General features: G+C 48.8%; 54 protein-coding genes and 2 riboswitches (2 of these 56 running past the window's edge). Of the genes, 7 read left to right on the top strand and 47 right to left on the bottom strand.

Features of this window, described 5'->3' with window-relative positions:
- Positions 1 to 989, top strand: partial view of an iron-containing alcohol dehydrogenase gene (locus tag SPSPH_RS05250; RefSeq protein WP_075755969.1) — the 3' portion only. The gene continues 145 nt to the left of window position 1, outside the view; the window shows 989 of its 1,134 coding nt (coding positions 146–1,134); its start codon lies beyond the left edge, outside the window; its stop codon occupies positions 987 to 989.
- Between the two features lie 51 nt (positions 990 to 1,040).
- On the opposite strand, the gene eutJ is transcribed toward SPSPH_RS05250, so the two are convergent.
- Both eutJ and SPSPH_RS05240 read right to left on the bottom strand, forming a co-directional pair.
- Complete coding sequence (eutJ, locus tag SPSPH_RS05245) at positions 1,041 to 1,856, bottom strand: ethanolamine utilization protein EutJ (protein WP_075753899.1); 816 nt, start codon at positions 1,854 to 1,856, stop codon at positions 1,041 to 1,043.
- A gap of 161 nt (positions 1,857 to 2,017) precedes the next feature.
- Entirely contained in the window at positions 2,018 to 2,626 is a 609-nt protein-coding gene (locus tag SPSPH_RS05240; RefSeq protein WP_075753897.1) for a DedA family protein, read from the bottom strand.
- A 137-nt stretch (positions 2,627 to 2,763) separates the two neighbouring features.
- Between SPSPH_RS05240 and SPSPH_RS05235 the strand changes: the two genes are divergently transcribed.
- Together SPSPH_RS05235 and SPSPH_RS05230 are read left to right on the top strand one after the other, a co-directional pair.
- Positions 2,764 to 3,342, top strand: coding sequence for a DJ-1/PfpI family protein (locus SPSPH_RS05235; protein WP_075753895.1), 579 nt, complete (start codon positions 2,764 to 2,766; stop codon positions 3,340 to 3,342).
- A gap of 76 nt (positions 3,343 to 3,418) precedes the next feature.
- A complete protein-coding gene (locus tag SPSPH_RS05230; protein ID WP_075753893.1) occupies positions 3,419 to 3,919 on the top strand; it encodes a hypothetical protein in 501 nt (166 codons plus the stop codon).
- A 208-nt stretch (positions 3,920 to 4,127) separates the two neighbouring features.
- On the opposite strand, the gene SPSPH_RS05225 is transcribed toward SPSPH_RS05230, so the two are convergent.
- The 5 genes from SPSPH_RS05225 to cooS form a co-directional block, all read right to left on the bottom strand.
- Positions 4,128 to 4,763, bottom strand: a complete 636-nt coding sequence (locus SPSPH_RS05225; RefSeq protein ID WP_075753891.1) for a nitroreductase family protein — start codon at positions 4,761 to 4,763, stop codon at positions 4,128 to 4,130.
- A gap of 21 nt (positions 4,764 to 4,784) precedes the next feature.
- Complete coding sequence (locus SPSPH_RS05220) at positions 4,785 to 5,333, bottom strand: gamma carbonic anhydrase family protein (RefSeq protein WP_075753889.1); 549 nt, start codon at positions 5,331 to 5,333, stop codon at positions 4,785 to 4,787.
- A gap of 59 nt (positions 5,334 to 5,392) precedes the next feature.
- Positions 5,393 to 6,799: a DASS family sodium-coupled anion symporter gene (locus SPSPH_RS05215; RefSeq protein ID WP_075753887.1), complete on the bottom strand. Its 1,407-nt coding sequence runs from the start codon at positions 6,797 to 6,799 to the stop codon at positions 5,393 to 5,395.
- A 131-nt stretch (positions 6,800 to 6,930) separates the two neighbouring features.
- Positions 6,931 to 7,782 (bottom strand): YitT family protein, encoded by an 852-nt coding sequence (locus tag SPSPH_RS05210; protein ID WP_075753885.1) that lies wholly within the window; start codon positions 7,780 to 7,782, stop codon positions 6,931 to 6,933.
- 257 nt (positions 7,783 to 8,039) lie between these two features.
- Positions 8,040 to 10,166, bottom strand: a complete 2,127-nt coding sequence (gene cooS, locus SPSPH_RS05205) for an anaerobic carbon-monoxide dehydrogenase catalytic subunit (RefSeq protein ID WP_083945414.1) — start codon at positions 10,164 to 10,166, stop codon at positions 8,040 to 8,042.
- A 292-nt stretch (positions 10,167 to 10,458) separates the two neighbouring features.
- Here cooS and lepB point away from each other — a divergent pair, with 292 nt between their 5' ends.
- Positions 10,459 to 11,022 (top strand): signal peptidase I, encoded by a 564-nt coding sequence (lepB, locus tag SPSPH_RS05200; RefSeq protein WP_075753883.1) that lies wholly within the window; start codon positions 10,459 to 10,461, stop codon positions 11,020 to 11,022.
- Positions 11,023 to 11,194: 172 nt separating this feature from the next.
- Here lepB and SPSPH_RS05195 read toward each other — a convergent pair whose 3' ends face one another.
- From SPSPH_RS05195 to SPSPH_RS05140, 12 genes are all read right to left on the bottom strand, one after another.
- Positions 11,195 to 11,944 carry a class I SAM-dependent methyltransferase gene (locus SPSPH_RS05195; protein WP_075753881.1) on the bottom strand — a complete coding sequence of 250 codons (750 nt, stop codon included), beginning with the start codon at positions 11,942 to 11,944 and terminating at the stop codon, positions 11,195 to 11,197.
- Positions 11,945 to 11,974: 30 nt separating this feature from the next.
- Positions 11,975 to 12,712 (bottom strand): ABC transporter permease, encoded by a 738-nt coding sequence (locus tag SPSPH_RS05190; protein WP_075753879.1) that lies wholly within the window; start codon positions 12,710 to 12,712, stop codon positions 11,975 to 11,977.
- Positions 12,713 to 12,930: 218 nt separating this feature from the next.
- Positions 12,931 to 13,845 carry a LysR family transcriptional regulator gene (locus SPSPH_RS05185; RefSeq protein WP_075753877.1) on the bottom strand — a complete coding sequence of 305 codons (915 nt, stop codon included), beginning with the start codon at positions 13,843 to 13,845 and terminating at the stop codon, positions 12,931 to 12,933.
- Between the two features lie 276 nt (positions 13,846 to 14,121).
- Entirely contained in the window at positions 14,122 to 14,289 is a 168-nt protein-coding gene (locus tag SPSPH_RS05180; protein ID WP_158027048.1) for a hypothetical protein, read from the bottom strand.
- A gap of 123 nt (positions 14,290 to 14,412) precedes the next feature.
- On the bottom strand, positions 14,413 to 15,699 hold the full coding sequence (locus SPSPH_RS05175) for a homocysteine synthase (protein ID WP_075753875.1): 1,287 nt from the start codon (positions 15,697 to 15,699) through the stop codon (positions 14,413 to 14,415).
- 83 nt (positions 15,700 to 15,782) lie between these two features.
- Positions 15,783 to 16,985, bottom strand: coding sequence for a homoserine O-acetyltransferase MetX (metX, locus tag SPSPH_RS05170; protein WP_075753873.1), 1,203 nt, complete (start codon positions 16,983 to 16,985; stop codon positions 15,783 to 15,785).
- 107 nt (positions 16,986 to 17,092) lie between these two features.
- Positions 17,093 to 17,202, bottom strand: a riboswitch (SAM riboswitch).
- 115 nt (positions 17,203 to 17,317) lie between these two features.
- Complete coding sequence (locus tag SPSPH_RS05165; protein WP_075753871.1) at positions 17,318 to 19,612, bottom strand: xanthine dehydrogenase family protein molybdopterin-binding subunit; 2,295 nt, start codon at positions 19,610 to 19,612, stop codon at positions 17,318 to 17,320.
- A gap of 24 nt (positions 19,613 to 19,636) precedes the next feature.
- The gene (locus SPSPH_RS05160) at positions 19,637 to 20,485 is read right to left on the bottom strand and encodes an FAD binding domain-containing protein (RefSeq protein ID WP_075753869.1); all 849 of its coding nucleotides are present in this window, start codon (positions 20,483 to 20,485) and stop codon (positions 19,637 to 19,639) included.
- On the bottom strand, positions 20,482 to 20,958 hold the full coding sequence (locus SPSPH_RS05155; RefSeq protein WP_075753866.1) for a (2Fe-2S)-binding protein: 477 nt from the start codon (positions 20,956 to 20,958) through the stop codon (positions 20,482 to 20,484). Before SPSPH_RS05155 ends, SPSPH_RS05160 begins: the two co-directional genes overlap by 4 nt.
- 69 nt (positions 20,959 to 21,027) lie before the next feature.
- The gene (locus tag SPSPH_RS05150; RefSeq protein WP_075753864.1) at positions 21,028 to 22,638 is read right to left on the bottom strand and encodes a BCCT family transporter; all 1,611 of its coding nucleotides are present in this window, start codon (positions 22,636 to 22,638) and stop codon (positions 21,028 to 21,030) included.
- Between the two features lie 142 nt (positions 22,639 to 22,780).
- Positions 22,781 to 24,304 carry an HAL/PAL/TAL family ammonia-lyase gene (locus tag SPSPH_RS05145; RefSeq protein WP_075753862.1) on the bottom strand — a complete coding sequence of 508 codons (1,524 nt, stop codon included), beginning with the start codon at positions 24,302 to 24,304 and terminating at the stop codon, positions 22,781 to 22,783.
- 13 nt (positions 24,305 to 24,317) lie between these two features.
- Positions 24,318 to 25,820, bottom strand: a complete 1,503-nt coding sequence (locus tag SPSPH_RS05140) for an HAL/PAL/TAL family ammonia-lyase (protein ID WP_075753860.1) — start codon at positions 25,818 to 25,820, stop codon at positions 24,318 to 24,320.
- A 277-nt stretch (positions 25,821 to 26,097) separates the two neighbouring features.
- Here SPSPH_RS05140 and SPSPH_RS05135 point away from each other — a divergent pair, with 277 nt between their 5' ends.
- Positions 26,098 to 27,480 carry a sigma-54 interaction domain-containing protein gene (locus SPSPH_RS05135; RefSeq protein ID WP_075753858.1) on the top strand — a complete coding sequence of 461 codons (1,383 nt, stop codon included), beginning with the start codon at positions 26,098 to 26,100 and terminating at the stop codon, positions 27,478 to 27,480.
- 385 nt (positions 27,481 to 27,865) lie between these two features.
- Here the strand turns inward: SPSPH_RS05135 and SPSPH_RS05130 are convergent, their stop codons facing one another.
- The 16 genes from SPSPH_RS05130 to SPSPH_RS05055 all read right to left on the bottom strand — a co-directional run bounded on the left by SPSPH_RS05130 (position 27,866) and on the right by SPSPH_RS05055 (position 43,696).
- Positions 27,866 to 29,503: a sigma-54 interaction domain-containing protein gene (locus tag SPSPH_RS05130; protein ID WP_158027047.1), complete on the bottom strand. Its 1,638-nt coding sequence runs from the start codon at positions 29,501 to 29,503 to the stop codon at positions 27,866 to 27,868.
- Positions 29,504 to 29,643: 140 nt separating this feature from the next.
- Entirely contained in the window at positions 29,644 to 30,393 is a 750-nt protein-coding gene (locus tag SPSPH_RS05125; protein WP_075753856.1) for a class I SAM-dependent methyltransferase, read from the bottom strand.
- The gene (locus SPSPH_RS05120) at positions 30,377 to 31,162 is read right to left on the bottom strand and encodes an ABC transporter ATP-binding protein (RefSeq protein ID WP_083945412.1); all 786 of its coding nucleotides are present in this window, start codon (positions 31,160 to 31,162) and stop codon (positions 30,377 to 30,379) included. Before SPSPH_RS05120 ends, SPSPH_RS05125 begins: the two co-directional genes overlap by 17 nt.
- On the bottom strand, positions 31,159 to 32,184 hold the full coding sequence (locus SPSPH_RS05115) for a FecCD family ABC transporter permease (protein ID WP_075753852.1): 1,026 nt from the start codon (positions 32,182 to 32,184) through the stop codon (positions 31,159 to 31,161). The genes SPSPH_RS05120 and SPSPH_RS05115 overlap by 4 nt, the downstream gene beginning before the upstream one ends.
- Before the next feature lie 21 nt (positions 32,185 to 32,205).
- Entirely contained in the window at positions 32,206 to 33,309 is a 1,104-nt protein-coding gene (locus tag SPSPH_RS05110; protein ID WP_075753850.1) for an ABC transporter substrate-binding protein, read from the bottom strand.
- An 11-nt stretch (positions 33,310 to 33,320) separates the two neighbouring features.
- Positions 33,321 to 34,124 (bottom strand): DUF364 domain-containing protein, encoded by an 804-nt coding sequence (locus SPSPH_RS05105; protein ID WP_075753848.1) that lies wholly within the window; start codon positions 34,122 to 34,124, stop codon positions 33,321 to 33,323.
- Between the two features lie 38 nt (positions 34,125 to 34,162).
- Positions 34,163 to 34,936, bottom strand: coding sequence for an ABC transporter ATP-binding protein (locus SPSPH_RS05100; RefSeq protein WP_233138884.1), 774 nt, complete (start codon positions 34,934 to 34,936; stop codon positions 34,163 to 34,165).
- 58 nt (positions 34,937 to 34,994) lie between these two features.
- Positions 34,995 to 35,393, bottom strand: coding sequence for an ExbD/TolR family protein (locus SPSPH_RS05095; RefSeq protein ID WP_075753844.1), 399 nt, complete (start codon positions 35,391 to 35,393; stop codon positions 34,995 to 34,997).
- Entirely contained in the window at positions 35,371 to 35,991 is a 621-nt protein-coding gene (locus SPSPH_RS05090) for a MotA/TolQ/ExbB proton channel family protein (RefSeq protein WP_075753842.1), read from the bottom strand. The genes SPSPH_RS05095 and SPSPH_RS05090 overlap by 23 nt, the downstream gene beginning before the upstream one ends.
- A 38-nt stretch (positions 35,992 to 36,029) precedes the next feature.
- Positions 36,030 to 37,025, bottom strand: coding sequence for a FecCD family ABC transporter permease (locus SPSPH_RS05085; protein WP_075753840.1), 996 nt, complete (start codon positions 37,023 to 37,025; stop codon positions 36,030 to 36,032).
- 3 nt (positions 37,026 to 37,028) lie between these two features.
- The gene (locus tag SPSPH_RS05080; protein ID WP_075753838.1) at positions 37,029 to 38,132 is read right to left on the bottom strand and encodes an ABC transporter substrate-binding protein; all 1,104 of its coding nucleotides are present in this window, start codon (positions 38,130 to 38,132) and stop codon (positions 37,029 to 37,031) included.
- An 8-nt stretch (positions 38,133 to 38,140) separates the two neighbouring features.
- A complete protein-coding gene (locus SPSPH_RS05075; RefSeq protein WP_083945409.1) occupies positions 38,141 to 40,216 on the bottom strand; it encodes a TonB-dependent receptor in 2,076 nt (691 codons plus the stop codon).
- A gap of 47 nt (positions 40,217 to 40,263) precedes the next feature.
- The gene (locus SPSPH_RS05070) at positions 40,264 to 40,983 is read right to left on the bottom strand and encodes an energy transducer TonB (RefSeq protein WP_075753836.1); all 720 of its coding nucleotides are present in this window, start codon (positions 40,981 to 40,983) and stop codon (positions 40,264 to 40,266) included.
- Between the two features lie 51 nt (positions 40,984 to 41,034).
- A complete protein-coding gene (locus SPSPH_RS05065) occupies positions 41,035 to 41,829 on the bottom strand; it encodes a Rossmann-like domain-containing protein (RefSeq protein ID WP_075755966.1) in 795 nt (264 codons plus the stop codon).
- Between the two features lie 152 nt (positions 41,830 to 41,981).
- Positions 41,982 to 43,004, bottom strand: coding sequence for an ATP-binding cassette domain-containing protein (locus SPSPH_RS05060; protein ID WP_075753834.1), 1,023 nt, complete (start codon positions 43,002 to 43,004; stop codon positions 41,982 to 41,984).
- Positions 43,001 to 43,696: a GTP-binding protein gene (locus tag SPSPH_RS05055; protein WP_075753832.1), complete on the bottom strand. Its 696-nt coding sequence runs from the start codon at positions 43,694 to 43,696 to the stop codon at positions 43,001 to 43,003. The genes SPSPH_RS05060 and SPSPH_RS05055 overlap by 4 nt, the downstream gene beginning before the upstream one ends.
- A gap of 329 nt (positions 43,697 to 44,025) precedes the next feature.
- Here SPSPH_RS05055 and SPSPH_RS05050 point away from each other — a divergent pair, with 329 nt between their 5' ends.
- A complete protein-coding gene (locus SPSPH_RS05050; protein ID WP_109298135.1) occupies positions 44,026 to 45,303 on the top strand; it encodes a purple acid phosphatase family protein in 1,278 nt (425 codons plus the stop codon).
- A gap of 219 nt (positions 45,304 to 45,522) precedes the next feature.
- On the opposite strand, the gene SPSPH_RS05045 is transcribed toward SPSPH_RS05050, so the two are convergent.
- From SPSPH_RS05045 to hydE, 7 genes are all read right to left on the bottom strand, one after another.
- Positions 45,523 to 45,729: a CopZ family metallochaperone gene (locus SPSPH_RS05045; protein ID WP_075753828.1), complete on the bottom strand. Its 207-nt coding sequence runs from the start codon at positions 45,727 to 45,729 to the stop codon at positions 45,523 to 45,525.
- Between the two features lie 22 nt (positions 45,730 to 45,751).
- On the bottom strand, positions 45,752 to 48,184 hold the full coding sequence (locus tag SPSPH_RS05040; protein WP_075753826.1) for a heavy metal translocating P-type ATPase: 2,433 nt from the start codon (positions 48,182 to 48,184) through the stop codon (positions 45,752 to 45,754).
- Between the two features lie 28 nt (positions 48,185 to 48,212).
- The gene (locus SPSPH_RS05035) at positions 48,213 to 48,482 is read right to left on the bottom strand and encodes a metal-sensitive transcriptional regulator (RefSeq protein WP_075753824.1); all 270 of its coding nucleotides are present in this window, start codon (positions 48,480 to 48,482) and stop codon (positions 48,213 to 48,215) included.
- A 244-nt stretch (positions 48,483 to 48,726) separates the two neighbouring features.
- Positions 48,727 to 49,662 carry a cysteine synthase A gene (gene cysK / locus SPSPH_RS05030; RefSeq protein ID WP_075753822.1) on the bottom strand — a complete coding sequence of 312 codons (936 nt, stop codon included), beginning with the start codon at positions 49,660 to 49,662 and terminating at the stop codon, positions 48,727 to 48,729.
- 235 nt (positions 49,663 to 49,897) lie between these two features.
- Positions 49,898 to 51,067: an ABC transporter substrate-binding protein gene (locus SPSPH_RS05025; RefSeq protein ID WP_075753820.1), complete on the bottom strand. Its 1,170-nt coding sequence runs from the start codon at positions 51,065 to 51,067 to the stop codon at positions 49,898 to 49,900.
- A 311-nt stretch (positions 51,068 to 51,378) separates the two neighbouring features.
- The gene (locus tag SPSPH_RS05020; RefSeq protein ID WP_075753818.1) at positions 51,379 to 51,711 is read right to left on the bottom strand and encodes a YezD family protein; all 333 of its coding nucleotides are present in this window, start codon (positions 51,709 to 51,711) and stop codon (positions 51,379 to 51,381) included.
- A gap of 14 nt (positions 51,712 to 51,725) precedes the next feature.
- On the bottom strand, positions 51,726 to 52,772 hold the full coding sequence (gene hydE / locus SPSPH_RS05015; RefSeq protein ID WP_075753816.1) for a [FeFe] hydrogenase H-cluster radical SAM maturase HydE: 1,047 nt from the start codon (positions 52,770 to 52,772) through the stop codon (positions 51,726 to 51,728).
- A 172-nt stretch (positions 52,773 to 52,944) separates the two neighbouring features.
- Positions 52,945 to 53,042, top strand: a riboswitch (SAM riboswitch).
- Positions 53,043 to 53,125: 83 nt separating this feature from the next.
- Here hydE and SPSPH_RS05010 point away from each other — a divergent pair.
- A complete protein-coding gene (locus SPSPH_RS05010; RefSeq protein ID WP_075753814.1) occupies positions 53,126 to 54,271 on the top strand; it encodes a trans-sulfuration enzyme family protein in 1,146 nt (381 codons plus the stop codon).
- Positions 54,272 to 54,319: 48 nt separating this feature from the next.
- Here SPSPH_RS05010 and SPSPH_RS05005 read toward each other — a convergent pair whose 3' ends face one another.
- The 5 genes from SPSPH_RS05005 to nifB form a co-directional block, all read right to left on the bottom strand.
- Positions 54,320 to 54,922, bottom strand: a complete 603-nt coding sequence (locus SPSPH_RS05005; RefSeq protein ID WP_233138662.1) for a TIGR04100 family radical SAM protein — start codon at positions 54,920 to 54,922, stop codon at positions 54,320 to 54,322.
- A 26-nt stretch (positions 54,923 to 54,948) separates the two neighbouring features.
- Positions 54,949 to 55,302: a DUF2292 domain-containing protein gene (locus tag SPSPH_RS05000; RefSeq protein ID WP_083945408.1), complete on the bottom strand. Its 354-nt coding sequence runs from the start codon at positions 55,300 to 55,302 to the stop codon at positions 54,949 to 54,951.
- 76 nt (positions 55,303 to 55,378) lie between these two features.
- A complete protein-coding gene (locus SPSPH_RS04995; protein WP_075753812.1) occupies positions 55,379 to 56,263 on the bottom strand; it encodes an ABC transporter ATP-binding protein in 885 nt (294 codons plus the stop codon).
- 63 nt (positions 56,264 to 56,326) lie between these two features.
- On the bottom strand, positions 56,327 to 57,259 hold the full coding sequence (gene cysK, locus SPSPH_RS04990; protein ID WP_075753810.1) for a cysteine synthase A: 933 nt from the start codon (positions 57,257 to 57,259) through the stop codon (positions 56,327 to 56,329).
- A gap of 165 nt (positions 57,260 to 57,424) precedes the next feature.
- Positions 57,425 to 57,671, bottom strand: partial view of a nitrogenase cofactor biosynthesis protein NifB gene (nifB, locus tag SPSPH_RS04985; RefSeq protein ID WP_075753808.1) — the end only. Its footprint extends 1,037 nt past the window's final position; only the last 247 of its 1,284 coding nucleotides appear in the window; the start codon falls outside the window, past its right edge — the gene reads right to left on this strand; its stop codon occupies positions 57,425 to 57,427.

Raw genomic sequence — 57,671 nt, 5'->3', positions numbered from 1 at the left:
ATGCCGAAGGTATTTTTTACATAATCTATAAAGACGTTTCACCTAATCCTACGGTAGCTCAGGTAAATTACGGGTTAAAACTGTTCCGGGATAACGGCTGCGACTTTTTGATTTCTTTTGGCGGCGGTTCTCCTCATGACTGCGCCAAAGCCATTGCGCTATTAGCTGCCAATGGCGGCGAAATTGCCCACTATGAAGGTCTCAACAAATCCGCCAAGCGGTCCGCCCCCCTTATTGCTATCAATACCACTGCCGGTACCGGCAGTGAATTAACCCGCTTTTGTGTCATTACCGATGAAGAGCGGCATGTAAAAATGACTATCAATGATTGGCATGTTACCCCCATTATTGCTGTCAGTGACGCCGAACTTATGCTGGACATGCCTCCCGGTCTAACGGCCGCAACCGGTATGGATGCCCTGACGCATGCCATTGAAGCCTATGTTTCCACCAATGCTACCCCGGTAACCGATTGCAAAGCCGTTAAAGCCGTGGAATTAATCAGCGCCAATTTAGTGACCGCCTACCAAAGCGGCCATGACTTACCCTCCAGGGAAGCCATGGTCTATGCCGAATATCTGGCAGGTATTGCCTTTAACAATGCCAGCTTAGGGTATGTCCATGCACTTGCCCACCAGCTTGGCGGGTTCTATAACCTGCCGCATGGTTTATGCAATGCCATCTTATTGCCTGCCGTCATGGAATTCAACCTGCCGGCAGCCGTAACCAGGTATGCTGATCTGGCCCGCGCCGCCGGGATTGACACCACAGGCTTACCGGCAGAAGCCGCTGCAAAACGCTTCATCCAGTTGGTGCAGCAGCTCAATAAGGCGCTGGAATTACCGGCAAAACTACACGAACTGCGGGGGTTCAGAGCCGAAGATATCCCCTTGCTGGCGGAAAATGCCCTGAAGGACGTTTGCAGCCTAACCAATCCCCGCCAAGGCTCACAGCAGGATGTGGAGGCCATTTACCGGTCAATCCTGTAAAACCTCCCATAATAAAAGGTCTGACCCCAGTCGGGTCAGACCTTTTCCTTATTAGCCAAACATAGCAATACCCAGCGGTGTTACCAATAAAGGATGGGGGGGAACGTGGACTTTGCGGCCAAAAGCTTTGCTGAATTCAGTTTCAAACCCTTGCAGACAGGCAGTGCCTCCCACCACATAAACAGGATAGTCATGATATTCCTCTTGTCCGGCCAGCATAGCCGTTACCACTGCAGCCATCTTTTCAATAACAGGCAAAATAACCGGCATAATCCTGCGGTGCTGGGCAGCATCCCGTTTGAGCAGTTCCGCTTCCTCAAACGGCATTTTATAAGCTCCGGCCAAAACCAGCGATACATGCGTACCGCCGGTTGGTTCGTCGGCTGTGAATACCAGCTCGCCATTACGCAAAACAGCAATTCCGGTAGTGCCGCCGCCGATATCCACCACAATTCCATGGGTAATACCCAGGGCCCTGGCAGCCGCTACCGGCTCGTCCACCTGACAAACAGGCTCCAAACCGGCTCCGGCAATAACATGACCGCAGGCTAAAGCATTGCGTCCCACCGTTCCCGGCGGAATGGCGGTAGCCCCTTTGTCCAGGGTAATACCCATACGTGCTTCCACTTCGGCTTTTAATTCCTCAACAATCAGCATCGCCCCCCGGAAGTCAACAACCAAGCCATCCCTGACCACCGACGCCCAACGCAGACTTCCTGCTACGGGATTACCTGCTTCATCGGCAACAACCAGTACAACATCGGCAGTCCCCAGGTCGACACCGACTTTATAAGGGCCGGGTAAATCGGCTACCGTTTTTGTTTCCATCAGCTCATGCAATTTATAAATTTTTTCATAGGCTTCCATGTTTTATCCCCCTCGCCGTGCAACTTCATGAAACAGTACCCTTTCTATCTGCTGTTCCCTGCAATAACACGAAATACCTGTTGCCATAACCGTAAATATCTGACAAGTTATTTTAAATTCTTGCGCAAAACAAGAGGGAATAAACAAAGGGCCGCCTTGACTCATTTTTCTCTTAACTTACTGGCATATTTATAAATGAGATAGGCCGCCAGTACAGCAAATACCACCCCGCCGGCGGCTAAACCAAGCTGACTTCCCAATTCCGTTATGCCCTGCCAGTTGTAGCCCAGCGAAAATCCGGCATATATCAGTGTGCTGCACCAGATAACTGAACTAAGAATGGTACTTATAATATATTTCTTACTATTCATATGGAAAAAGCCTGCCGGAACAGGGATAGCACCACGGATAACAGGCAGCAGTCTGCCAACCACGACAGCTAAGGCACCATATTTTTTCAGCCAGGTATTGACCGCCGCCAACTTGGCAGCCGACGGCATCAGAAAACCTAAATAGCGTGTTACTATTACTGAACGGCTAAAAAAACCAACACCAAAACCAAGCAGGGCTCCTACCAAATCACCCAGCGCTGTGGCAGCAACTGTGGGAATCAGTTCTATCCGGCCGATAAATAATAAATAGCCGCTAAACCCCAAAGTCAATTCACCGGGGAAGGGCACTCCTATCCCGGTAAGCAGCATAGCGGCAAAAATAGCCGCATACATATTCTCTCCCAGCCTGTTCAGCAGCACAAACAATGTTTCTTCCATCAGCGTTAGCTCCAGACCGAATTTATTCGATAACAATACAGATAAGTCTTACTACACAAATTTTATCATTTCCGGTACAATTAAAATAGTATTTAGAAATAAGGTAATAGGATAACAGTAGTAAAGGAAGTGCTTGCATGATTACCATTGGCATCCTGATTTTCCCGCAAGTCGAAGAGCTCGATTTTGTCGCCCCTTTTGAGGTACTCAGCTATAGTAATAAAATTAGCCCTGACAGTACCCGAGTTCTGCTGATAGCTGAAAACTCCGACCCCATAGAAGCTTTTAACGGCATGAAAGTCATTCCTCATACAACGTTAGCTACCTGTCCGTCTTTGGATATTATCGTAGTTCCCGGCGGCAAAGGCCGGCTGGCCGCCATGAGAAATACAGCTATAACTGAGTTTATTAGAGCACAGTCCCACCACGCTAAATTCACTGCCTCGGTGTGTACCGGCGCTCTCATTCTCGCCGCAGCAGGATTGCTTGCCAATAAAAAAGCTACCACCTACCACACTGCGTTTGACGAGTTAAGAACCTACACTGTAGATGTACTCACCCAAAAGGTAGTTCAGGACGGCAGGATTATAACCTCAGCCGGAGTTAGTTCCGGTATTGAATTAGGGCTGTATCTATTAAAACTGCTGTTTGGCGCAAGCATGGCGCAAGAGGTAGCCGATAAAATTGAATATAGTATCAACGTAGAGCAAATTTGACTATTTATGCCAATAGTCAGCGCCTTATATTTATTTACTAACCTCCCCATACTAGTAGTATGAAGGAGGTTTTTTTATGAAAAAAAATTATACCAAACTGCTTCGTTATACTACAGTTGTAGTATGGCTCTCCCTGGCTGCATTTGCCAGCGGCTGCACTAACAACCTTACGCCGGTAGAACCCCAGGCTCCAACTCCTGCCCCGTCCCAGCCGCAGATTCCCGCCCCCGCTCCGGTGCCGCCGGTCACGCTTCCCATTGAACAGCCCCAAGGCAAAGATGTTGTAGTAACCTACAACTACGGCGATACAGGTAAGGTATCGCTTTCCAGCAATAACCTTGTATTAAAGGTTGGCCAAAAACTAATTCTTTCGCCAGCCTCCGGTGTCACCAAAACTACCCGCTTCACCTCATCCGGCGATAATTTCTGGGGTGACGTTATGAGGCAGGAAGGCACTGTCAAACAAAATGGTCAAGCCATATTTACGGCCATAAAGGCCGGCAAGGGCAAACTTCAGATTATCCCGAACAGTACTGAGGTTGAACGAGCGGTTGACCTCTGGGTTACGGTCCAATAAATGGAGACTTGATCCAGATGGGGTTAAAACCTCATCTGGATCTTAGTAGGAATTATCCAGGGACTTAGCCGCTCTTCACTCCCGCTTGCAGAAGCGGAAGTCTTAGCGCGGGTTAGTCATCGGATAAACCAGCAACCCGTTTCAGCAAAGACAGGGAGAAAGTGCTCACCAACACTTCTCCCTGTTTTCCGTAACGTTACCCAACCTGTTAGCTAATAATTGTCAAAACTTCTTCCAGCGGTTTGCGTGGTGTGGATGATATATTAGCATTTGCGGGTACACCCAGTGGTGTCATGGCTGCCAGATAATATCCCTCTTTAACAAACCCGATATACTTTGAAATCTCTTTGGCAGCATAGGTCGGACCTGTCATCCAGCAAGTGCCGTATCCCAGGCTGGCTGCAGCCAACAGCAGATTTTCCATGGCGGCGGCAATGTTTTGAATACCGGGATTGGCTTTGCCATATTGCATAGCCTCACCTTGCGGCATAAGACTATCGGCGATAAGCATGTCGGCTATGGTTTCATAAGGGGCGGCATATACCAGCACCAGCACCGGCGCACCTTTAAACACGGTATGATAGCCCACAGACCCGCGAAATGCTTTGCGCTTGCCCTCATCTTTCAGGTATGTACTTAACTCGGCATTCTTTTTTTCCACAATCCGGGCAATGTCCGCAAGTTTAATTTTATCGGTTATCACAACAAAATGCCAGTTCTGCTGGTTCTTGCCTGATGGCGCATGAGTGGCTGCTCTGATTAATTCTTTAATCGTCTCTTCCGGAATCTGCTCTGCGGTAAATTGACGTACACTATGACGTTGGTAGATAAATTCTAACTCCATTATATTACCTCCTCTTGACAGTTATACTATTTTTTCACCCTGATAACGTTCACCGCCGGCGTCTGGCATGATTTTATAACGCTCAGTCCACAGTGTTTTATATTTTATCGCCTGCGCGTGGATGCTATCCCACTCCTCAGGCGTAGATTTTATCACTTTTCCGGGTACGCCTACCACCAGCGAATGAGAGGGAATAATCTGATTCTCTTTAACCACCGCACCGGCGGCAATAATACTGCCTTTCCCCACTACGGCACCATTCAGAACAACCGCCCCCATACCGACTAAACAATGATCTTCGATGGTGCAGCCGTGGATAATGACATTATGGCCGACAGTAACATAATCGCCAATAATGGTCGGGTGGTCATCGGCCACATGGACAACACTGTTATCCTGCACATTGGTATACCGCCCAATCTCAATCCGGTTGACATCCCCTCTGGCAACAACATTAAACCATAAACTGCTGAACTCTTTCATCGTTACTGCCCCAATGACCTTAGCCCCATCGGCGATAAAGGTCTTTTTATCCAGAGTCGGAGTAATTCCTTCAAATTCAGAAATCATTGCTAAAGCTCCTTCCGCCTGTTCAAATGCATTATCTTTACTATACCCTGTTCAACAGGTTAATACCATAGGCCAATGAATTTCCAATAAAGCAGCCCCAGCGTCAGATACAGCACTGCATGTAAGACGGTAATCAGCGTGCCGGCACCCCACCAGGTCTTTTTGTCATTATACCCTTTTTCCATTAAAAACGGCCCCAGGGCATTGCCGTAATGGGTTAAGGTGCAGGAAATAATCATTAAATACGCCAGGATAAAAAAGGCCGGCAACCTGGGTACATCGGTTGCCGCAACAAAAGAGAAAATAAGCGGGGAAAACGCCACAACATAGCCGGTATAAGACACAAAAAAATAATGAGGCAGGATGGCCAGCACCGCCACGATCAGCAAAATGGTGTGTTCTCCCAGCCCGGCAGTAGGCAGCATTAACTTAATAATACCGGCAAACCAGCTAAAAAAACCCAGTTTGGTCAGTGCCGCTGAAAAACCCAAAATAGCGCCAAACCAGATAAGAAATGACCACATATCTTTGCCTTCAGCCAAATCGTTCCAATCAAGCACACCGGTTACCAGCATCAGCGATATACCGATAAAAGCCACCAGTGTACTGTCTATTTTAGTTACAGTACTTGTCGACCACAAGATAAGGATAGTAAAAAATATCCCGGCAGCTGTCCATTCACTGCCGCTGACAGAGCCCATGCCGCCCAGTTCGCGCCGGGCTCTTTCCCTGACTGCTCCCATGCAGTCAGTAGCAGGGGGACATAATTTATAAATAATATATGGTGTCAGCAAAAAACCAATAACCCCCGGCAAAGCGCCCACTGTCCATAATGGCCAGCTGACAGTGATACCAAGAACATCCTGGGCTAGTTTAACATTTATCAGATTAGGACCCATCCCGGTCATAAACAAGCTGCCGGTAAGCATACTGACAACAAAAGCCAGCAGCGTAAAATACGCCCCTGTCCGCCGTTTATCTTCCGGATTACCGGAACTGCTGGCATCAATGACACCCTCGGCCAGCGGATATACCAAACCACCCGTCCGGGCCGGCGAAGCCGGTATGCTGGTAGCCAGCAGCAGGTCAACAAAGCTTAAAATATAACCAATCCTCAGCGTTGTTTTACCAAAACGGCTGATCAACATCAGACCCAGCCGCCGGGTAAGACCGGATTTTTTCAAACCGGTACCAATCATCATGGCTACCAGGGTCAGCCACAGCATAGCATCAGTATATCCGACCAGAATCTCATGCAGAGGCAGAACAAACATACTTGCCAGGGTAGTGATCAGCAGCAGCAGCGTCGGTTCCGGATAAGGCTGCAATATCAAACCTAATATTAACGCAACAAACACACCAAATAAATGCCATGCAGTTACGCTTAAGCCATCCGGTACCGGATAAGAAAAAAAGATACCGGCAACAATCAAAAGTACAGCAATTTTGGCAAAGCGTAATTTCACCTACTCATCTCCCTTGTCCCTATCAGGCTTGTACTACTACTTTTCTCCGCCTGTTTATAAAATTCCAAACAGAAAATCACCGGTTGATCTTCTCTCAACCAGTGATTTTTATAATCAACCTCAGAAACTCCCTACAGCTGTCTTACTCCCGGCATGGTAAAGCCCCGCCCCATAACCTCGGCAGCATCATGTACAATCATAAACGCCCGTGGATCAGCTTCGGTCACCAGTTGTTTGAGCTTGGCAATTTGCGTAAGCGTAACAACAACAAACAGCACCTGCTTATCCTGGCGGGTATAAGCGCCTTGTCCGTTCAAAATAGTAACACCGCGCCCAACCTCTTTAAAAATGGAATCTACAATCTTGTCGGTATTATAGGAAACGATAAATACCGTTTTCCTGCGGTTAAAGCCTTCCACCACTTTGTCGGTAAGAGTGGCGGCAATAAACATGGAAATAAGTGTCAGCATGGCTAGTTTAAGACCAAACAACGCAGCCGCTGCCACCATAATTATGCAGTTAATTGCAAACCCTACTATGCCGAAATTAAGGGAATAAAATTTCTTGATAATGGCGGCCACAATATCCAGGCCACCGGCACTGCCGTTAACACGAAAAATAAGGCCACTGCCAATGCCGGATACAACACCGCCGGTAATTGCTGAAATGATGGGATCATCAATAAGAGTAAGCTGGGAAACAAATTTAGTGGCATCCACTGTCAGAGAGAAGATGATGGTACCGTAAACGGTACCAATGGTATACTCTTTGCCTAATACCCGGTAAGCAGCATACAGCAAGGGTATATTCATAACCAGAATCTGGATACCAATCGGCAAACCGAAAAGAAAATAAAAGATAATCGCAACACCGGAAATTCCACCGCTCAATAAATGATGCGGCACCAAAAAAGCATTTATGGAAAAACCGGCGACCAGGCAGCCGACGGCTACCCACAAATATTGATTAATCGTATCTCGCATATAGCCTCCAAAAGCATCATTACCTATTTCACAACAAATAGTAGTATATATGAATTTTACCATACTATTGGAAAATCGTGAATATAAATATTGGCCTAAATTGCCTTATTATCTATTTTAAATTGCTTTGTCATCCACCAGACATCGCCGCCCGGAAATCAAAGGCTCTTATACGGAAAATGAGATTGCCGCACCACCGCCCGCAATGACCATAAGGCTGGTTATTGCGGGTGGTATGAGCAAGCAATCCCACTTATTTAATTCAGACCCAGTTCCTTACGTTTCTTCTCAATGTGATCCACGTAAATTTGCACTGTTTTATCAGCACTTGTCTCAACCGTCAGTTTACCCAGGCCCAGCGTCTCTGTAGTCTCGGTAAGCACCTTAACTACTACGTCGCTGCCGGTAACCGATGGCACCGGCGCAACATGTACCAGCCAGCCAAGGGCAATGGCGGTGCAGGCATCGGCAACCGCCTTTTGCTCAAGATATTCCGGTGCGCCAATGACAAGCGGCAGTTTATTGGTATCAACATCTAAGGCATCGGCCAGTTCTTTAGCCGTTTGCGTCATTTTACCGATATCAACACACGCGCCATAAGAAAGTACCGGCGGAATGCCGAGGGCTTTGCATATTTCCTTAAGACCCGGACCGCATTCTTCGGCTGCCGCCGGATTGGTCAGCCCGGTGTACTGCATGACTGAGGAAGTGCAGCCGCCTGACAACACCAGGATATCCTTCTCAATCAAACCTTTGGTAATGCGGAAGATGTTGCTGCCGCCCTGGCCATAGCGTGCGGTGGTACAACCGACAATGGTGGCGATACCACGAATTTTACCGGCAGCAATGGCATCGATGAGCGGTTTCCAGGAGCCGCCCAGTGCCTCTTTAACAGACTCGGTGCTAAAACCAATCATGCAGCCTTCAGACACATGGGGCGGAATATAGACTTCACGATTCTCCGCTTTACGCTTGGCAAACGCTTCAAGAGCCATATCGAGGATCTTTTCAGCCTGCTGTTTCATTTGCTCTGGTTTAAATTCAACAGTCTCAGTGCCTGGCATGCGGATAACCTCATGGGTACTGACCATTTTTGTGCCAAAGCGTTCGGCATACAGCGGCAGGGTGGGAATGGTGCAATTGTAGTCAAACATAAAGAGGTCAACAGCACCTGTGGCAAAAAGATATTCTTCGCTCAGCCACTCGCCTTCCTGACCGCCATAAGCGCTCATTTCCCCGGTACCCTGGTAGTTTAACAATTGCTGGCCTTCACAGACATGCCCCAATACCTGCATACCGCTGGCTCCGGCCTTTTTGGCTTTTTCCTGCCATTCCGGGGTGGAGGCCAGTTCAATAACAACCTGGGCAGTCAGCGGCATATGACCGTTGGTAATAATGTTGATCATATCTTTTTTTAAGAGGCCCATATTCTGCTTGGCAGTACGGATTTTCTGGGTACCCATAAGAATTTCCTGAAGAATATCCAGGGCAAATAAACCCTGATATTCATTAATGATTCCCAGCCGGACAGAGGTCAGCAGGAAATCGACCGGGTCGGCGTTCAGATTGGTCATACACTTGGTTTGGGCAAAACCTATCTCGCTAAAGCCGCCGCCGGGGAAAATATTGAGTTTGCGCCACAGCTCCTGGCGTTTGGGCGGCGCAAAGGCCTTAACCATGGTCGCTTCTTCCCAATAGGGTTTGCCCATATCGGCAAGCACCCAGTCAGCAAAAGCAATTGCCACTTTATTAATATCCTCATGGCTGTTTAGGCCCGCCATTTCCGCATATTTTAAGAGTTTTTGCTGATCACGGATTTTCAGGCCGCTTTCAGGTTTTTCGGCAGCGGCTTTCAACGTACGGGCTGCCTGCTGTGCGTGAAAAATATTTGCCGCCGTACCAATGGTAACATGGCGGTAGACAAAGTTTCTTGATACCATAACATCAGCGTCAACACCACAGTTGCCCCGCGGCGCTTTGGGGCTGATGCGGCAGGGGCCGTTAGCGCAGAGCTGGCAGGACAAACCGGAAGAGCAGAAACTGCAGCGGATTTTTTCCTGCTGCTCAAAGCGGTCAAAGACGTTGGTCAGCCCCTGGGCATGTACATGCTGGTACATCTCCCGCATGGCCGGATCAAGAATGACATTTAACGGAAAGCCATCCTTGCTTTGGTCATGCACCTTGATATGCTCCCGCTGCCATTTATGTACTTCCGGCATAGAGTCAGGAACTTTTTCGATATCATAATATTTCTTGGCATTTTTATGAATATCAAAATGCTCATCCGGGTTATTAGTGCCGCTGGCATCACCTTTGTTTAAGACTGATTCCACATCACCGCGGCTGGTACTGTCATCGCTTTTGATCAACGTATCTTTAGACACTGCTTCATCCTCCTTTAGGCGTTTCTGAAACTAGTTTGTTACCAACAGAGGATTTTTATTACAACCCTGGTAAAGCTTTTTGCCGCTTCCTCCGCTATTGTCTGTATAAGGAGAAACGGCAATCCATTAGTACCATGATAATAAATCTTGCCCCACTCCCGGCAATCTGCTATAGTAAGACTTAGCTCCGGTATAGCTGATAGTTGTCCCGGAGTTCATCCAAATGAGTAAGCCGCTAAGCCTCTCTCTTCTCTAAGCAGAAGCCGCATTTCATCCTAGGGGGATTTAGATTATGAAAATATTAAAGGAAATTGCCGACTGGGCCTACAGCCTTGCCGCAGCACTGGCGCTGGCTATTGTTATTAACGCCTTTGTGTTCCAGCCGACCAGAGTGGTAGGAAGCTCTATGGAACCCAACCTGCATAATAACGACTATGTGTTTGTATCTAAACTAAGCCATACGTTTGCCGGAGTCCCTGATTACGGTGACGTTGTTATCATTGACAGCCGGGTATTCCGGGACCGCAGCATAAAAGATGATATTGCCGACCCAATATCCACCTATCTCAGTGTTGCCAAAATCACCGAAGTTGACAACCATATCTGGATTAAGCGGGTTATCGGCAAACCGGGCGATACTCTCGAAATCAAAGAAGGTAAAGTATACCGCAATAGTACAGTGCTTGAGGAACCCTATATCAAGGAAGGTATGAAGCCTGCCTCTCCGAAAAAAGTCGTCGTTCCGCCAGGCCAGGTCTATGTAATGGGTGACAACCGCAATAACTCCAGCGACAGCCGCTACATTGGCCCTGTTCCTGTCAGTCATGTGTTGGGAAAAGTCGTTATGGTTTTATAATCACAGTCAAACAACAAACAGGCAGGACGCAGTTGCGCCCTGCCTGTTTGTTGCAAAGTGATATGTCAGCACCTTTTTACTAAAAAGCACTACCATAAGTTATTATCAGATATAAGATTGTAATAGGACGGGCCGCTAACCCGTCCTATTTATGTCTCAATAAACAAGGTACCTACGGTTTCTTCACCGCAACAACCTGGATGCGCCGGTAATCGGCCACCCACTGTTGGCTTTTCCAGATACTGCTCCGGCAAAGTTCTGCTGTTTCCCTTAATATCTCTGATTTCTCCTCCTCGGAGAATGTTTGCAAATCTCCCACAAAGAACTGGCAGAGCCAATTATGCAGTCCTTTTTCACCATCAGCAAGCGGCGTTGGCCTGTCATATTCAATACAGTGCATTACGGCAAAGCCGGCTTGCTCCAATAACAGCCTGTATTCTGCTTCTGCGGGAAAAAAGAAGGGCGAAGTGTAACAGTAGCCCCGTTTCCCGGTTACTTGCTCAAACGCAGTTTGAATTTGCGCTATGTTATTTTTTGCGCCAAATTCACAAACCAGCATCCCGTTAGCTTTTAAGGCACGCTGAATCGAATGCAATAATTGCTTTTGATTTGGTATCCAATGAAAAACCGCATTTGAAAACACGGTGTCAAATTCGTTGTCAAAAGGCAACTGGGTGGCATCTGCCACCTGAAAGCGCAAGTGCGGGTAATTCGACTGTGCTGTTTTGATCATATCTGGTGATAAATCGGTACCTATAACAGTTGCCCCTTGTTTTGCCAGTTCATTTGTCAATACCCCGGTACCACAGCCTAAATCCAGTATTTTTTGCCCTTGGGCCCTGTTGACAAGATCAAGCATGGCTTTACCGTACTCGGCGACAAAAGAATGCTTGTCATCATATACATTACTATCCCATTTCATGTTTCCTTCTCCTATACAAATAAATATAACCTAGTCCCGCACCCGGACCATCGTCCACACGCCTACACCTGCCAGCAACACCGTATATACCGCCAAAACGCTCACCGACAGCCATGGTGTCTCCAGTCCCGCACCAATAGCCCTGAGCGCGTAGGTAGCATGGGTTAACGGCAGCAGCTCAATAAACCAGCGCAAAACCTGCGGCAGCCGGTCAGGTGTGAAAAAAGTGGCACATAAAAAGGACATGGGCAAAAGTACATAGGTGTTAAAACTAGCCATATCCTCATGGGAATTGATTAGCATGGCAGCCACCAAGCCCATGGCGGCAAACAGCAGGCAAGTCAGCAACAGTGTCAGCAAAAAACTGACGCTGATTGTCAGCTTCGCGCCAAAAAGATAGGCTAATACAAAAATTACAGCACAGGAAATCAAGCCCCGAAGCGCTCCGGCCAGTACCTTGCCTGCCACAAAAGATCCCGGGCCGATAGGAGCAATGAGGTATTCCTCCAGGGTTTTATGATACAGCCGGCTCATATTGAGCGGTGAACCTACTGCGCTAAAGCTGATATTCATGGCATTAAGGGCCATAATGCCTGGCAGGATAAAATCGAGATAGCTGCCGCCGTTCACCGACAGACTGCGCCCCAAGCCCCAGCCAAATGCCACTAAATATAATACCGGACCTATCATGCGGGATAAAACGAATTTGATTAAACGCCGGTTTAAAACCACCCAGTCTCGCCAAAACACGGTACAAATGTCTTCCAATCGCAATTTTCTTCAAACCCTTTCCTTACTTGTGATACAATACGCGGCAGTATTCCCTAACAGAACATCGGACTGGCCGCAATACCCTGAGCAATTCGTTACTTATGCCTATAATTCTCCCGGCGATAATAAATATCCTGTGCGAATAAGGCAAACAGCGTCAAAATTAATACAGTTACTATCATAATTAACTTCTCGCCAAATTAAGAAAAGCCGGACTATAGTCCGGCTTTTCTTAATTCAGCTTCCGCATCAAATAAGCGGGCGGCATATCGTAGCCATTCCCGGGCAGCAAAAGACAAGTATGTATCCTTTTTCCACATAACTGCCAAATGCCAGGGACTGATTTCCTCGGCAATAGGCAACGCGGTAACAACACCTGCCCCCAGTTTGTCGCAAACCACCTTTGGCAGCAAAGCAACCCCCAGTTTAGCGGCCACTATCTCTACCATAAAATCCCATTGCGAGCTTTCACATAAGACTTTAGGCATAAATCCGTGCTCACGGCATTTCTCCACAATATGGTCATGCAGTGCAAAATCCTTCCGGAACATGACTATTGGCTCATCCTCAAGATCGGCAATATGCACAAGCTCCTGCCCGGCCAGGCGATGCTCCGGATGGACAATAAGCCATATGGGATCTCTGATAAAGGCAAACATAGAAAAATCAGTTTTGTTTCTTACAGGCAGAACAACAACACCTATATCAATTTCCCCATCTTCTGCCATATCTTCTACAGCTTTTGAACCAACCTCAACCAGATCAATGATAATGTTTGGATAGTTTTTCTTGAATTCCCCAATGGCGATGGCAAAAAAGCTAGTCTCAACCATAGGCGGAATACCGATACGGATGCGGCCTTTTTGCCCTTTTGTTAAATCATCCAAATCGGAAGCTACCGTTTTAAGTGATTCAAGGATCCTGCGACCACGTTCATAAAGGGTCTGCCCGGCATCTGTCAGTTTAATCCGGCGAGCCGAACGGTCAATAAGCGTAACCCCAAGCTCATCCTCTAAGCTACGCACCATCTTGCTGATTGAAGGCTGGGAAACATGAAGTACTTTGGCGGCTTTAGTAAAACTCAGCTGCTCTGCCACCTCTATAAAGTAAGTTAAGCGAAGAAGATCCACAACACATGTACTCCTATTATTAATAAGGTAGATAGCCGGAAAAGGCCTCTACCTTATACTATGGATGGCACATTATGAATATGTCAAGCTATTTTATGCTGCAGCAATACATAATGAATAAAAAAGACTAACCGGCTCTTACCACCGCTGTCAGAAGCGATTTTTTCGAGCAGGTTAGTCCGCAGCCAGCCTAGTGACCCGTATACGCTGAAATCATAATAACTTCGCGGAACTTTTCCCGCGTATTCTAACTACACTTTCCACGTAAACGGACCACTAGGACGGAACTGCTTTATCCCAAAACGCCTGGGTCCTCGTTATATCTCTGCTGGCGGCAAGCGGCACAACTTTAGCCCGCTTGTCCACCAGCACTTCTGGTTTGACTGTCTCACAAGGGCTGCCAAAATGCCAGAATCCAAGGATTCTCGTAAGTAAAGCCTGCATAACTCTTCCTCCTATATACCGTAAGTCTACCTTTATTGTATACCTTATTCACTTTACCAGTAAAATATACCTTAGGCATACATAGGATTCCTTACGGCTATAGGAGGAAGAAATATAGCTTCACTACTTGCTGGCGGCTAAGGCTTGCGCCAAGTCATCAATCAAATCGGCTACATCTTCAATGCCGACAGAGAGGCGAACCATATCATCAGATACGCCGGCACTGGCCAATTGCTCGGAGGATAACTGGGAATGGGTGGTACTGGCCGGATGAATAACCAGTGACTTAGCATCACCTACATTAGCCAGCAGCGAGAATAACCGGAGTGCATTAATGAACCTGCGTCCGGCTTCCAGGCCGCCTTTGATGCCAAAAGTCATTATGGCACCGGCGCCTTTGGGCAGGTATTTCTTTGCCAGATTATGATCCCGATGGCTTGCTAATCCGGGATAGCTGACCCAGGATACCAGTTCATGCTTCTCCAGATAGCTGGCAACAGCCAGTGCATTTTTGCTGTGCCGCTCCAGCCTCAAGTGCAGCGTTTCCAACCCCTGCAGGAACATAAAGCTGTTGAACGGACTCAGGCAGGCGCCAACATCCCGGAGTACCTGCACCCTGAGTCTGATAATATATGCAAGCTTGCCAAGGGCTTCGGTATACTTCATATCATGATAGCTGGGGTCCGGCTCTGACAGCAGCGGGAACTTGCCATTGCCCCAGTCAAATTTGCCGCCGTCAATAACCACACCGCCCATAGTGGTGCCATGACCGCCAATAAACTTGGTTGCCGAGTGGATTACAATATCGGCACCAAAATCAATTGGGCGGCACAAATACGGAGTAGCGAAGGTGCTGTCAATCATCAGCGGTAAACCATGATTATGCGCTACAGCAGCTACGCTCTCCAAATCCAGCACATCAATCTTGGGATTGCCGATGATTTCAGCATACACTGCCTTGGTTTGGGGCGTAATGGCAGCGGCAAAGTTTTCCGGCTTGCTCGGATCAACAAACTTAACCTTTATCCCTAACCGCGGCAACGTGTGGGCAAATAGGTTATACGTTCCGCCATATAATGTCGAGGAACTGACAATCTCATCACCGGCCTGGGCAATATTGACAATGGCTGCAACAATGGCCGCATGGCCTGAGGCAAAGGCCAGCGCCCCCACACCGCCTTCTAACGCGGCTATCCGCTGTTCAAATACATCATTTGTCGGATTCATAAGCCGGGTATAAATATTGCCGCTTTCCTTCAAACTGAACAAATCGGCTGCATGGTCGGCATCCCGGAAGTTGTATGCGGTAGTCAGATACAGCGGTACCGCCCGCGAACCGGTTGTTGGGTCAGGCTGCTGCCCGGCGTGTACGGCCAAGGTATCAAAACGTAGATTTTCTGGCAATGTCATAATCATCCCTCATTTTATATGTATTTTGTATATAAATATCGCTTAGGAAATGCCCCTGTCTTACACTGGCCGGGCTTGCTGCCTTACACGGAAACGTCCGGCACCAGCCTGGCCCCCAAATAAGCCAGGCTGGATGCTCTGAACTTAATCCACTGCCTAATAGGTACCACGGCAGAAACCGGCAGAACTTTATTAATAAAATTGGTCAGTATGGGCCTGAGCAAATGAAAATCAATGAGAAATCCATCATGCCCATGCGGGCTGTCAATGATGGCAAAGTCGGTGCATACACCTGCTTGCCGCAGGGCTTTCGCTAATTCTTCCTGCTGGTGCGGCGGATATAAAATATCAGAACTTACTCCCACTACCAGTATTCTGGCATCTATTCTTGCCAAAGCCGCTTCATAAGAAGAATAGCCGGTACCAATATCAAAGAGGTCCAATGCTCGCAGCAAATACAAATACGAGTTGGCATCAAACCTTTTTACCATGCCTTCGCCCTGATAATCAAGATAATTTTCAATTTCAAATTGTCCGGCCCGCGTCCGCCGGCCAAACTTATATGACATAGACAACTCGCTCTGATAGGTAATCATCCCTAAGGCCCGGGCAGCAGCCAAACCCTGCTTGGGTCCCGGACTGCCGTAATAGTCGCCATTTTGCCACGCGGGGTCAAGCGTGACGGCTTGGCGGCCTACACGGTTGTAAGCAATAGCCTGTGGAGAGGAATAGCCGGGTGCGGCAATGACAATCGCTGCATCCACAAAGCCAGGATAATCAACCGCCCATTGCACTGCCTGCATCCCGCCCATTGAGCCTCCCACCACCAGGGATAAGTGCTCAATCCCTAATATATCCAGCAGCCGTTTCTGGACCCGGACCATATCTTTGACGGTAATTTCCGGAAATCTCATGCCATAAGGCTTGCCGGTGGCAGGCTCAAGCGAAGACGGGCCGGTAGTCCCTTGGCAGCCGCCAAGCACATTGGCACAAATAACAAAAAACCGGGTGGTATCAAGCGGCCGGCCTGGGCCAATTAAGGGTTCCCACCAGCCCTGCTCATCATATTGGTCATGCGCCGCAGGATGGCTGTCACCGGTTAATGCATGCGCCACCAAAATTACATTGTCGCGTCCTTCTGACAGCTGGCCGTAGGTTTCATAAGCTACCGTAACCTGCTCTAAACAACCGCCCTGAACTAAATCCAGCGGCTGCTCAGGTGTCGTAACTTGAGCCAGCTTAAGTTGCGGCCGCCATCTAAACCCCGGAAAAAAGGTAACAACCATGATATCCTCCCTCCTACTATAATGATTAGACCTAATTGGTTTCATGCAGAAGAGCTAATAAAAAACCCCCTCTGCAAAGAGGGGGCAAACCGGCATACATAAAGCCCCTCTCATCTCCCAGGAATATCTACTGATTCCTGCTGGAATTAGCACCACTGCGCATTGCGCCGGTTGCCGGGTGTCATCGGGCCAGTCCCTCGACCTCTCTGGATAAGAGTTCAATATTAATTTATTGGTAGATGTATATATGATACCTAACCCAGGATACATTTGTCAAGTATATCCGGGGTACAATGTTACAGTTTTTCATCCGCACTCCCCAAAACCTGACACTACCGAAGTAATGTACGGTTACTTGCCTGCCGGGCCGTAAGCATTGCCATAATTTTATCCGGGGTAACCGGCAGAATTGTGAAGTTGGCGGCAAGCGCATGGTTAATGGCGTTTACGGTAGCCGCCGTAACGGGGATTGTTGCAAGTTCACCCACACTTTTAGCTCCATATGGTCCATGCTCTTCGCCCTCTTCAATTAAGAGGACTCTGACCGGCGGCATATCGGGTGCATTAACCAGATGGTACTTACTAAAGCTAGCGCCACCGGCAACACCTGTCCGGGCGTCATAAGCAATATCTTCGCTGATTGCCAGCCCCAGTCCCATTTGCACACCCCCATGAATTTGCCCTTCTACAAAACCGGTATTGATGGCCTGGCCAATATCATGTACGGCTACAACGTCCACCACCTTGACAAAACCGGTATAAGTGTCCACAGCCACTTCGACGAAGTTTACAGCATATGAACCGGGGTTGGCCGGGGATCGATAGGTAATGGTACAAATAAGCTCGACCTGATTTTTTTGCTGAATAGCAGCCGCCATTTGTCCATAGCCGATTTTCTTTTCCGGTTCGCGGCTGGTATAGACCATGCCATTTTCAAGCAATACCTCTTCCTCACTGCACTGAAATATTTTAGCCGACTCCCGGATCAGCAGGCTGCGCAATTCCTCGGCAGCCTGCATGGCATTGGCGCCGCAAACGTGGATAACCCGGCTGGCCTGGCAGCCGATATCATAGGGACTAATATCAGTGTCAGCCTCAGGCGCCTCAATCATATCAAGCGCAACCTCCAGCACCTCGGCCACAATCTGTTTCATGGCGGTTACCGTGCCATTGCCCAGGTCGTGCAAGCCGGCATTAAGCATAATACTGCCGTCTTCGAGCATTCTTATCGTCATTGTGCCAAATTCCTGGTAGGCTCCGTAATAGCCGTTACCATGAGTGGCACAAGCCATGCCTACACCGGTCTGCCATCGCCCCTCAGGCTTAGTCCTGTTCCATTTCTCACGCCAGCCAAAAGCCTCGGCGCCTTTGTGCACACAATCGATAATCCTGGCATTGCCCAGATTAGGCCCGCCGCCCGGATCAGCGTCAAAGGGGTGTACCAGATTTTTCAGCCGAAATTCAACAGGGTCCATTTGTAAACGCCTGGCCACATTATCCAGATTGATCTCGGCAATGGTTTGCACCTGCGGCGATCCATAGCCCCGCGCCGCTCCTGCTATGGCCGTATTGGTATGCACGGCTATGGCCTGATAATGCTGGCTGGGAATACGGTACAGCCTGGACAGCTTTTTGCCCATCGCATAACAAATGACACGGCCATTGGAAGTATAGGCCCCTGTATCGATAATATGCTTCATGTCCCGCGCCATGATCTTGCCTTCAGGACTTACCACGGTTTTTACATAACCGATGGTCTTGGTTCTGGTCCGGGTGGCAATTATACTGGCCAACCGATCAAATTCTATCTTTACCGGCCTGTTCAAATCTTTGGCAAAGAAGGCGCAGTACGGCTCAAGGGTTATTTCCTGCTTGCCGCCAAAAGATCCGCCGATGGGAGTTTTGATAACCCGGATTTTATGATAGGGCAGCCCCAGGACTTTGGCCACAATAAGCCGCACAGAATATACGATCTGGCAGGGACTATGCACCGTTATTCTCCCTCGATGATCCGGTGCGGCAATACATACGTGATTTTCCATAGCTGCATGATGAATTTTAGGAGTTTCTACCCGGTCTTCGACTACTATGCCTTCCGGTGCCGCCATGGCAGCTGCCGTATCGCCATAGCTGGTTTCCATGGTAAAAAACGGGTTGCCGCTGTCATGGACAGCAACCTGGCCGCTGAGGGCATCCTCCGGATCAATAACCATTGGCAAGAGTTCATAGTCAGTCTTTATGAGACTTGCAGCAGTTAGGGCCGCCGCCTTGGTTTCGGCAACCACCGCCGCTACCGTATCACCAATAAAACGAACAACCTCGGGGAATAGCTCCTGATCTTCAACTGCATTCTGACCGGCAAACCATACTTGCGAGTTAAATCTGATTTGCGGCGCATTGTCACGCATATATATTTTTACAACGCCAGGCACAGCCATGGCCTCGGAAATGTCAATATTCTTAATCCGCCCATGCGGAACCTGGCTGAACACCAGGTGAGCATGCAGCATCCCGTCGATAGCCATGTCGCCGGTATACCGGATTCGCCCGCTTGCTTTGGCTGCTCCATCTTCGATGGGTATTGACCTGCCGACATATTTGAAATTACGCGCCGGTTTGTCTTCCATCCCGTTCCCTCCTAACAAAATAAATTAATTCCTGTTACAAGCGGCAAACAAAAGCCCGGTCAAGTCATGAGCCAATCCCCTCACGGCTGCCTTTTTGTAGGGATGGGAAGCCCGGCCTGTTATCATCTCATCTACCGTTTCGGCCAACAGCAATGATAAGTTGGCAGCAAAACTTTCGTCAACTACCTGCTGGCTGAAAAATTTTTGAATGGCAAGCGGACATACCGGCGTTTTGCCCAGAGCGCCCATAGCCACCTTGCCCTCGACAATCATGTTTTTACTGCTGTCATAAATAACCTGGGCGGCCAAACTCATCTTAGCAATGGTCACCTGAGACCGACTGCCAACTTTTACGAACCCGCTGCGGCTCCCGGCAGCAACCGGAATAACAATTTCAGTTATTAATTCTTTCGCCGGAAGCCCGTTTAGGGCTTGTGCCAGGGTTAGGACACGCGCGCCCTCCGGTCCGGCAGTATGGATGCCGGCATTATAGACTGCCAGCACCGGCAGACTGTCACCGGCAGGTGAGCCACTGGCAATATTGCCGCCGATTGTCGCCCGGTTTCTTATTTGCACCGAACCTACCTGACCTGCCGCCTGCGCCAGCGCACCGGCTTTGGCTTTAATAACCGGACTGGCTGCAATAGCAGCAAAGGTGGTGCCGCCGCCGATCCTGATTTCAGAACCTAAGTCTTTAATATACTTTAGCTCTGCCACCTGGGAAAGATCGATCACCAGTTCGGCATTATTTCCCAGGCCATTATTGATAAAATCAGTACCGCCGCTGACAAATACCGTTTGAGCCGGGGCATGGGTAAGTTCCTGTAAAACATCCTCCAGCTTGGAAAAACCCGCAATCACACAGCCGGTCATCTGCTTTGGCCTCCGTTCATCCCCTCGGCAGCAGACTTAACTGCTTTGATAATATTTACATAGCCGGTGCACCGGCAAAGGTTCCCGGCAAGGGCCTCTTTTATTTCAGCTTCGGTTGGCTTAGTGTTTCTCATCAATAAGGCCTTACTGCTCATAACCATACCTGGTGTGCAATAGCCGCATTGTACGGCACCATGCTGGACAAAGGCCTGCTGCACAGCATCAAGTTCACCGCCAGACGCCAAGCCTTCAATTGTCAGAATTTCGGCATTTCTGGCCTGATAAGCCAGCACCATGCAGGCATTAACAGCTTCGCCACTCATAATAACTGTACAGGCACCGCATTCGCCTTCACCGCAGCCTTCTTTGGCACCAGTCAGTTTCAGCTTTAACCGCAACAGGTCAAGCAGCCTTTCCTGCGGTTCTACCGCTAACGTGTGCGGCTTTCCGTTTACCGTAAGGTCAATTAGCATTTCTTCCCTCCTGTCAGTACCATAAGGGGAAGACTGTAAAGTTACAGGCTTCCCCGGAATACCGCCCGTTTACTCTTCTTCTGTCGCGTCCAGCACATCACTGGCTGTCTTTTGACCAAAGAACACCTTGACTGCCGCGATAATTTGGAACAGGAATACAAAGAGCACCAAAAATCCGCCTGCCGTTGCCAGCGCCTTAACGCCGTCAACACCCTGAGCGCCGCCGCCGAAGGCTGACATAACCACAGCCACGACGCCGATGATAATGCCCCAAATAATCTTAATAAAGCCGGGAGGCTCGGTACCGATGGGAACATCCTTCATGCACATGGAGCCTACATTTGTCAGGGTGGCATCAGCCGCCGTAACAAAGGAAATGATGATGATAAAGATATTCACAGGAATAACGATGATCCCAAGACCGAAGGGAAGATGCTTGAGAAACTCCCATAGAGCCATAACTGCGCCGCCCTGGTTGATAGCACCCACCAAGTCAGCCGTGCCGGACATCTGCATGTAGAGTGCGTTGTTGCCCCAGATACTGAACCATACCAAGCCGAATACAGAAGGAAGAATCCAGTTGACAACGAGAAATTCCCGAATGGTGCGTCCTCTGGCCATCATGGCCAGGAAGATGCCGGTTACCGGTGCATAGGCGATCCAGCAGGCCCAGTCAAACAAGGTCCAGGAACGGGTGAGGGCCGCGCCGCCTATATCAATGGGATCAAGTCCCCACAGCCAAAAGTAATGCAGCCATTCGGCCAGACCGGCAGTGCTGTTGCGCAGAATGAACAGCAGGGGGCCGGTGAATAGCAGCAGAGCCAAAATGCCGTAATAGAACCAGGCGTTGAGATTGCCCAACACCTTCAGCCCCCTGTCCATGCCGACATAGGAGGAGAATGTGAAGACGAAAATTAGCGCCACACCGATCATTACAAACAGCGACAGGCTTTCCTGTATGCCGTAGGTGCGCAGGCCGGTAACTACCAGAGTAATGCACATGGCAAGGCCGCCGCAGATACCCACACCCAGAGCCAGCATGGACAGGCAGTCCACAGAGGCAGCCAGAGCGCCTTGGGTAATCCGCTTGCCGAAAACAGGCTGGAGAGTGGCGGTAACATTGAGCTTTTGCTTTTTATTAAAATATAGGTAGGCCACCAGTACGCCGCACAGGGCATAAATTGAATAAGGCATAAAGGTCCAGTTATAAAAGCTGCGTCCCATGGCAAATCGTGCCGCTTCGGCGGTAAAGGGCTTGATGCCTAAAGCATCCAGTTCGCCCCAGACATTGCCGTAATAAATCAGTGGCTCATTGACGCCCCAGGTGACAATGCCTGTGGCCACGCCGCCGGTGAGGGTCATGGCAAACCAGGTCCAGAAGGGGTATTTGGGCTGGGCGTCTGCGCCGCCCAGTTTGATGTTGCCCAGCTTGGAAAACGTGATAATGGCCACCAGAATGGTGCTGCTCATTAACACATACTGGTATAACCAGCCAAAGTTCTCCAAAGACCAAACAAAGAACGCCTGGGAGCTTTCGGTCAGCGCCTTGTTGTTTACAATTCCGATGATTGCCGCAATGCCGAAGAGAATGACGCCTGGAATAAAAACGTCTTTGCGGACACCGTCCAAAAGCCCCTTGCCGGAGTTCTTTTCTACCGGAGTATGGGTTTGTGTACTCATAAGCTCTGCCTTCCTTTCACCAATAAAATATTAGTCCTGCTTACAACCCCTCTGCGCGAAACTGCAACCATCACCTCCAACGTATTGAATATTGAACAACCATTCGACCTCCCCGCTCTCAATTACCAAGTGCCGGGAAAGTCTATTTCATAGGGCCGATGATTTCCTCGGCCAGTTCAACCAGCCTTCCGGTATGAATCATATCCCGCAGAAACTCGATGTGAGGGTGTAGAAAAAGATCCTCCTTCATCACAGGTACCGATTTGCCGATGTCCTCCAGAATGCGAGCTGTTACCTTGCTACGGGCAAGAGTTGGGTCTAAAAATTGCTGTGCCTGATAGCCTGAAAGCAATTCGATCGCCAGAATATACTCCAACTTTTCCACTACCTGCAGCGCCTTTTTCGCAGCATTGTACCCCATAGCCACATAATCCTCCTGGTTACAGCAGGTGGGGGTGTTGTCGATGACAGCGGAGGTGGAGAGAATACGCATGTCGCCCAACAGTCCCGCCTGGCTGTACTGGGCAAGCATCAGGCCGGAATTCAGCCCCGGATTATCCACCAGAAATGCCGGATAGCCTGACAGGCTCTCATCAATGATGCGGTTGTTGCGCCGCTCCGACATTTTGGCCAGCATAGTGGAGGCGATGGCGGCGCTGTCCATGGCAATGCCTACATAAGCCGAGTCGCAGTTGCAGGCGGAAATCACGTCGGCATCGCCGTTGTCATCCCAGATGATGGGGTTGTCGCAGCAAGAGTTCATCTCAATTTCCAGCGTTCGCCTTGCGTCATAAAAGGTCTTTTTAGAGGCGCCGTGAAGCTGGGGAATACATCGCAAGGACAGAGCGTCCTGCAATCTTGTACCCTCAAAGTGTTTGAGAACAGCAGAGTCGGAGAGAATACGCCTCACATTTTCGGCAGTACCGTCCTGCTCCGGGTGGGGGCGCACCGACATAACCCGCGGATCAAACGCCCGCATAACACCCCTGAGCACCTCCAGGGAAACCGCCCCAATGATGTCGGCACTTTTGGCCGCCTGAATCATATCGTACAACGCAAGACTTGCCAGTGCCGTCACCGTGGTGGTGCCGGACACCAGTGCCAGACCCTCCTTAGCGCCCAGCGGCAGGGGAGCAAGCCCCGCCTGTTCCAGGGCGTCTTTCCCGGACATCAATCGACTCTCAACATATGCCTGCCCTTCGCCCATGAGCACCAGCGCCAGGTGGGCTTCGGGGGCCAAATACCCTACCGAACCCTCCCTGGGCATCCAGGGGGTAACGTTGCGGTTGAGCATTTCCCGCAGCAATTCCAGCAATTCCAGTCGTACGCCGCTGTGGCCCCTGCCCAGATTTTGCAACACCATCAGCATGGTGGCCCGGGCTTCCTCCACGGTGTAGGGTGCTCCTACCGAGGTAGAATGGGAAAGCACAATGTTGCGCTGCAGCTGCTCTACCTGCTCGGCGTTGATTACCCGGGTGCTCAGGGAACCAAAACCAGTGGTAACACCATACATCACCCGGTTTTCATCAACAGCTTTTTCGATCAGTTGGCGGGCCCTGGTAACCCGCCGGCAATATTCAGGAGAAAATTCAATCTTTGCCCCAAAGCGGGCGATTTGAAGAAATTCTTCCAGATTCAGCGGGGAGCCCAATGTAATGACAGTCATACTATTCCTCCTCTCACTCCCGGATCAGGGCGGTCAACTCGCCGCTTTGCAGCAACTCGCATACCGTTTGAATGTCCTGGGTGATATTGCGGTCGGTTTTATAAAAGGGCAGTACCTTGCGGACTATTTGGAACGCCTTGCCGGTATATTGGCCGAAAGACAGCTTTTTCCGGTATTCCATGGCCTGTGTCGCATGTATCAGCTCAATGGCGAAAATGATGTGCAGGTTCCGGTATATCCGCCGTAAGTTCTGCACAGCATAGGTGGCGTTGGTGGAAGTGTCCTCCATATCCCCCGCCAGACTGAAGGTGTCCATTGAGCAGGGATTGCACAGATGGCGGATTTCCGCATCCAGGCTGGTAAAGGTTTTTTGCAGAGTGGCGAAGCAGAGAACATCCACCTCCGGGGCCAAAAAACGGGGGAGATTGGTGTAGTTGGGGGTGACCAGCTTAATAAGCCGCATACAGGCGGTTTTGGATACATGGGACAAAGCGATAGCCAAGCTCTCTACCCCCAGCACCCAGTTGAGGGGGTCAAAGTTGGCGGAGGGACTTATCTGCCGGTCTTCCAGCAGCAGGCAGGGGTTATCGTCGGTGGTGTTGAGCTGGATTTCCAGCCGCTCCTTAGTATAGGCCAGCATTTCCCTGGCCGCCCCGGTAATTTGGGGAGTGCTGCGGTAGGAAAGGGGGTCATGTACTGCCTTTTTGGGGTCCACTTCATAGATATAGCTGCCCTGAAGATAGCGGCTGATACGCCTGGCACTTTCCCGCTGTCCGGTAAAGCGGCGCAGAGCGTGGTTGCGGTCATCCAGGGGGGCGGTATTGCCGTTGAGGCCTTCCAGAGACATAGCGTAAATCAGCTCACTCAAATCCAGCAGTTCTTCAATATCCTCCAGCAGCAGGGCGCAAGCCCCGGCACTCAGGGCATTGGAGCTGACAATGGCAAGGCCGTCCTTGGGACCAAGGGTCAGCGGCTTCAGACCAACCTTGGCAAAAGCCTCGGTGGCGGGCATTTCCCTGCCGTTCATCCGCACGTTCCCCTCGCCGATAATGGCAAGGCCTATATGGGAAATAAGGCCTATATCCGCCTGGCCTACCGACCCCTTTTCGGGAATCAGGGGATGTATGCCGTGATTGAGCATGGCCATATACATTTCGGGAATTTCGGGGGAAACGCCGCAGCAGCCGGTAAGCATGGTGTTAAGCCGGGCCACCATGGTTGCCCGAACGTCCTCGTCGCTGGCATAAGGCGGAACACCTATGCAATGAGATCGGATCAGGTTGCAGTTATACTCCCCGAAAAATTGCTTGAACACCTTTTTATCCTTGTTTTGACCCACTCCCACATTAAACCCGTAGATAGGATAATCGGCGTCCACCAGGTCGAATACCAGCTGGCGGGCGTCAGCCAGGCGCTGCCGGGCCGTGGGAGTAATCTCTACAGGCGCCCCACACCGGGCTATCTGTAATACCTGTGCGGTTGTCAGTTCCGCGCCACTCAGAAAAACTTTATTCATGCCTCTGCACCCTCCGGTTCACAATATATATTCATGCATTGTTTTTTACTTGGTATTGCATAATTCATGCCAATGTAAGGTTTACAACAGATAAGCCATTGCCCCCTGGGAATCCCTGTATGTAAGGCAACATCTCTGAAAACTACGCTGTTAAGCAGCAGCAAGCATTGTTTATAACCGCATCAAAGTGTTGCGCATTATTTTATTGCATTACCTCTTTACTCCCAGGCGTATATTGGATAAAATGTTGTTATTATTGGGAGTGGGTAGGTAGAATATGGATACTATTGATAAATCATTATATTTGCAGGCTATTGCCAATTACATGCAAGATGCGGTATATGTCATCAATCAGCATGGTGACGAATTGTTTTATAATAATCGAATTGAACGTTTTGAGCCTTCCCAGCGAAAGGCTATGCTTGAAGAACTGCGCAGTGTATTTATTACAGGCAGACCGTCCTTTGACAAATATAAAAAATACCGTACCGTAGATCACCGTGAAGTACACATGCTGTCAACTGTAATACCCATTAAACGTGAAGGTGAGATTGTTGCCGTTTGTTCAATCAATAAAAATATTACTGAAATGGCCCATTTACTTAACAAGGTCTCTCAGCTGCAGGAGCAAATACAAAGTTACTGCGGCAGCAGCAATCGGCTGCAAAACGGCACCAGCTACGATTTTTCCTGTCTGGTTGGCGAAAGCCCGCAACTCACCAGGCTTATTGACAAAGCCAAAAAAGCGGCACTTAGCTCAGCCCCCATATTGCTAACAGGTGAGACCGGTACAGGAAAAGAAATTCTTGCTCAAAGCATCCATAATTACGGACCCGCTGCGGCGCAGCCGTTTGTTGCCTTGAATTGTGCAGCCATACCTGAAACCTTGCTGGAAAGTATGATTTTTGGCACAACTAAAGGTGCTTTTACCGGCGCCGAAAACACGCCAGGGTTATTGGAACAGGCCGGAAACGGCACTTTGTTTTTAGATGAGATCAACAGCATGAGTTTGGTACTGCAGGCAAAAATGCTGCGGATTCTTGAGGAGAAAAAGTTCCGCCGTCTGGGCAGCCATCAGGAAGCTACCGTAAACTGCCGGATCATCAGTTCTACCAATATTGACTGCCACAAGCTGCTGGCTGAACACAAGATGCGGGAAGACTTCTATTACCGCATAGCTGTTGTGAATCTGACTATTTCGCCGCTCCGCGAACGACGGGAGGATATTTTGCTGCTTGCCAGCTACTTTATCAATAAATTTAATAAAGTCTATGGCAAACATATAACCCGGCTTTCAGCCGATCTGGAAAACCTATTGCTTGGCCATACATGGCCAGGCAATGTTCGCGAACTATGCCATGTGTTGGAAAATGCGGTTAGCTTTTCAGATAATGAGGCAGCGTTAAGTTCAGCCTATCTTCCTGATTATTTTCATAAACAAGTACTGTCGCCCCAACCCAATGCCTTTCCTAAAACAACCAAACAGTCGTTACCTCAGACACTTGACGAATTAGAACGTAAGCTGATTATCGACGCTCTCACAGCAAGTAAAGGCAATATTACCAAAGCTGCTTTGACACTGGGCATACACCGGCAAAATCTGCAGGTTCGCATTAAAAAATTAAATATTACTAAGAGTGTGCTTTTTGCTGCCGAATAAAGAACTTGCCCCCAAAACAACAGGCAGGGATGCCACTTCGTACTTTAAGGGATATTACATTACTAGTGCAAAATCCATGCCAAATATTGCTGCAAGTCCTTGTTAAACGCAACATGTAACTAAATATACAGAATCTAAGCACTTTTTTGTCTTTTTCTTGTAATTTAACAGAAAAAATGTGAGTAATTTTTAATAAACTACTCACATTTTTCACCAAACTATCTTTTGTTTCAATTTGCTAGCAAGCAAAACCGTCATTTTTCCAGCTTCACAATATAATTAGTGCCAACTTTTTTTGCATTATAGATCAGCCTTAGCAAAAACCGTTACCAACTCAAACATAACAGACGCCAAATAATTTGGCGTCACCGAGAAAAATTTTACACTACCACTCGCAAATGTTTAATTTCTTCATCCGGTACTGCAGACTCTGTCTGCTCATACCCAACTGCCGGGCACTATGAGTAATATTTCCCCTGTTCGCAGTCAGCGTCTGACAGATTAATTCATATTCAAACCGTTCCATACGCTCATCAAAAGTCCCTGAACCTTCTGTTGCATATCCTTTCAGGTCTTGGCATTGCGAGGCTGCACAGCCTTCATTTTCCAACGCTCTTAAATAACCTGGAAGACAATCAAGTGTCAATATGCTTGCATCATCTGCCGCACGGTTAAAAGCATATTCAATAACATGATGAAGCTCTCTTACGTTTCCCGGCCACTCGTATTGCTCAAACACAGCAAGTACTTCTTGCGCAATCGTTACTTGTTCCCGATGATATTGCTTACACAATTCATCCAAAAAATGTCGAGCCAGCAGCAAACTGTCTTGAGAGCGGTCCTTCAAATCAGGAAGATCCATTTTGATAGCCGATATCCGGTAATAAAAATCCATACGGATTTTTTGCTGCTTTATAAGCGCATTAAGGTCCTCATTTGCTGCCGAAATAATTCGCACATCACATTGTATATATTTGCTGCCGCCAATACGCTGAAAACGTTTTTCCTGCAGTACCCGCAAAAGCTTTACCTGTATTTCCGGACTAATGGAATTAACTTCATCAAGAAAAATAGTCCCGCCATTGGCTGTTTCAAACAGCCCCGGCTTGCTGACACTGCCTGTAAAAGCCCCTTTTTCCGTGCCAAAAAAAATACTCTCAAACAGATTACCAGGCACAGCACTGCAATTAATATCAATAAAAGGCTTATATCTTCTGGGGCTAAACGAATGAATACCTTGTGCCACAAGCTCTTTGCCTGTTCCAGTGGCGCCCACAATAAGAATTGCCGAGTCAGTAAGCGAAACTTTTTTAGCAAAATGAATAAGCTCCCGCATGCTTTCCGCTTCATGCACAATATCATCAAATGTATACATAGCCGCTTGGCCGTCAGGTCCAGTACTGCCAATATATGCTTCCAGATTGAAGGTCCGTTTTTCCAAACGTTTTAATACAGACAAATCACTTTCGAATACAACAGCCCCATACAAATAATTATCAATGATTAATGGATACCCGGAATTTATGGTGGTTAAGGTCGTCCCATTTTTCATTTTAAACCGGTCACAGCGATTGGCAACCGGCTTTTTAGTTCTTAAAATTGTCAGAACCGTGCTATATTCTTCGTTGACATCATAAATATCCAGCAAGTGTTTTCCCTGGTATTCCTGGCTGTCATAACCCTCCAGCATTTCACTTGCCGGATTGGCAAACAAAAAGTACCCATTCCGGTCATATACTTGAACCCCTTCAGACATAAGCCTGCTAATCTGCTGATAAAATTCAAGAAGCACTCCGTCACTGCTTACATACAACACCTTTTCCCCTGCTTCAGCGGCGCACTGATACCGGTAAAAATTATTATCCAGCTCTACCATTCCGTACTCTTTAAGCGGAGCCCCCAGCACATGGTCAATTTCCCGCCCGATCAATTGGGTATCTGCAAGAAGCACAGGGTGTCTGCCAATTTGCTGCAAAGCTTTTATGCGGCACTCATTATCAAGTTTAATGATCAAATCAAGCATAACCATTACCCCCTAAGGCTTCCACAAGTCACTTCAATTAGTTGTTTCCGCAAACAGATACTTTTTCATAAAACAGTATTTAGCCTTTAAGCACAAAACTCCTGCTGATTCTGTAAAAATCAGCAGGAGTTTTGTGCTTGCTACGCTTTCTCGGCCGCCACCGCAAACATTGAGGCCTTCGTTTTGGTGGATGCGCTGCTGTATGGCCGGTTTACTTCTGCCAGCCCAAGTCTCCTGTCCAGATCAGGCTCGATCCGGATATGACGTACGCCTAATTCACTCAGCACCGCTACGTCCCAGCCGGGACGCTTTTCCCATGCGATCTGACAGGCTCCGGCAATCTCGTTTCTCTCCCTCAGCTGCTCCAGTGTCTGGGTCGGATGGGTGGGCGTTTCCTTGTTTTGGTCCGCTTCCCGAAAGGCCTTTCCGTAATTGGCGTCCAGATTCAGCAGGATTCCCCCCGGCCTTAAAACCCGGTGCATATGGAAATACATCCTTTGAGCGTCTTCGACAATCCACATTACATTCCGGGTAATAACAAAATCAAAAGAATTGTCCGCAAATGTCAGGTTCTGCGCATCCATTTGTCTGAAATCAATTCCATTTCCCCCTCTTTCTGTAGCGTTTTTCCGGGCTTGCGCCAGCATTTCCGGGGAAAAATCCACTGCCGTTACCCGGCATCCCAGTTTTTGCAGAATCAACGCAAAAAATCCCGCGCCGGTTCCGATATCCAGCGCTTCCAGCGGTTCCTGCTTCGCCGGCAGAAATTCCAGCAGGAAATCTTCATACGATTGCCGCGCGACCGACGCGAATTCATTCATCCGCAGAGCGCTGAACTCCGGCGCTCTGCCTGACCAGTAAGCATTTGAACGCTCAGATACATTCTTCATGAAACCCTCCCGGCACACAAATTCTTTTCCTGCCAACGCTTTCCACACTGACCCGGATATTATATAAATCCGTCAGGTTCCGGTCTGTAAGCAACTCCTCCGAATTGCCGATTCCAATCATTTTCCCGTCTTTCAGAATCGCCGTAAGGCTGTTTAATTCCAAGGGATGGTCCGGAAAATGCGTAGTCATTAAAACGCCCGTTCCATTCGCTGCAAGCCGCTTAACAAGTTGGATAAAACGATACTGGTTGCCAAAATCGAGATGGGCTGTGGGTTCGTCGAGAATCAGGAGATCGGGTTCCTGGGCCAGCGCGGAGGCAAGCATCACCAACTGCCGCTCTCCGCCGGATATGTCCGTATACGGTTTGTCTTTCAAGTGTCCGATCTGGAGGAATTCCAGCTTTTCCATAGCAATTTTTCTTTCCATTTTCCCCGGATTGGCCAGGTACCCCATCCGGGAAATCCGCCCCATCATGACAATATCGAGGACCGGAAACGGAAACGCAGGGTAGTGATTCTGCGGGATATAGGCAATAATCCTGGCCAGCTCCCGGGCATTGTACGCGCCGGCTTGTGCATCATTAATAAAGACGCTGCCGCTTTGAGCTCTCAATTCATTGATCATACACCGCAGCAAGGTGCTTTTTCCTGTTCCATTGGGTCCCAGGATACAGAAAACCCGGGGTGAGTGATATTGAAAAGAGATATCTTCAAAAATCTTTCTGCTACCGTCATAGGAAAAGGTCAGGTTCCGTACCTCCAGCTTCATTCCCATCTCACCTTGCCTTTATAAATAAAATAGATAAAGACCGGTGTACCAATAATCCCTGTTACCACTCCCAGCGGAATCTCCGCCGCCGTTACATTCCGGCAAATATCATCGATCAACAATACATAGCAGATTCCCAGCGACAGGCTGACCGGCACCAGTTTACGGAAGTCATGCCCCGCAATAATCCTGGCCAGATGCGGAATCACAATGCCGACCCAGCCGATTACCCCTGCCAGGGATACCACCAGCGCGGTCAGGACGGAGCAAGCCAGGATGACAACGGTCCTGTTTTTTTTGACATCCACACCGTAGGATCTCGCCTCCTGATCCCCCATGCTCAGGATGTTGATTCGCCAGCGCATCAGGAAAATGACCGTCATCGCCGGAAGGTAGAGTGGCAGGATCATCGCCAGCTTCTCATACGTCACGCCCGACAGGGTTCCCATCAGCCAGAAGACGATTTGTGGCAGCTGTTCATACGGATCGGCCACATATTTGATCAATGCCACCAGGGACGAAAACAAAGCGCCCACCAGCATGCCTGATAATACCAGGGTGACCGTTGATCTTCTGGCCTTGGCAGCCAACAGAAAGGTAATGCCGATGGAAATCAGCCCGAAAGCCAGCGCAGAAAGCTGAACAAAAAAGACGTTCAGCCCCGCCCCGGAGGACAAAAGAATGGCCAGAGCGGCACCGAAACCCGCACCGTTAGATACACCCAACGTGTAAGGAGAAGCCAGCGGATTTCGGAAAAGCCCCTGGAAAACGGCTCCGGCCACAGATAATGCTGCCCCGACCAGAACGGCCCCCAGAATTCTGGGCATTCGGACCTTCCAGATCATGTTCTCAGCAAGAGGATTGTCTACATAACCCGTGCCGAGGAAGTTGTCGAGAACAATCTTAACAACGTCGAAAGGGCCAATAGGATATGGCCCTAACATTAATGATGCGATAAACAAAACGACCGGCAGCAGAATCAAGACAACCCCAAGAGTTATATTTCCGACTTTTTTATCCATGCGCGCCTTTACCGCTTCAATTTATATCGTTCCCGTAAAATTGATTCCGTAAATTTCTTTGTAAAACTCCTTGGCCTTGACTTCTACAATATCCCGTTTAATTTGATCAGGATAGAATTGATACGCCAGCCACAGCTCACCCAGGGCAATGGAATCCGGTCCCGGATTTCCCCAGGGCTTGGTCCAGTATGGGGCGAGAATCACCCTGTTTTCTCTGACCGCCTTAATGTCCTGCCATTTAGCGTCGGCCAGAATGCTGTCATAAACACTTTTGTACCGGTCCTGAACCACAATGACATCCGGATTCCACTGCGCAACTTTTTCAAAGCTTACTTCCTTATAGCCTTTAATCTCTGCCGCAGCGACGTTGACCGCCCCCGCTCGTTCCAGCTGGCAGCCGACATACTTGTCCGAACCATAGGTCATATTGTTTTCATTGGCAATAAAGACACGTACCTTCTGATCGCCGGACATATTTTTCAGCTGGTCCTCCACATATGTTCTGTTGGCCACAGCGAAATCCCATATCTTAACGGCCTTGTCCGTTTTGCCAGTGACTTCCCCCAGCTTCCTGACGGCCCACTCACAACCTCTCGTATAAGCAACATCGGCATTGGCCAACTCCGGATTCTGCGCCTCTTTCTGCTTGCCTTCTCCGCGCAGGGTAACGGTCATGACCGGGATGCCCAAGTTCTCCAATTGTTGGATATATTCCTTCTTAAACTGCGCAGCGACAATTACCAGGTCGGGATTCAGCTTGGCGACCTCTTCCACATTGCAGTCTTCCAGCGACCCCGGCGTCGGCAAGGCTTCTATTCCCGGGAAAACATCTGTTATATATTTGCCCAACAGGCTGTCCCACTTGGATACCACGCCCACCACCTGATCCTGGGCACCAAGCATGGCTAAAATGTCCAGAGAATGATGCTGCAGGACTACAATCCTCTTGACAGGGGCTTTTACAGTGACTTTGCGGTCATTTTGGTCCAAAAAAGTAATTTCGGTTTGTTTTGGTGTCTTTTCCTGCGACAGTGTTCCTGCGGTCTGGTTCGCACACCCGGCCAAAGCAAGTGCAACAATAAGCATAAAAACCAAAACAAAGGAACATTTTTTCAAATACATCATTTTTCTCTCCTTTAAGCTAATGCTTGTCTATACTCAGGTGTGTTCCTGAAAATCGAATAATCCTTAGCGGCAACCTGAACCATTTTTGCCCCTGTATCGAAAAACTTTTGCCGGTCTCCCTCCTGCATCAATTGCCATACTGTCTGCTGCTCAACCACAGCGGTTCCTGCAAGCATATCAATGCCGTACTCGAACAGGACCGGGCTTAATGGTGTACTGGGGCCTGCCAAAACCACAAAAGCATTGCGGCTCAATTCCAGCAGCCGGGGCAAGGTCTTATTAATCAGCGTAGTCGCGGTAATAAACACAAAATCCTGCTGTGGCAAGATATATTCGCAGGCCGGATCAGGATAGTCCCCCTGCTGCGGCCGGCGTTCCAAAATGGATAACTCACACAACGGTGCTAAGAGCTCCAAATCCCGGAAGTGGCCAATGACTGCCACCTTTTTTCCGCGAAGCTGTTCTCTCATCTGGACAAACACATCCTTGGACGGCTGTTCTTCCCACTTTACGGCTAATGTCTCCTCCAGCCGCTGCGGTGTGTTAATTACCGAGTTAATTGCCGCCAAACCCATGGCAGCCTCAAAATAATTCCAGGATTTGACCCATTGAGCGACCGCCTTTACCGGAGCTCCGTTAATTTTACCGGTAAAGCAGTAATCCCGGCTGCCCTCCGGCGGAGTCATGGCAATCCCCACACCTTTAGATCGTACCAAGAACCAGGATAACCCGGTTAAACATGCTTCAATCCTCAGATCATCAGGGATTGAAGCAATCAGTTTGTCGTAAATATCCCACTTGGACACCTCACCCATGCTAGAACCACCTTTTTATAATAGTTGTCAGTTATTGGCTAAATCAGCGGCAAACACACCTTCAGTGCTTTTGACTCGCCGGTATCGATTTCAACCACCTTAACCTTTGTCATGTACAGATCGCTTAATACCGTGTCGGTTACCACACTGTCCGGGCTGCCCAGCGCCACAATTTTCCCCTGCTTCATAATCATCACCTGATTGCATAGCAGAAAAGCATGGTTGGGAAAGTGTGAAGTCATAATAATCGAATACCCCTGCTTGGCCAGCTTATCAATCACGCGCAATATCCTGACCTGATTGCCATAGTCAAGACTGGCTGTCGGCTCGTCCATAATGAGCAGCCTGGCCCGCTGCGTCAGCGCCCTGGCAATGAGCGTCAATTGCCGCTCGCCGCCGCTGATACGGCTAAACAAGGCCTCCGCCAGGTGCGAAATACCCAGTTCAGCCAGACTCTCCTGTGCAATGGCATAATCTTCCCGGCCTGGCACTGCGGTAAAGTCAATATGCGGTGTGCGTCCCATAACAACAATATCAAGCACTCTATAGGGAAATACCGTCGCGGCTGCCTGCGGTACATAGGCCAGATCAGCAGCCAGTTCCTTTGCCGGTATTGCATCGATCTTTTGACCTCTGAGCCTGATACTGCCTGTCCGTATTTTGGCAAGCCCCAATAAGCACCTGAGCAAGGTCGTCTTGCCGGCGCCATTTGGCCCCAGGAGACAAATAACATCCCCCTTGTCAACGGCAAAAGAAATATCTGTGAGCAGATTGCCTGCTGACGGGTAAGCAAAACTGAGATTCTCAACCACAAGCAAGTATATACCGCTCCCTTCTATTCGCAGGTCCAAATTTCGTAACTCAACTCCGTTAGCGTCCCTTCTCCCTGACCGCTATTGCTATCTTAGCCACTCCGGCCCGCTGAATTTCATCCATTACCTCCACTACCTGTCCATGGCTGACTTCCTTATCGGCCTGAATGGATACGGCAGCATTTTTTGCACCGGTTAGCAGCGCCGTCAGTTCGCCCTTAGCCACCGGCCGGCCATCAACCGCAATGCGCCCATCCTGGGCAATTAATACCGTAATATGCTGCGTCTCCTGACTCTTGGCCGCTGCCTGGGGTAAATTTATGGTAAAGCCCGGATAGACGGTAACAAACGCCGTTGTCATCATAAAAAAAATAACCAACAGCATCATTACATCAACCATTGGCGTCATATCAATATGGACGCCGATCTGTCGTTTATTTACCTTGCGTGGCAACATTATTCTCCCCTTTTGCCTTTAATAAAGACGAAAACTCCTTTATCCTTGACTCCAGGATGCGCAGCCGCCGTTCCACCCAGTTGCGGTAATGATTGTGGCAGACAATGCAGAATATGGTGACAAACAAGCCGGCAGCCGTGTTATACAGGGCTTCGGCAATGCCCTCAGACAATAACTGGGGATTGCCTGCCCCGCTGACCGCCGCCACATGGAAGGTTTTTATCATGCCTAATACTGTGCCCAATAACCCCAGGAGCGGCGCGATTGTGGCAATTGTCGCTAAGATATACAAATATTTCTCCAACCGCATGCTCTCGCTGTCTAAAGCAGTTTCGCCGGCAAGCTCCATTTCCTCGCTTGCCGTCAGATAGTTCCCGTACATAACCAGCCACAGCCTTGCCAGCGGTCCGTCACCAGTGCCAAAGGGTCTGGCACTGCCGGCGGCAACTGCTTGCCGTAAATCCGGCATGTATATTTGGTCTTCACGGGCTACCTTCCGGTAAAACCACCACCTTTCAATGACAATCGTCATCGCCAGCAGCGAACAGGCAATAATTACACAAAACGTAGCTCCGCCTTTAGCCACAATGTCATACATCTAAAAACCATCTCCTTAGTGTTGCTGCCAAACCTATTTCATTCCAGACCCCTTTTGCTTCTGGCCAGTAAAAAAACAAAGAAGGGCGCCCCAATTAAGGCTGTAAGAATTCCGACCTGTATTTCTACTGAAGCAAGGCTGCGGCTTAAATTATCCATTATCAACAGATAGGCGGCTCCCAAAAGCATAGACACCGGCAGTACTATGGCAAAATTTGCCCCAAACAGCATTCTGGCTATATGGGGAATCAACAACCCTACCCATTGGATAATACCGCCAATACTGGTAGCCGCCGCTGCCAGCATGGTAGCGCAGGCCAAAATCACCAAACGGGTACCCCGGACATTGATGCCGAGTGTACGCGCTTCTTCTTCGCCAACACTAAGCACATTAATCTGCCAACGCATGAAATATAGTACTGCCATTGGCAGCATTATGGGAAGAAAGAGCAATAGTACATCCTGATTCGTAACCTTGGAAAGCCCTCCCATTAGCCAAAAGCTGATTTCAGGCAGTGTGTTCATGGGATCGGCCATATATTTCAGCACCGAAACAAGGGCCTGGAAAAAGGCAGAAACTACAATACCGGCCAATACCAGCGATATGGTTGATTTATTGCCGAACCACGAACTGATCATAATGGCGCAGGATACCGCAAGCAGGCCAAAAATAAAAGCCAGCGACTCCACCCATATCCAGGACAGGTGGAAAACCATCCCCAAAACTGCACCAAAGGCCGCGCCCCAGGAGGCCCCCAGTATTGACGGCGACACCAGGGGATTGCGGAATAAGTTCTGATAAGCCGCCCCGGCCACTGCCAGCGCACTGCCCACTAACAAGGCAGCCAAGATTCGCGGCAGCCGGATGTCAAACACAACGGTTTCCATAATATCAGTCCCGGCCGGCGGCAGTCCCAAGAGCTTGGCGCCCAGAATCATCACTACCATATCTGGGGCAAGGGGAAAACGTCCGACCAGAAATGAGCCGAAGAAGGCGATTACCAGTATCGCCAGCAATATCGAAATTTTCCACATAAGCTACTCTACTCTTTTCGCCCTGGCTGCCAGATCATCAAGTTCCTGTTCAGACAGCTGGTAGTGATAAAATAACGCATAAAACCGCTTAACTTCGGCACGGAAATCAAAAGGATAGACATCAGGGTACAATAAATTCGCCACCCATCTTATACCGATAAGCCGGCTTACCGCCGGCGGCCGGTCAAACCAGTTAAAAGGGCCTGTAGGAATTTCATATACCTGCCGCGCCTTAACCGCACGGACATTTTGCCATGATTTTTCACCCATAATTGCGGGGTAGCTGCTGCTTTCGCCATCGCGAAAATAGCTGATTAATACCACCTCCGGATTCCATGCCAGCACTTGTTCCATCGATACCGGACTCCGCCCAATAATACTGCCGGCCGGCAAACCGGGATCGGCAACATTCATGCCGCCGACAAATTCAATGATCTCGGCATGCCACGACCCCCGCGGCTCGGTTTCCAAACCGCGCCGGCCTTCGGCATAATACACGGTTACCGGGGTGCGGCCCTGTAACAGCGGCTGCTTTTCCGTCACCATCGCCAGCGTTTCCCGGCAATAGGCCGCAAGCTTAGCTGCCCGTTCCTCACGGTTCAGCACCTTACCGGCAAGCACAAAGGCCTGTTCTGTTTTAGTTAATTCTTTATCCAACAGCACCACCGGTATTTTGGTCAATCGTTCCAGTTCATCCGCATATTGCCTGGTAGTATCATTGATATCGTTTATTGTTAAAATTACGTCCGGCTTCATCTTCATAATTTCTTCGGCATTACTGGTCGAACCGCGGGTGGTCCAGGCAAGCACCGGCAAGTTCCGGTACTCCGGCAGGATATAGCCTGACTGATCTGCCGCCATGTGATAACCCCAGCCTGCCAACAGCTCGGGCGCAAGAGTATAAATCAACACACATTCGAGCGGTGATGCCGGATATACCTTCTCAATTTTCTGCGGCAATATAACCTTGCGGCCTGCCATGTCAATAATAACCCTGCCTGAACCTGGCGCCGCGCCCGAATCCACAGCACTTTGCCGGCCGCACCCGGTTAAGAGCATGAGCAAGCTGATGCAAAGCAAGATGATCAGTGTGCTTAACCTTTTCATAAACCCTCCTACATTTTCATGCTTATGCCGGCCATGAAGTTAATGCCGTCGCCCCGTTCGTCATATTTATCCCAGTATTTAGTGTCAAACAGATTGTTGATATGCAAATAATAGGACAGATTGTCATTCTCCTGATAGTTGAAATTAAGATCTACCGTATGATAGCTATCCAGCTTCTTATAGATATTTCCATAGTTGTTGGGTGTACTGACATCAGTATTGCTAACATTGCCAAAGTAATGACCGATCAAGGTAGCCTGGAGCTTGTCCACCGTGTAGGTTGCACCGTAATTGAACATACTGTCAGGCAAATTGGCGGCATCGGTGGTAACCCCGGCATTCGTGTCTTCCGCCTTCAAATACGTGTAATTAACAAAGCCCTTCAGGCGTTTGCTGATCTGTTGGTTATATTCCAGCTCTACTCCCCGTATCTCGGTTTTAGCAATGTTGCGATATTCCGTTTTTCCCGGCAGTCTGTCAATCCGGTTATCAATATCATTTTTGAAAATAGCAATGTCCAGTGATGCTTTTTCATTAAGCTTGTGCTTCCAGCCGATCTCCTGGTTGGTGGCCTTTTCAGTCCCCGGAACGGCATAACCAGCCTTGCGATTAGCGTTAGCCTGCTTGGCGGTAACAAAGTTATGGGTTTTGCCTGCCGAAAAACGCAGCGTATTTTTCTCATCCAATTGATGGGTCAGGTTAAATACCGGATCAGTGGTAGAATCGTCAATATCTGCAAGTTCTGCCGGTGTTTTCCCCGGAATGTTGTCAAAGGCTTGCGTTACCTTGTCATGGCGCACGCCTGCGGTCAGATTGGTTTTGCTGTCAAGCTGCCAGCTATCCTGCAGGTAATAACCAATGCGCTTATCGCTGCCGCCGTCAGTGATACCGCCTGGATTTAAACTTCTATTTTCGCTGGCATCCCAGTCAAGCTTGCTGTATTTGGCGCCAAAGGTGACGGTATTGTTCCGGGCTGCCTGCCAGTCGGCAGTAAGCTCCAGACCGTTGCCGCTTGAGGTCCAGTCACTGCTGTACAACTGCGGGTTTTTCTTGGTATTTACACCCAATTTAACGTTATTGCCATTAGTTACCTGCAGGGTATTGCGGTCAGTAACATGGTAAACCTTCACATCATATTTGAACCGGTCATTGACCTTTTGATCATACTGTACGGCAATATTGGTTTGTTTGAAGTCCCGGTATTTCCAGTCTTTTACATCTGTCGTACTGTTTTTATCTGGCTTGCTTTGATTAGGATCTGGAATACCAGCCTGGTCAAGAAATGTATCACCAGACCATTTATTGCCGGTGGCCGAGGTCTCTTTGCCGGTTTCCTGGTCAATGCCATTGGCAATGTCCCGGTCGGTGTTCATATACCAGCCGCTGATTGTCAGGTTCTGGCCCTCACCCAGCTTCCATTTTATTTTACCGTCAAAATACTCCTTATCAAACTCGGAGTGTCTCAGATACCCGTCGCCTTTGCTTTTGCCGGCGGCAAAGGAGTAGCTGGCATTATCATCACTGCCGCGGTAGGAGATGCTGTGGTCAAAGCGTTTATCAGAGCCTGCTGCCAAATTAAGCTGAAACTGGCCTGGCCCCTTGCCATCCTTGGTGGTAATTAAAATAACGCCGCCTTTATAGTCTGTGCCGTATTGCACCGGTCCGGGTCCTTTAATGATCTCAATCTTTTCAATATTATCGACAGGTATACCAGCCAAATCAGACGCCGAGTTGGAGGCGATACCTGATAAGGGAAACACCGGCAGCCCGTCAATATAAACCCTCGTCTGGTCGGTGGCCGCCCCCCGGATACGTACCAGCCGGGCATTCTTATCAGCAGTGGCCATATACAGCCCGGGTACCGCTTCCAGAGCCTCAGCCAGATTTCTTGCGCCGGTTTCCTTAATTTTTTCGGCGGTAATAACTGCTGTGGTCACTTGGTATTTCTCCAGGGATGTCGAGTGGACTTCCACGCCCTCAAGCGTGGCCTCATCGACCTCTTGTGCTGTGGCAAGCTGGAATGAGCTTAATAAGCAAACAGCCAGCACCGGGGGAATCATCCTTTTCTTGAAATTTTCTCTCATACCTACTCCTCCTTGTTGTGCTCTTTAATATAAACACTATATTTCTATCAGCGATCCAGGCTAAACGTAACCGGCACTCTCACCCTGCCAGGTACAGCCTGTCCGCCGCGCTCGGCAGGATTAAACCGCCATTTGTACAGCACTACGTTCACCGCCGCCTGATCCAGCACATCATAGCCTGAGCTTTCGGCCACTTTCGCCTCGGCGGCTCTTCCCGCAGCCGTCACCAGTACACTGACAAATACCTTTCCCTGCCAGTGATTGCGCCTGGCTTCCACCGGATATTCCGGCAAAGGCGCATAAGCCAGCGACGGCCGGCGGTCAACCGGCTCTGCTGCCGGCCCGGTTCCGCCGGCAGAGACGCTATTTCCCGTCCCGCCGCCTGCCGCCGCTCCTGCTCCTGCCTCTCCGCTAAAATCGCTGCTGCTTACGCCTGATGACACACCGGCCGCGGCGACAGCTGCAACCTGCGGCCAAGCCTCGGTCTGCTCCCTGACGGGAGCCAAGCGGGCAGCTGCCGGCCTGGCAGCCGGATAAACCTGCTTGTTGCTGCTCAGGTCCGGGCTGTGATTACTGGCCGCCGGTATCTCCTTCGCCTGACCCGGTTTAGCAGCAGGGGGGAGCGGTGCCAGCTCAACTTCCATATATTCAAATTGTGGCTCCAAGGCTGTTTCCGCCAATAATCCCTGCCCCACTAAAGCAAAAACGCTAAGGTGAACAGCCAAAGCCACCGCAAAGGCTGAGCCCCAAGTCCCTGCCATCCTCATAATGACGCTCTTCCTTTCACCAGTGCCCGGTAAACTTGTTTGTTCGAACACTTAGATATCAAGTCCCGCCAGGCTGGTCCTCCCAGTGAACTCTTGGGATTTAAGCGCTACTTTCTGCCCTGTCTTGTAAATCGGGCTGCGTTCCAGGCCTGCCACAATCTGCGCCGCACCGGCATTATCCTTAACCACAAAGCCTGATAAATCATTGACACCGAAAGCAAATAGCGACGGTGCCAATGGTGTTGATGGGCCGACAATAATAACATAAGCATTTTTTGATAAATTCAGCAGACGCGGTAATGTCTTGTAAATAAGACTTGTACAGCTTAAGACAACAAAATCATATTCCGGCAGGATGTAGTCGGCGGCCGATTCCGGGTAATCACCTTCCTCCTCCGGCTCACGCGCAATGATGACGAGGTCAGAGACAGGCCGGAACAATTGCTCAACATAGGGAAAATGACCGAAAACAGCTACTTTTTTATTTTTTATCCTATTTTGATAGGCAATAAAGGGATCATTAAGACGATCCTCACTGTATAAGCTGTTAGCAAGCACAATGCCGTTGTCTGCCGCAGTTGCCGGCGAATTATACCAGGTATTTATGGCCGCCAGACCGACAGAGGCTTCGACGAAATTCCAGGATTTAATACATTCTGCCAGCTTCCGCAAGGGCATATTAAGTGTCTTTTTCATCGTCTCCGGCAGGGTATCGCCTGGTATGATATGGCTGAAGCCACACCTCTCCCCGCTGCGTATGAGTACGCCATAAGTGCCGCAGATAAATTCGTCGACAAGACAATCCTCCGGTATTCCCGCAATCATAGTGTCATATAACTCCCACATTTTCTCGCCTCCATCTGTCATAAGAACCGCTGCCGCGGCCTTTAATTCTCCTTGGCTCGTCCCCTTTGTGTCCCTGGCATTCTCTGCGGCCATCGGATAATTCCGCCTAGGATTCAGGTGGAGTTAAAACTCCACCTGAATCAAGTCTACATTTATCCCAGGACAGGCATCAACGGCTTAACCCGCTCTCCGTACCGCAATTGCTGCCTGACAGCCAGCATCATGGCATCCAGTTTTTCAATATCACGTAAGCTTTTGGCCTCTTCGTCCGATGTCTCCAGGATTTTATAGATACCGCCATTTTTGATAACAATCCGTTTATCGGCACTCAAGGCCAGCAGCGGGTCATGGGTGGAAATCAGTACAATCTTTTGGTTTTCAGTCAACAGGCTGATGGCCTGCTTCCTGTCAATGCCGGCATTTTCGATTTCATCAATCAGAACAATGGGCGAGGCGCTCATATGAGCTGTGTCGGCAATCATCAGCGCCCGTGATTGCCCCCCTGACAGCTCAGTTACTCTGGTATCCATGGCAAATTTTTCACCAGCCATTTCGTTGGCGCAAACAAAGCAGCGGTTGATGACTTGTTCGGGATTTTTGCACAGGCGGATCTTTGCATGCATTGCCAGAAATTCCGCCACATTCACATCCATAACAAAATTCATATTTTGCGATAACTGCGCCACCAGTTTATTGCCCATATCAAACCGCTGTTCATCAGTCAACACATGATCATTGATCAGAATTTGCCTGTTGGTCGGTGTATCGCATTGCGCCAGGCATTCAATGTCCCCTAAGAGACGGCTTTTCCCTGAACCGGTAGGGCCGACAATGCTGATAACCTCACCGGCGGCAATGGTAAGCGTCACATTCTCGGCTTCCCCTGCTTTATTTCTACCGCCGATGATGGTAATACTTTCTACCTTTTCCTGTGCCTCCAGGTTTCCTGCCAATGCTGCCACGAACCTTACCAGTTCTTCTGTCAAGCTGAATCTATCAAGACCGAACTCTGCCAATTGCTCCTGTGGTATTTCGGCCAAAGCCTGAGCCAGCGTAAGATTTTTCTGCAGATTCGGTAAATTATAATTAATAAAGAAATCCTGTACCACCGGATAAGTATTGATAATTTCAGCAATTGTCCTGCTTGCCGCACACTCTCTGATTGCTTGCCTCATGATTCCACCTTGAATTCCATCTTTTTCAGCATTCCCATCTGGTAGCTTTCACCGATTCGCGTTTCACCGGTACAGTAAGCGCATACAGAAGCCGGCATGGAAAAGCGCAAGCGCCGGTTTCTCACACTGGTAACAGCAGCTGCATTCATAACATGCTTGCTTAAGAGAAATGCACCCTGACCGGTAATGCCATTCACAAAGAGAATGGAGGCCCTGGGGTTAACCTGCCGGACACTCCCCATAAAAACCTCCCGTTCGGCTTGGGAAACAATATCACCCTTGGTAATGACAACAATATCGGCCAGCTTGAGCATAGGACCAATTTTGCGGGGAGTATTCACCCCTGATAGATTATCAATAACACAAATGGCAAGAATTCCCTGGATATGCGGGGAACAGCGATTACATAAACCCGCGCTTTCACTGATCAATATATCCAGCCCGGTGCGTTCTCCCCACTCCACAGCATCAGCAATATTAGTAATAAAAAAATGATCAGGGCAAAATTTCCCGGAAAAGCCCACCTGCACTTTTACGCCATATTCTTCGTAACGCAGTTGATCAAAAGAAGTCAGACAGTCAAACTTAACCACGCCGACCTCCTGCCCACCTTGCCTAAGGCAATCAATCAGCCGTAAAATTACCGAGGTCTTACCAGAAGAAGGTGCCCCTGACACCGTAATCAGCTTCATTAAGCTACCCCCACCCTGCATCGCATCCATAATTTACTATATTTATCATCTTAATACAAAAACGAACACCAGTCAATAAAACCATCAATTAAACATCATTATTGTTTGTTTTTGTTTGTTTATGTTGTTTATATTTAAAAATGCGCTTAAAATGATTCTAAGCGCATTGGTTACCGTTGAAACCGTGTTATTAAAAAACCCTCGTTTTCTTTTTAAATAGTCTAATAAGGTTTATTTATGCTTATTTTTTATTTTAAAATTAATCCAAATGATAAAAGGGCAAACCATTTAAAAGTTGTAATAGCTTATAACAGAAAGGCGGCGAAATAATGGCTGGTTATCGAATAAGGGATGGTATCCTCATCTTTCTACTGGCGGCGGTGCTGGCGGTTTTACCGGTGCCGCTCGCTGGAGCGGTGGCAGACGCCTATACGGCGCAGCATGTGACACTAACCTGGACAGACAGGGCAAGTGTCACGCAGACTATTACCTGGAAAACAGAATCATCCTGGCCTGTCGGTAAAATCATGTATGCTGAAAAGGCCGACAGTAATGTATTTACTGCTAAAGCCACGGTTGTCACCGCTACCTCCCGGCCGCTGCCTGCCGACGGAAGCGGCCTTGTCGTCCATGTAGCGGCACTGACAGGGCTGAAGCCTGATACAACCTACATGTACCTGCTGGGAGATGGTGATAGCTGGAGCCGGCCGTACTGGTTTACAACAGCACCTGCCAATACGGCGGCTTTTCGCTTTCTTGTTTTCGGTGACTCGCAGAGTGACCGGTATGAGAGCTGGGGCCGGCTTGTCAGGCAGGCCTACCAGGCCAATCCCCAGGCGGCGTTTTTGACAGTAGTCGGCGATCTTGTCGATGTCGGCGCCGATTACGGCCAATGGCAGGAGTGGTTTGACGCAGCCGAAGCTGTTATCAGCAACGTCACCGTCATGCCGCTTACCGGCAATCATGAAACATACACGCCGGTCTGGGGCGAACGGACTATGCCTGTTTTGTTTACCGCCCAGTTCAAGCTTCCCGCTAACGGACCTGACGGTTTACAAGGCCTTGTCTATTCATTCGATTACGGCGACGCCCATTTCGTTATCCTGGATAGCCAGGAACGGGAGGAGGCGCGCTTTATACCGGATATGCTGGCAAGGCAGCAGGCCTGGCTTGATGCCGATCTGGCGGCAACTGCTAAGCGCTGGAAGATTGTGCTGCTGCACAAGACTCCCTATCCTGTCAAATCAGGCCGAAGCAACGAGCCAGTCAAAGCGGCGTTCGTCCCGCTGTTTGACAAGCATCGCGTTGATGTTGTCATAAGCGGACACGACCATGTTTATGCCCGCACCTATCCGCTGACAGGCGATAAGATAACGGCAGGCGGCACAATCTATGTTACGGCAGGACGCAGCGGGGCAAAAGCTTATCAGTATGTTACCCCCAACGAACTCCATGAATTTTTTCATAATCCTTTTGAGGAGCCGAATTATCTTGTCGTCGAAGTAGGGCAAGACAAGTTATCTGTCAAAACTGTTTCACAAAGCGGCCAGCAGATCGACAGCTGGCAGAGGATGAAAGAGAGGACGAAGGAGAAAATCGCCTCATGAAGCTTATTACCGTGCAAGCTTCGGTGATTCTCAGATAAATCGGCTGCCTGACTTCTTTCGCCCAACGGTGCTACAGGAGTATGGCATAAAGACCGGTTTATCACTGCGAAAGCTGAATTACTAAAAGCAAAAAATCAACGTCTTGTTGAAGACGTTGATTTTAGCGTACTTTATTAGCATAGATTTAATATAAAACTTCCTTGCGTCTGTCATTAGTCATTAAACCACGTCAAACCCCACATCTTCCACAGCCTTGACCAGCGCATCCCGTGCAGCAGTACCTGTCACCAGGGCTTCCTTTTTTTCCAGGTCAACACTTGCGCTCACTACTCCCGGAATAGCCTGGAGTGCCTTCTCAACACTCATTTTACAATGTCCGCAGGACATACCTTCAACTTTTAATACAATCTCTGCTGCTTGACTCACAAAATTCACCTCCTTTCGTTCCTTACTTTAACTCGCCGTAAGGGTCAAACCGTTTTAATCTCAACGCATTGGTTACCACCGAAACCGAACTAAACGCCATGGCGGCACCTGCCAGAACGGGGGACAAAAATCCTGCCGCCGCCACCGGAATGCCCAGCGAGTTGTAGACAAGCGCCCAGAATAAATTCTGCTTAATGTTGCGCATGGTTGCCTTACTTAAGCGAATGGCTGCCACCAGGCCGGTTAGCTCTCCCCGTATAAGGGTAATATCGGCGGCCTCAATCGCCACATCGGTGCCGGTGCCAATAGCAAAGCCCACATCGGCAATAGCCAGTGCCGGGGCATCATTAATGCCGTCACCAACCATACCCACAATCTTGCCTTCTTGCTTCAGCGCCTCTACCTTTGCGGCTTTGTGCTCCGGCAGCACCTCGGCCATAACATTTGTAATCCCTACCGCTTGGGCAATGGCCTGCGCCGTACGGGTGTTGTCCCCTGTCATCATCCACACTTCGATACCCATTTTTTGCAGTTCGGCTACAGCCTGGGCCGAGCTTTCTTTTACCGTATCGGCTACCGCCAGCAAACCGCTTAGCTGATTGTCCACCGCCAGCAGCATTACGGTTTTACCCTGAAGCTCCAACTGCTCGATTGTTGCCACCGCTGTTTCATATTCAATATTGTTTTCCTTCATTAGCTTGCGGGTACCCACTAAAATTCGCTTGCCCTCAATCGCAACCTCAATCCCATGGCCCGGAATGGCGGTAAACGACTCCGGTTCGCTGAGGGCTATCCCTTGCTGCTGTCCGTGGGCAACAATCGCCTGCGCCAGGGGATGTTCCGAATTCTTCTCGGCACTGATGGCCAGCCTCACCAGTTCGGCTTCCGCCATCCCGGCCAGGGTGACAATATCGGTCACTTCCGGCTGGCCTTTGGTAATTGTGCCGGTTTTGTCAAGGACAATGGTTGTCAACTTATGGGCATGTTCCAAATGCTCAGCGCCTTTTATCAAGATGCCGCTTTCCGCCCCCTTGCCTGTACCCACCATAATGGAGGTCGGCGTAGCCAGTCCCAGAGCGCAGGGGCAGGCAATAACCAGGACGGCGGTAAAGTTAACCAGGGCGCGCGCAAAATTGCCCGGGTCCAGGATAAAGAACCAGACAGCAAAGGTTACCAGCGACAGCCCGACGACAACCGGAACAAAATAGCCTGAAACCACATCGGCAAACCGTTGAATGGGAGCTTTCGACCCTTGCGCGGCTTCGACAATACGCACAATTTGGGCTAAGGCAGTATCTTTGCCAACCTTAACGGCCTCAAATTTGAAGGTGCCTAATTTATTAATAGTAGCGCCAACCACCTGGTCGCCCACTGCTTTGTCAACAGGCAGGCTTTCACCGGTAAGCATGGATTCATCAACAGTTGATGTTCCTTCACGAATAATACCGTCAACCGGAATTTTCTCGCCGGGACGTACTACCACCACATCCCCGACTAAAACCGCCTCGACCGGAATATCCATTTCCTGCCCGTCGCGAACCACCCGGGCGGTCTTGGCCTGCAGCCCCATCAGCGCCTTAATGGCCTCAGAGGTTTTCCCCTTGGCATTGGCTTCAAGCAATTTGCCTAAGATGATAAGGGTAATCAAAATAGCGGAGGTTTCAAAATACAAGTGCGGTTCCCCGCGCAGCACATTGGCAATACTGTAAAAATATGCTGCCGAGGTGCCAAGCACCACCAATACATCCATATTGGCACTGCCGTTCTTAAGCACCATATAGGCTCCCCGGTAGAACTGCCAGCCGGCAATAAACTGAACCGGTGTGGCCATTACAAATTGGAAATACGGATTCATCAAAAATTCGGTAACCCCGCCCATCAGGCCTAACATATGCAGAATCATGCCCAGCAGGAGCGGCACAGAAAACCCGGCAGCCAGAAACAGGCGAAACCGTTGTTTATTACTTTCGGCTTCATGGGTTTGCTGTTCTTTATCTACCGCCGCCGTATCGGTTAAATCCAGGGCCCCAAAACCGGTGGCTTCAATTTTGGCCTTAATGTCCTGAACGCTGACCACATCCGGATAATACTCGACTGTAGCCTTCTCCACCGCCAGGTTGACAACTGCGCTGACGACACCGGGCAGCTTATTCAGGCTCCTTTCCACCCGCCCCGAGCAAGCCGCGCAGGTCATGCCGGTAATTTTTAATTCCACCTTATCCCGGATCACCGTATAACCCAGCGCTTCAATCTTCTGCGCAATCTCATTAAGCGAGAGCTGCGACCGGTCATAGGTCACCGCCGCCTTTCCGGTTGCCAGATTTACTGCCGCCTTCTCTACTCCCGGCAATTTGGCAAGCCCCCGTTCCACCCTGCCGGAACAAGCGGCGCAAGTCATGCCGCCGACCTTTAGTAATACCGTGTCGGCAGACAGGTTGTTTCGTGCTTCAGCCATATCTGTTTCACCCCTTTAACCCAAAGCTTTATTTTGCGAATTTGGACAAAACGCTCATCAGTTCATCTACAGCTTGTTCGGTACGGTCTTCTTTTATCGCATTAACCACACAGCTTTTTGTATGGCTTTCAAGCATAATCAGTGCCACCTGATTAAGCGCCGCTCTGGCAGCCATAATTTGCTGCAGGACATCCACACAATAGCGGCTTTCCTCCACCATTTTTTCAATGCCATTAATTTGTCCGCCGATACGGCGTAATCTTTTTTTTATGCTAACCTTTTCCTGCTCATTTAACATAGACACCCTCCATATACTATACCCCTGTATAGTATTATAATATAATGAAGCTTACTTATAGTCAATATTTTTTAGTATTTCCTGCAAAAAGATAAAGTAGACTAACCTTCAGCTGGGGTTTTAACCCCCTCTGAAGGCTAGTTCTCGGATACTATATAGAAACAAAGCAGCCCGGGAATTATCCCGGGCTGCTTTACCGTCTCAGTTCCTCATTTCGAGGAAAGCCTGAACTTTGGCAACAAGTTTATTCTTCACCAAACAATGGGGTTGACAGATACCGCTCACCGGTATCAGGCAGAATGACCACAATGTTTTTACCCTTATTTTCCGGGCGTTTGGCCAGTTCTGTCGCGGCATGAAGGGCAGCACCGCTGGAGATACCGACAAGCAGGCCTTCGGTGGCTGCCACTGCTCTTGCGGTTTCAAAAGCATCGGCAGACTGCACTTGAATAATTTCATCAATGGCCTTGCCATTAAATACATCCGGAATAAAACCGGCGCCAATTCCCTGAATTTTATGCGGACCGGGGTTGCCGCCAGACAACACCGGCGAATCAATCGGTTCTACTGCCACAGCTTTAAATCCTGGTTTACGGGCCTTCAACGCTTCGGCAATACCGGTAATGGTACCGCCGGTACCGACGCCGCCTACCACAATATCCACTTCGCCGTCGGTATCTTGCCAGATTTCTTCGGCAGTTGTTTTACGATGAATTTCAGGATTAGCCGGATTCTTAAACTGTTGAGGAATCCAGGAATTAGGAGTTGCCGCTGCCAGTTCCTCCGCCCGGGCAATGGCGCCTTTCATCCCGTTGGCACCTGGCGTCAGTTCCAGCTGCGCCCCTAAGGCTTTGAGCAATTTACGGCGTTCTATGCTCATGGTTTCCGGCATAGTCAGAATCAGCTTGTAGCCACGGGCTGCGGCAACAAATGCCAGCGCTACGCCGGTATTGCCACTGGTGGGTTCAATAATTACAGTATCTTTATTAATAAGGCCTCTGTCCTCAGCATCTTTAATCATCGCATAGCCAATGCGGTCTTTAACACTGCCCAGCGGATTAAAATATTCTACCTTAGCGATAATCCGTCCGCCAACCTCTTTGATGCCAGCATATTGTTTCAATTCCAGCAGTGGAGTATTGCCAATCAGTTCTGTCAGATTTCCATAAATTTTAGCCATAATAAAATCATCCTTTCTTAACCGGTTAATTATATTGTAACCCTTTTCCTGCCTAATAGTAAGACCTGCATACTATTAAGCATTTAACTTTCTGCCGAAAAAACAAAAGGAGACAATCGTGACTGAATAAGCCAGCGATTGCCTCCGGTCTTCCGGTCAGCAGAATATTTATGTTGGCTATATACTAACATAGCCGGGTTTTGACTGTCAACCTTTTTTTACTATATTTTCACCATTATTGTTTAGGGGTGATTTTTTCCTTAAACACTTGTTTGCCGTCTTTCATTTCAATAACAACGGCGCTCTTAATAGGATTATGATTGGCGTCAATTGTTACAATACCTGTGCTCAACTGCAAATCCTTAGTTTGTTCTATGGCATCGCGAATTTTTTGCGGATCAGTGCTGTTAGCCCGCTTGATGGCGTCAATCATCAGCAAACCGGCATCATAGCCCAGAGCGGAGAAAACACTTGGTTCCTGGTTGTATTCTTTCTTATACGCAGCAATAAATTTCACGACATTAGGATCGGTATCCTGGGAAGAAAAGTGACTGCTGAAATAGGTATTGTTCAGCGAAGCGGCACCGGCAATTTCTACTACTTTGGCATCATCCCAGCCATCGGTTCCAATGAACGGCATGTTCATGCCCATTTCCCGTGCCTGCTTAAGAATTTTGCCCACTTCTTCATAATATGCCGGAATAAATACTACCTCAGGATTAAGTGCTTTAATTTTGGTCAGCGTTGACTTGAAATCCTGATCCTTTTGTAAAAAGGCTTCCTGCCCTAAGATGGTACCGCCATTTTGGGTGAATACGGTTTCGAAGGATTTGGCCAGTCCTTTGGAATAGTCGGAACTGTTATCAATATACATAACTGCGGTTTTTACTTTCAGCGTATTGCTGGCAAAGTTCGCCATAATGGTGCCTTGCAGCGGGTCGATAAAGCAGGAACGGAAGGCGTACGGACGCGTTTTGCCATTATCGACAGTAATCTTTTCACTTGTTCCGGTAGGAGTGATAATAGGAATTTTATTATCCTGGGATACCTGTACTGTGGCTATCGTATTTGAACTGGTGGCAGGTCCGAACACGGCTACGACTTTGTCCTGGGTAATAAGCTTGGTAAGAGCATTGGTTGCTTCGGCAGCTTCCGATTTATTGTCTGCCAATACTAACTTTATTTGTTTACCTAACACACCGCCGGAGGCATTAGCTTCTTTGATGGCTAGTTGGATGCCGTTTACTGCTTGTTTGCCATAGTTGGCCACACCGCCGGTTAACTCGAAGTTACCGCCAAGCTTGATTTCATTTGCGGCCTCTTGTTTGGCTCCGCCGCCGCAGCCGGCCAGCGCACCAGCCATCATCAGTGTGCTCATAGCCACTGCTAACATTTTTTTTCGCATATTTTCTCCTACCCCTTTTTCCCCCGTACTATAGCTCCCATTCAGTCTGTACACTGAAACTCACAGAGCGTATCTATGCCGGGGAAATTCTATATTTTATAATCAAAATATACTATACACCTTTACATGTTTATTGTCAACACGGTTTTTGTCGTTTTTACATAAAGTACATTTGTATTTATTAAGAGCACGAATATAGTGCCTAAAAGAAAAGCGTCACCCCTTTCCCGGCGAAAAAAGTGACACTAACATTACAACCCCCAAAAAACATACGGCGATGAACTATAAGCAGTTCATCGCCGTATGTTCCTTTAAATTCCGTCGCCATGAAGGCCGGTTAATTTTCCTACCCGGTATTTTTCGGTTCTCTCCACCTGCATAATCTGTCCTGCCTGGATTTGCATAGCCACTTTTCCATATTCCATGCCGTCAACTGATTGCAATATCCGCATCCGCACCCCAGTGGCAGCCGCTGCAGTTTTACCTGCGCCCTTCGGCGGCTGTTCGCCTATCCGGATTTTTTCCAGTTTCTCCATTTGAATAATCCGTGAATCCTGGAGTACCAGGGTAACAGAACCAAAATTAATATGTCTCACAGCTTGCTCAATCAGCGCAAGCACTTCCTCAGAAATATGTTTATTCATACGCCCATTCCCTTCTAAGCCCGCTTTACCCGGAAACCGTGCGTTTCAGCTACCTTGCGGCCAATACCCTGAATTTTGCCGGTAATACACGAACGGCAATGAGCCGGCGTGTCGTTGATACAAATCTTCCCCGGGTAGAGCAAATACAGCTGCCGGTATTCGCCCTCGGTAACATTGGGCATCACTACATTGGCCCCCCGTTGCAGCGCCAGTACCCGTCCCTGCGGGTTCAAAGACTCCATAGCGGTTGTCGCCGGAATATTAATATCCGGTAACAGCAGCCGGGTCATAGCCATCACCTTGGTGCTTAATTCAAAAGTACCGCCCGCCTCTTTGGCTAACGGCGTGTCCGGATTAGGAATAAACGGACCTACACCAATCATGTCCGCATCCATGCTTTTGAAAAACAAAACATCATCGGCCAGCGATTCAATAGTTTGCCCCGGTATACCGACCAGTGAGCCTGTTCCCAGCTCAAAACCCAGCTCTTTTATGTCCTGCAAGCATTTTACCCGGTTATCCCAGCTCATGCCCGGATCGAGTTTTTCATACAACGCTTTGTCGGTAGTCTCAATTCTGAGCAAATACCGGTCGGCACCGGCATCACGGTATGCTTGATAAACCTCACGGGGTTTTTCACCCACACTCAGTGTAATCGCCAAACCAAGTTCCTTGATTTTTTTGATAATATCAACCATGGCAGCCACATCAAACCATTCATCTTCGCCTGACTGCAGCACAACCGTGCGATAGCCGTATGACTTGGCTTTGGTTGCAAAATCAAGGATGGTTTCCGGTCCCAGACGATAACGGTTTACCTTTTTATTATCCCGCCTTAGACCGCAATACAGACAGTTTTGTTTGCAGGTGTTGGAAAACTCAATCAGACCGCGCAAATGTACCTCGTCGCCCACATACATTCGGCGCACCCGGTCGGCGGCAGCAAAAAATTCCGCTTCGTATTCGGTATCTATCAGCAGCGCAACAATTTCATCTTTAGTAAGCTCATGGGTTGTTTCAGCTTTTTCAATTAATGCCAGTATATCTTTTTTATCAGTCATACTGTTACTGCCTCCCCGTATTCCCAAAATAGTTATCTCCTGTTGAAATCATGATATCCGGTTTTTCAACCGGCGTCAATATCAAGCAGGCAAGAGATAAAAAGCATAAAAATATCTATTGACAAATTGTATTAAGTATGCAAAAATAAAATCCAATAAAATTAAATAATTAAACTTATCGAGAGTGGTCGAGGGACTGGCCCTATGACACCCGGCAACCGGCAGCAATGCAAGGTGCTAAATCCAGCGGAGCAATCCGGAAGATGAGTTATCAGCGCATACAGGCGACTCTTCTTACGGTGGAGTCGTTTTTTTGTTGCCTGCCGCAAACACAAAATAGGAGATGATATGTTATGAAATTTGCCACCAAAGCCGTCCACGCAGGTCTTGTCACCGATAAAACCACCGGTGCCATCAGCACTCCCATCTACCAGACAACCACCTTCCGCCACCCTGAACTCGGCCGCAGCACCGGCTATGACTATTCCCGTACCCAGAACCCTACCCGCAAGGCGGCGGAAGAAGCCGTAGCCGCCCTGGAGGAAGGGCATGCCGGCTTTGCCTTCGCTTCAGGCATGGCTGCCATTTCGGCAATACTGATGCTGTATCAGCCTGGTGATCATCTGATTATTACCGAAGACTGTTATGGCGGAACCTATCGCATTATGGACAAGATATTCAGCCAGTTCGGTCTGACAGTTACTTTTGTCGATACCAGCAGCCTGGAAGAGGTGCGCCAGGCACTGCAGCCTGCCACGAAAGCCATCTTACTGGAAACACCCACCAATCCGCTGATGAAAATTGCCGATATCCGGGCAATAACGGCTATCGCCCGTCAGCATACCCCACAACCGGTGCACGTCATTGTGGATAACACCTTCCTCTCCCCCTATTTCCAGCAACCGCTGACTCTGGGCGCCGATATTGTCTTCCATAGCGGTACCAAATACCTGTCAGGCCATAATGATGTGGTCTGCGGTCTGGTAGTTGCCGGTGACCCCGCGCTCTGTGAAAAAATCGGGTTTATCCAAAACGCTACCGGCGCCATCCTTGGGCCGCAGGACAGCTGGCTTTTACTGCGGGGGATCAAGACACTGGCAATCCGGTCACGCCAGCACGAAAAAAACGCACAGGCTGTCGCCGAGTGGCTTACCACCCATCCCAGTGTTACCAAAGTCTATTACCCCGGCTTAGCCAACCATCCCGGTAAAGAAATCCAGGACGCCCAGGCCTCTGGCTATGGCGGCATGCTGTCTTTCACCGTAGACCATCCCCGCCTGCCTGCCCAAGTGCTGCGCAAGGTAAAAGTTCTCCAGTTTGCCGAAAGTTTAGGCGGCGTCGAATCGCTGATCACCTTCCCGGCAGTCCAGACCCACGCCGACATCCCGGCCGACATTCGCGAGCGCTTAGGCATTAGTGACTGTCTCTTGCGCTTGTCTGTCGGCATTGAAGATGTGGAAGACATTATTGCCGATTTGGCCCAGGCGCTGGAACAGTAAGATAGAAATGAGTCAGAAATTTTTTTCTGACTCATTTCTATATCTAAATTATGATTGATAATGCCGGACTCTAAAATCAACACCAATTCTGTTGGCAATCTCCCGGCATGACTGGATATTGTCATCAGGCATAACATCAACAACAGACAGTACTACCTGGGGAATATACTTTTTGCACTTAGCAGCAAACGCAAGCATAGCCTCATAGGCTTTTTCACCATAATCAGATTGGCATAGTTCCTGATATTCTTTACTGTTTTTTGCATTCATGCTAATAGAAACAGCATCCACCAGCCCTGCTAACTGTGAAGTAATATCCTGCCCGCAAATCAAATTGGCATGCCCGTTTGTGTTTATGCGAATAGACATGTTATATGCATTTTTCAGATATCTGCATATTTCGATAATATCATAAGTTCGCAGCATGGGTTCTCCATACCCGCAAAATACAAACTCCCGGTACTTATAGATATCCCTGGCTTGAATATCTGCCAGAACTTCACTGACCGTAGGTTCCCGTTCCAGCCACAAATTCATTCCCCGGGAAATACCTTCCTGATTATTTCTTACGCAAAAAGTACAATTATTGGTACAGCGGTTGGTAATATTGATATATAAAGAGTCTCCCCATTCATACGTAATCGTCATCATCACCCCTTTTTTCAATCAACTATGCCTTAGATACCATCTCCGTAAATTCCTTCCTGTTCGTTAATCCGCCGTTTTTCGGTTTTCTCTATCTGTTCCACCTTGCCATCTTCAATTCGGATAATCAGCTGCCCATACATCAGACCTTCAAGCTGAGCAATGATTTTAGGCTGAAAAGAGTGCTGTCTTGCTGGAACATCCTGTACTATATAGCCGGATTTATTTTTAGCGGTAAAAATAAATTTTTCTGTTCGCTCCATTTTAATCACATAGCCGTCCTGCACTGTCAAAATTAAGTGCCCATATTTAACCGTATGAAGCGAATGACGGATCAACTCCATAACTTGCGGCAACAAACGTTTCTTGGAACTTAACTTTTCCACATTACACCCCCGAATTAATTATTATCGACAAATCATCAGCCAAACAAGATGCAATGCAAAAGTGTACTGATTCAGTTTACAATGCTGCCGACGCAGATATGGATTCAGCCACATTTTTTCCAGATAACTTCGTCTTGCCAGCGGTGAAATGCTCGGTTTGCAGTAATTCCCAAATTTTGTGCCGAACCCAGCCAAAGTCGGCTGATGAACGGATACCATCGCGTGGTCTGGGCAGATTGATAGTAACAATTTCTTTAATGGTTCCGGGATTTGCCGTCATTACAGCTACCCGGTCTGCCAGAAATACTGCTTCATCAATACCATGTGTAACAAAAACAATGGTTTTCCTGGTTTTTTCCCAAATGCGCAGCAGTTCTTCCTGCAGAACCTCCCGGGTCTGAGCATCAACGGCTGCAAAGGGTTCATCCATAAGCAAGACCTCCGGATCATAAGCCAATGCTCTGGCAATAGCTACACGCTGCTTCATGCCTCCGGACAATTCATGAGGATACCTGTCCTCAAAGTTTTTCAAGCCGACTAATTCAATATACTGCTGACTGATTTCCTTGCGGTCTTTTGACGGCACCTTTTTTATTTCAAGCCCAAATTCAACGTTTTTTCGCACTGTTCGCCAGGGAAACAACGCATATCCCTGCATTACGATGCCACGGTCCAAAGCCGGACCGGTAATCAGCTTGCCGTCCATGTATATTTCGCCGGAGCTGGGGTGGGCCAAACCGGCAATCATATCCAGAAAAGTTGATTTTCCACAGCCGCTTGGGCCGACAATGGCCAGAAATTCTCCTTGTTTAACAGTAAGGTCCAACTGTTTAATTGCTTCAAATTCAGTAGCTTCTTCGTTTGGCTTGCGCTTAATTTTAAATACACGCCGGATATTGCGGGCAATGATTTTGTCATCTGCACCAAAAAATTCTGTTGGTGCTACCTGATTATCGGACATCCAACTTCCTCCTTTATCGTCAAACTGCAAAGCCAGGCAGTATCGATTCTATAACAAACTCGATCATTTATTTTCTGCAAAAAGTACGGTGCTAAGATACCGCTCACCGGTGTCCGGCAAAATAACCACCACTAACCTCCCCTTATTTTCCTGTCTTTTGGCTACCTGCAGGGCGGCAAACGCCGCTGCACCGGAAGAAAAGCCGACCAGTACGCCTTCTTCCTTAGCCAAACGCTGTGCGGTAGTAATGGCTTCTTCATTCTTCACTTTAAAGATTTCATCAATTACATCCAAATTCAGTACATAGGGAACGAAACCTGCCCCAATTCCCTGAATCTTATGAGGGCCGGGCTGCCCACCGGAAAGAACAGGGGAATCCAAGGGTTCAACCGCGACCACCTTGATATTAGGATTGCGCTGTTTGAGTACTTCCCCCACACCGGTAATCGTACCGCCTGTACCAACACCGCCAACGATAATATCTACTTTACCGTCTGTATCCTTCCATATTTCGTCTGCGGTAATGGCCCGGTGAATTTCCGGATTAGCCGGATTATTAAACTGTTGCGGCACAAATGAATTTGGCGTCACAGCAGCTAATTCTTCGGCTTTTAAAACAGCTCCTTTCATGCCTGCCGCACCGGGAGTGAGCACCAGTTCCGCACCGTATGCTTTCAACAGACTGCGCCGTTCCACACTCATGGTCTCCGGCATGGTCAGGATAAGCCGGTACCCTTTGGCAGCGGCAATTAAGGCCAGGGCAATGCCGGTATTGCCGCTGGTAGGCTCGATAATTACCGTATTTTCATTGATAAGTCCCTTTTCCTCAGCGTCCTTAATCATGCTGAAACCGATGCGGTCCTTAATACTGCCGCCAGGGTTAAAGGATTCCAGTTTAGCCACGATTTCTGCCTGAGCCCCGGCTGTTACCTTATTCAGGCGCAGCAATGGCGTACCGCCGATTAAAGCAGTGATACTGCCGGCAATGTTAGACATACTAACACATCCCCTCTATGAATTTATCCAAAAATAATAACAAAAAAAGGCCAAAGTACATCCTTGCGGATAAATACCTCAGCCTTCAGCCTCTCTGATCAGCCAAATTTTGGAATGTTATTGTATTTAAATTATACTGCCCGTAAGCTATTTGTCAATAGTTTCCTACTCATTTTCTGCCGCGCCCTGAGACTGCATTTGAGCTGCTGCATAGCGAAGACCTGCTTCTACTGTATCGCAGTATTCTGAGATAAAAATCCCCTTATCTCGCAACCGCTCTTTCGCATGATAGCCAATACGCATTGTCAGTACCGCATTACAATCTTTCAGCGCCTCAATAATCTTCTCCCTCCCGCTGTCCCCAGCCTCGGCATCACACTCTGACATCCCGGCACAATACCGACCTACCGTC

The sequence above is a fragment of the Sporomusa sphaeroides DSM 2875 genome (genome assembly GCF_001941975.2).
GTDB classification, from domain to species: Bacteria; Bacillota; Negativicutes; order Sporomusales; family Sporomusaceae; genus Sporomusa; species Sporomusa sphaeroides.
This window is presented reverse-complemented; position numbering and strand designations above follow the sequence as displayed.

Bases quoted from the DNA above. Each gene is read 5' to 3' on its own strand.
- eutJ (WP_075753899.1), bottom strand. From the start codon at position 1,856: ATGGAAGCCTATGAAAAAATTTATAAATTGCATGAGCTGATGGAAACA.
- SPSPH_RS05240 (WP_075753897.1), bottom strand. From the start codon at position 2,626: ATGGAAGAAACATTGTTTGTGCTGCTGAACAGGCTGGGAGAGAATATG.
- SPSPH_RS05235 (WP_075753895.1), top strand. From the start codon at position 2,764: ATGATTACCATTGGCATCCTGATTTTCCCGCAAGTCGAAGAGCTCGAT.
- SPSPH_RS05230 (WP_075753893.1), top strand. From the start codon at position 3,419: ATGAAAAAAAATTATACCAAACTGCTTCGTTATACTACAGTTGTAGTA.
- SPSPH_RS05225 (WP_075753891.1), bottom strand. From the start codon at position 4,763: ATGGAGTTAGAATTTATCTACCAACGTCATAGTGTACGTCAATTTACC.
- SPSPH_RS05220 (WP_075753889.1), bottom strand. From the start codon at position 5,333: ATGATTTCTGAATTTGAAGGAATTACTCCGACTCTGGATAAAAAGACC.
- SPSPH_RS05210 (WP_075753885.1), bottom strand. From the start codon at position 7,782: ATGCGAGATACGATTAATCAATATTTGTGGGTAGCCGTCGGCTGCCTG.
- lepB (WP_075753883.1), top strand. From the start codon at position 10,459: ATGAAAATATTAAAGGAAATTGCCGACTGGGCCTACAGCCTTGCCGCA.
- SPSPH_RS05195 (WP_075753881.1), bottom strand. From the start codon at position 11,944: ATGAAATGGGATAGTAATGTATATGATGACAAGCATTCTTTTGTCGCC.
- SPSPH_RS05180 (WP_158027048.1), bottom strand. From the start codon at position 14,289: ATGCAGGCTTTACTTACGAGAATCCTTGGATTCTGGCATTTTGGCAGC.
- SPSPH_RS05175 (WP_075753875.1), bottom strand. From the start codon at position 15,699: ATGACATTGCCAGAAAATCTACGTTTTGATACCTTGGCCGTACACGCC.
- metX (WP_075753873.1), bottom strand. From the start codon at position 16,985: ATGGTTGTTACCTTTTTTCCGGGGTTTAGATGGCGGCCGCAACTTAAG.
- SPSPH_RS05165 (WP_075753871.1), bottom strand. From the start codon at position 19,612: ATGGAAGACAAACCGGCGCGTAATTTCAAATATGTCGGCAGGTCAATA.
- SPSPH_RS05160 (WP_075753869.1), bottom strand. From the start codon at position 20,485: ATGACCGGCTGTGTGATTGCGGGTTTTTCCAAGCTGGAGGATGTTTTA.
- SPSPH_RS05155 (WP_075753866.1), bottom strand. From the start codon at position 20,958: ATGCTAATTGACCTTACGGTAAACGGAAAGCCGCACACGTTAGCGGTA.
- SPSPH_RS05150 (WP_075753864.1), bottom strand. From the start codon at position 22,638: ATGAGTACACAAACCCATACTCCGGTAGAAAAGAACTCCGGCAAGGGG.
- SPSPH_RS05145 (WP_075753862.1), bottom strand. From the start codon at position 24,304: ATGACTGTCATTACATTGGGCTCCCCGCTGAATCTGGAAGAATTTCTT.
- SPSPH_RS05140 (WP_075753860.1), bottom strand. From the start codon at position 25,820: ATGAATAAAGTTTTTCTGAGTGGCGCGGAACTGACAACCGCACAGGTA.
- SPSPH_RS05135 (WP_075753858.1), top strand. From the start codon at position 26,098: ATGGATACTATTGATAAATCATTATATTTGCAGGCTATTGCCAATTAC.
- SPSPH_RS05130 (WP_158027047.1), bottom strand. From the start codon at position 29,503: ATGCTTGATTTGATCATTAAACTTGATAATGAGTGCCGCATAAAAGCT.
- SPSPH_RS05125 (WP_075753856.1), bottom strand. From the start codon at position 30,393: ATGAAGAATGTATCTGAGCGTTCAAATGCTTACTGGTCAGGCAGAGCG.
- SPSPH_RS05120 (WP_083945412.1), bottom strand. From the start codon at position 31,162: ATGAAGCTGGAGGTACGGAACCTGACCTTTTCCTATGACGGTAGCAGA.
- SPSPH_RS05115 (WP_075753852.1), bottom strand. From the start codon at position 32,184: ATGGATAAAAAAGTCGGAAATATAACTCTTGGGGTTGTCTTGATTCTG.
- SPSPH_RS05110 (WP_075753850.1), bottom strand. From the start codon at position 33,309: ATGATGTATTTGAAAAAATGTTCCTTTGTTTTGGTTTTTATGCTTATT.
- SPSPH_RS05105 (WP_075753848.1), bottom strand. From the start codon at position 34,124: ATGGGTGAGGTGTCCAAGTGGGATATTTACGACAAACTGATTGCTTCA.
- SPSPH_RS05095 (WP_075753844.1), bottom strand. From the start codon at position 35,393: ATGTTGCCACGCAAGGTAAATAAACGACAGATCGGCGTCCATATTGAT.
- SPSPH_RS05090 (WP_075753842.1), bottom strand. From the start codon at position 35,991: ATGTATGACATTGTGGCTAAAGGCGGAGCTACGTTTTGTGTAATTATT.
- SPSPH_RS05085 (WP_075753840.1), bottom strand. From the start codon at position 37,025: ATGTGGAAAATTTCGATATTGCTGGCGATACTGGTAATCGCCTTCTTC.
- SPSPH_RS05080 (WP_075753838.1), bottom strand. From the start codon at position 38,132: ATGAAAAGGTTAAGCACACTGATCATCTTGCTTTGCATCAGCTTGCTC.
- SPSPH_RS05075 (WP_083945409.1), bottom strand. From the start codon at position 40,216: ATGAGAGAAAATTTCAAGAAAAGGATGATTCCCCCGGTGCTGGCTGTT.
- SPSPH_RS05070 (WP_075753836.1), bottom strand. From the start codon at position 40,983: ATGAGGATGGCAGGGACTTGGGGCTCAGCCTTTGCGGTGGCTTTGGCT.
- SPSPH_RS05065 (WP_075755966.1), bottom strand. From the start codon at position 41,829: ATGTGGGAGTTATATGACACTATGATTGCGGGAATACCGGAGGATTGT.
- SPSPH_RS05060 (WP_075753834.1), bottom strand. From the start codon at position 43,004: ATGAGGCAAGCAATCAGAGAGTGTGCGGCAAGCAGGACAATTGCTGAA.
- SPSPH_RS05055 (WP_075753832.1), bottom strand. From the start codon at position 43,696: ATGAAGCTGATTACGGTGTCAGGGGCACCTTCTTCTGGTAAGACCTCG.
- SPSPH_RS05050 (WP_109298135.1), top strand. From the start codon at position 44,026: ATGGCTGGTTATCGAATAAGGGATGGTATCCTCATCTTTCTACTGGCG.
- SPSPH_RS05040 (WP_075753826.1), bottom strand. From the start codon at position 48,184: ATGGCTGAAGCACGAAACAACCTGTCTGCCGACACGGTATTACTAAAG.
- SPSPH_RS05035 (WP_075753824.1), bottom strand. From the start codon at position 48,482: ATGTTAAATGAGCAGGAAAAGGTTAGCATAAAAAAAAGATTACGCCGT.
- cysK (WP_075753822.1), bottom strand. From the start codon at position 49,662: ATGGCTAAAATTTATGGAAATCTGACAGAACTGATTGGCAATACTCCA.
- SPSPH_RS05025 (WP_075753820.1), bottom strand. From the start codon at position 51,067: ATGCGAAAAAAAATGTTAGCAGTGGCTATGAGCACACTGATGATGGCT.
- SPSPH_RS05020 (WP_075753818.1), bottom strand. From the start codon at position 51,711: ATGAATAAACATATTTCTGAGGAAGTGCTTGCGCTGATTGAGCAAGCT.
- hydE (WP_075753816.1), bottom strand. From the start codon at position 52,772: ATGACTGATAAAAAAGATATACTGGCATTAATTGAAAAAGCTGAAACA.
- SPSPH_RS05010 (WP_075753814.1), top strand. From the start codon at position 53,126: ATGAAATTTGCCACCAAAGCCGTCCACGCAGGTCTTGTCACCGATAAA.
- SPSPH_RS05005 (WP_233138662.1), bottom strand. From the start codon at position 54,922: ATGATGACGATTACGTATGAATGGGGAGACTCTTTATATATCAATATT.
- SPSPH_RS04995 (WP_075753812.1), bottom strand. From the start codon at position 56,263: ATGTCCGATAATCAGGTAGCACCAACAGAATTTTTTGGTGCAGATGAC.
- cysK (WP_075753810.1), bottom strand. From the start codon at position 57,259: ATGTCTAACATTGCCGGCAGTATCACTGCTTTAATCGGCGGTACGCCA.